Origin of the sequence: Bacteroides pyogenes (genome assembly GCF_014196225.1) — a bacterium.
Classification (GTDB): domain Bacteria; phylum Bacteroidota; class Bacteroidia; order Bacteroidales; family Bacteroidaceae; genus Bacteroides; species Bacteroides pyogenes_A.
This window is the reverse complement of the sequence record NZ_JACIDI010000023.1, coordinates 1-44,311: the sequence shown is the minus strand read 5'-3', so window position 1 is coordinate 44,311 and position 44,311 is coordinate 1. Positions and strand designations below refer to the sequence as shown.

The following is a 44,311-nucleotide window of genomic DNA, read 5'->3' as shown; positions in this document are numbered from 1 at the left end:
GAGAATGCCATGGAGCCTTCCATGTTTAGGTTTCCGGTTGACATTCCTACAAGATTGGTACGTACCGAGTAGAATTGTGCCATGGAACGTTTAGGAAAAAACAGGCACAGTAGCAGTGCAAGTAGTAAAAAAGTTTTTTTGTTCATAAGGTTCAACATTTGGAGCAGGAAAAATTCAGCCCGTTACCTATTACTTATGTTTATGTATGCTAGGAAAGATTCCATTACTTGGTAGGTAACGGAAACTGTTGGAAGAGCTTTTATGAGAAGTTTTTAAGTAGGTCTGCTTACAAAAAAGGATATAGTATTTCCGTTCTGCAACCTGAATGTTTTTTTTCTGTATTCCATATCAAGGGATATGGAGGGCTTTGTTATGCTCTTTCTTTTAGGGTTGTAGAAAGCTATACAATATATTTTTCATGTTTTTACAAAAAAAACAGAAAAAAGTTTAGGATTATCAAAGTAAATGTCTATCTTTGCCGCATCGAAATGGATTCCGTTACCTACCAAGTAACAGTAGCTTTTAATCGTTTTTTTTCAAAATATCAGATTCTTTCTTATACGATTCAGGCTCTTATTTTTCGATCTCCCTGCATTATATATGAAATAATCCCCCGGTTCATCCTATTTATCTCTTCATCCCTGAATTCTTGGAAATATGTTTCCGTCACTTTAAGGGATGAATGTCCCATGGCATTGCAGATCAACGTTTTGTCGTAGTGGCAGAAGTTCGCGATGGTAGCCCAACTGTGGCGGGCGCAGTATGTGCTTAGATTCACTCCCAGTTCCAGATGCCGGGAAAGTTGTTTGAGCCTTTTGTTGAACGTTCTGAGGGCACTTTGATAGCGGTGGTATTCCATACCTTTGGCTGTGCCTGACAGGGAGAACAGCCGCTCGCTTCCGGCAGCCCCGCCGGCATGCTTGCCGATGATCTCCATGGCTTCGGGACCGGCTTCTATACGTAGAGAACGACCTGTCTTGTGGCGTCGGTACCGCAAGACATTTCCTTGGAGGTTGTTTCTTTGTAGGAAAAACAAATCTACGAAACAAAGCCCCCTGAGCATGAAAAGCAATACAAACAGGGAACGTGCGTCTTCCAGTTCCGGAGGCAATTCACGGTCCGGTTTCATGATTCGGCGCATCATTTCCACTGACAGGGCACGGCTCTTTCCACGTTCTACTCCGGTATGCACCTTATTGAACAGGAATGGAATATAGGGAGCCATCCCTTCTTGTACGGCTCGGTTGTAGGTAGCCCGTAGCATGCGTATGTATGTGGATATGGTGTTGGAACCGGCTCCCCGACTCAAAAGATAATTTTGGAAGGCATTCAGCCAGCAGGTGGTAACGTTTGTAAGAGGGATTTCTTGGCGTCCTCCTTCAAACTCGATGATGCGTCTCAACGTGCTCCGATACACATGTGCGGTGCCGTAGCGTCCTTCGGTATGCAAATGGGATATAAGTTCATGCATAAAACCAATCAAATCGTTTCTTCTCTGTTTCTTTTTCATTGTTTTTTAATGTTGATAATTATTGTTTTCTCTCTCTCTTTATTTTACTTGTCATATCTGTTTTGATAGGTTTTGGATGATGTATGAATAATTATATACAAATATAATATATTTTTGATTACATAATGGATAACATTATATTGAAGACTAATAATTATAGTATATAAGTTTTAGAATATAGAATTTAATTTTATTGCGTATGTGTATGCTAATAATCATTCCAAAATCCTAAAAAATGAGGATTGCGTACAAGGCGGTCAACCTTTAATTTTGCGGGAAATTTGATGAGTATATGATGAAACAGTTTATTTGTTCCGCTCTTTTTTTACTGCCTTTCGGGCTTTCTGCCACCGACCTCGATACCGTAGCAGTCAAGAGGATTGCTTTGGAAGAAGTGACGGTGGTAAGTTTTAAACAAGATAAGTTGAACCGTTCACCGTTATCAGTCTTCCATCAACGGCCGTTTTCTGAGAGAGAATGAGGTGCGGGGAATAAGCTGCAGCACCGCACCTGACACCGCGGTTGTAAACCGCACGAAGAAGCCGAAGGTAAGTGGAAACCGTATTGAAACTCAATCCCTGACTCAACAGATAACCTTCGAATAAAGAAACCCAACGGCATTTATACAAGAAAAAGGCAGGCGTTGCCCGCCTTCAAAACGGCGGATACACCGCAAAGTGCTTGAATATACGTGTGCAGTGCCATAACAGCCCTCCTCGTGCAAGCGACTGACAAGGGAAGACATAAAAACCAAAAGGTCCTCTTTTGATTGTTTGTTACTCATGTGGATAATATATTTAATACAACATTTGTCACAAGATCTGTTTCTCCGGATAATTCACCAGATACAATGTCTTTGTGGCACGTGTAAAAGCGGTATAAAGCCAGCGAAAATACTCCGGCGTCAGAAATTCATCAGTCATATATCCTTGATCCAGAAAGACGTTCTTCCACTGCCCGCCTTGCGCTTTATGGCAAGTAACGGCATACGCGTACTTCACCTGCAAGGCATTGTAGTACGGGTCTGCTTTCATCTTTTTCATCCGGTCGCGCTTCAACGGGATGTCCGCATAGTCTTCGAGTATGGTGTAGAACAAACGGTCGTTAGCCTCCTTCGGCAATGCCGGAGCATCGGAATGAAGCGTATCCAACAGTAAGGTGGCGTCCAGTTCGGCGCCATTTTGGTCGGGAAAGGCAAGGGTAGCTTCTGCAAAACGGAAGCCATACATCTCGCGGGTTTTGCGAACACGGCGAACCACCGCAAGCTCTCCATTGGCAAGGAAGTCGAGTTCCTTATACTGCTCCGTCCAGTAATAATTATTCTTGGCAATCATCAATATATCTCCCGAGTTCAATTCGTCTTCGCGCCATAAGATCTGGGCACGTATCCCATTGTTGTATAAATTAGCCCGTTTGTTGGAACGGCAAACGACAATCGTTTCTTCCATCCCGTCGCGGTCGTAGCAGGCAGACAGCTCTTCTATCAAATCTGTTCCGGAAACGATTTTTACATCCGGAAAACCGGAAGCTTTTATCCGGGGCAACGAATGACAATCTTCTTTTACAATGAGGTGACGCAATTGAGTAGCATTCCATAAAATTCCGGAATCTTGTTCCTGACGCACTACCTGAGTCAGATCGGCTTCATGCACTTTCAAGCCGTATCCTTTCAGCGCATCGGCAAACAGGGCCGGACTCATTTCTTCGCCAACGGGAGGAAGCTGAGCCGTATCGCCCATCAACAAGAGACGGCAACCTTCGCCCGAATAGACAAACTGTATCAAATCATCCAACAATCTGCCGGTACCGAACATCGTGCCCGAAAGTCCTTCGTTGGAGATCATCGAAGCCTCGTCGACAATAAAAAGCGTATGCGCAAATAAATTCTCATTGACGGAAAAATTATCCAACTCATTCGAGAAAGAACGCTGACGGTATATTTTCTTGTGAATGGTAAAAGCCGGATGCCCCGCATAGTTAGCAAAGACTTTGGCGGCACGTCCGGTAGGAGCCAGTAAGACTGTTTTCTGTTGCAACCGGTCTAATGTTTTAACCAACGCACCGATCAGCGAAGTTTTACCCGTCCCCGCATATCCTCGAAGTATAAAGACCTCTTCCCCTACTCTCGAAAGCAAGAAATCCGAAAGCGTTTTTACCGCTATTTCCTGTTCAAAAGTTGGTTGATAAGGGAAATTTTCCTTAATTTGCCTTTCTAAATAGTTATTTATCATTTTTGTTCGAGAAAAAAGTTCGGGGAACTGCCATATTTAAATTTATTTATTCTATTTTTGCGATGCGAATATAACAACTAAAAAACATAAATCATCATGAAAACAGTATTTAATATTGTACTTGTACTCTGTGTTGCCGCGTTAGCCTACATTTGCTACAACAGCATCACGGGACCTATCAATTTCGAAAAATCCAAGAAAGAGAGAGAAAAAGCTGTTATTGCCCGATTGATCGACATTCGCAAAGCTCAACAAGAGTACCGCATGCTTAATCACGGACAATATACGGATAAATTCGACACCCTCATCGATTTCGTTAAAAATCAGAAGCTTCCTTTCGTTATGAAAATCGGTCAATTGACAGACAAACAATTGGAAGACGGCTTGACTGAAAAGAAAGCGATGGCTATCATCAACCGCGCTAAAAAAACAGGCAAATATGATGAAGTAAAAAAATGGGGACTTGAGAACTTCAAACGCGATACAATGTGGGTAGCTGTGATGGACACGCTGTATCCCAAAGGATTCAATGCCGACTCCATGAGATTTATTCCTTTCTCAAACGGTGAGCAGTTCCAGATGGCAACCAAAAACGATACGGCAAAATCGGGCGCTCCGGTATTCATGTACGAAGTGAAAGCTCCATACGATGCTTATTTGCAAGGACTTGACAAACAAGAGATTATCAATCTGAAAGATGTTCAGGAGAAATTAGGAAGATACAGCGGATTAATGATCGGCTCTATCGAAACTCCGAACAACGGTGCAGGGAACTGGGAATAATGATCGATCTCACGAAATCCAAACAATATACTTTATCCATCCGTCTCAGCACGGATGGATTTTCTTTTTCTATCTACAATCCGATTTCCGACAACTCGCTATCGTTTATAGAGAAAGAGGCAGACGACTCGCTATCTCTTACAGCCAACCTGCGGAGAGTTTTTCAGGAATCGGACTTTCTGAACTGTCCCTACAAGCGGGTAAACGTGATGATGACCGGCAAGCGATTCACAACAGTTCCGTTCGAACTGTTCGAAGACGAGCAGGCAGAACTCTTGTTTTATCACAACCACCGGAAAAAAGAACATGAAAAGATTATCTACAACATACTGAAAAGAGAAAATGCGGTAGTTATCTTCAGCATGGACAAGAGCGCTCATGCTTTTATAGAAAAGCAATATCCCGATGCCCGATTCTATTCTCATTCCACCCCTCTTATCGAATATTTTACGGTGAAAAGCCGATTGGGAAACAGCAGGAAGATGTATGCTTCGTTTCGTAAAGGGGCCATCGACCTCTTTTGCTTCGAACGCGGACATTTGCTTTTGGCAAACTCTTTCAAATGTACAAACTTTGAAGATTGTGTTTACTACCTGCTGTATGTATGGAAACAGATGGAATTCGACCAGCAGCGGGACGAACTGCACTTAACAGGAGCCATGCCCGAAAAGGAACGGTTGTTAAGAGAACTGAGAAAATTCATCCTGCAGGTGTTTGTGATGAACCCATCCACTAATATTGACATGAAAGCTTTATTGACATGCGAGTAATCAGCGGAATCTATAAACGAAGAAGATTTGAAGTGCCACGCACATTCAAAGCGCGTCCCACCACAGATTTTGCCAAAGAGAATCTGTTCAACGTGCTCAATAAGTACATCGATTTTGAAGAAGGGATAACGGCTCTCGACTTGTTTGCCGGAACCGGAAGTATCAGTATCGAACTCGTTTCACGAGGTTGCGACCGCGTAATCAGCATCGAAAAAGATCCCGCCCACCATTCGTTCATCTGCAAAATCATGAAAGAGGTGGACACAGACAAATGCCTGCCGATTCGCGGAGATGCATTCCGGTTCATCAACAGCAGCCGCGAACAATTCGACTTTATCTTTGCCGATCCTCCTTATGACCTGAAAGATTTGCATTCCATCCCCGACTTGATTTTCAAGAACAATTTACTCAAAGAAGAGGGATTGCTTGTGTTGGAGCATGGCAAACAAGACAGTTTCGAGTCCGACCCGCACTTTATAGAAAGAAGAGCCTACGGAAGCGTGAACTTCTCTTTTTTCAGATAAGCGCATAAGAGGGCGCATGCTGCTCCTCTCTATGCGAAAACTGAGTTAAAGTAGCGGAGCCAACAAGCGGACAACAGACTCCGCTGCTTTTTGCTTCCACGACCGACGTACCCAAATCTTCAAAAAGACTTGCGCGCACTCACGTTGATCTTCCAGGAAGATTTCTTTCATCTCAAGAGCAGTCTCCACACCGTATATGAAAGCATTCACCTCAAAATTGTGCTCGAAGCTGCGAAAGTCTACATTGGTCGAGCCGACGGTAGAGAGCATATCATCGGAAACCATAAGTTTAGAATGCAAAAATCCTTTTTTATAGAAATAAACCTTCACCCCCGCCTGCAACACATCTGCCAAATAAGATTGCGAACCTAAATGAGTAATCCGGTTGTCGGCGTATTCGGGCAGCATCAAACGCACATCTACTCCGGACAAAGCGGCGGTCTGCATGGCAGCGAGCACTTGTTCCGTAGGGAGAAAATACGGTGTCTGCATATAGAAATACTCTTTGGCTTCCGAAATGGCTTTCGTCAATCCTTGCATGATCTCTTTCCAAGGCCCTACAGGCTCACCGGTGACAATCTGCGCCAAAGAATCTCCGCACGCCCCTATTCTGGGGAAATAACGGGAGGAAGTAATCAAAGTGCGGTCGATAAAATACCAGTCGAGCAAGAAGGCTGTTTGAATGCCATGTACCGCCTTTCCTTCGATCAGAATATGCGTGTCGCGCCAAACGCCCCAAGAGAGACCGCGCAAGTAACGCTCCGCCAGATTCATACCGCCCACAAAACCTATCTTTCCGTCTACAACTACCATTTTTCGATGATTCCGGTAATTTATCCTGCTGGTAAACAAGGGGAAGCGAACTTTCAGGAAACTGCGGACTTCGATACCGGCATCGCGCATCTCTTCAAAAAACCGATTCGGCACATGCCAGCATCCCACATCATCGTAAATTACCCTAACCTCCACCCCCTGAGACGATTTTTCTATCAAAACGTCTTTCACCAACCGCCCGATAGCATCATCTTCGAATATATAGAACTCGAGATGAATATGATGCTGCGCCTTTTGAATTTCCCGGAGCAACGACTGCAACATGGAGTACCCGTTTGTATAAACAGCTACCCGGTTTCCGTCGAAAGGAAAAGCCTGAGTTGTATGGTAAAAAAGGCGGATAAGACGGTTGTAATTCGGAGGAAGATCGTAAGACTTCTGAGCTTGATATTCCGCCATCGGCTTTTTCAAAAGGCGGTCGTAGCTCTTCCGGCTGATGATGCGTTCTTTACGCCGGCTCCGGCCGAAGAAGAAATAAAGGACAAGCCCGACGAACGGAAGAAACAACAGTACAAGTATCCATGCCATCGTCTTTACCGGATTACGGTTATCGAGAACAATGACAAGGATTGTACCCACAATGGCTCCGATGTAAATCAGATGAAAAGCCACCGTCGCTATCTGGCCGATTATGTAATTCCAATCTACCATGGGCTTCGCTTTATGTCAATTTAGAATCCGAAACAACAAATATAAATTAAATTATCTAATAAAGCTAAAGCGGGGGTAGAAAAAGAGAAATATTCGCCGCCTCATCAGATGAGGCGGCGAATATTTCTCTAAAACGAAGGGCAATGAAGCGGGAGGGCGAACCGACGATTTGAAACGACGGCAGAATCGACGACCTTGCTTAGAAACGTCCTCGCCCTCTGCCTCCGAAGCCATCGCGGTGAGGGCCTTCGGGCCGATGGAATCCACCCCCTTGGCGCATGTGAGAACGCGCTTCTTTATTCCCGAAGATGTTAAGTCGGTAAGTAAACCGGAGCATGCAATAGCTGTTAATGCCGTTGAACTCGGAAACCGAACGTATGTCGGACGTCAGCGAACGGCTGACATTGGTCTGCTGCTTCAGAATATCGTAAACTTCGAAACTGACGGTAGCGGCATTTCCTTTCAGGAAGTTCTGCGCAATCTGAGCATTCCAGATAAGTTCATTCCGGTTCATACTTGTATCCCGGTAGCCACGGCGGGCATTGTTGGTAATATTGGTAGACAAAGACATTTGCCAAGGCAGGGAGATGTTGGTGCTCACTCCATAGCCATAGGTGTAAGGCTGCTGATTATTTTCCGGACGCAGCTTGTTACGCTCGAAGGTATAGCGGATCGACCCGTTCACCGAAACCTCGAACCAGTCATTACGGAAAGTACCGTTCAGATGTTCTCCCAGCAGGAGCGAAGTGCTACGTGTCTTGTCATTCAGCTTTGTCTCATCGTTATAGAGATAAGATATGAGATTGCTGTAACTGGTGCGCGAAAACGAATTGACGGTAAACCGCTTGTCTTTTAAAGCCGTATTGAAGCCGAACATAGCAAAAGCGCTCCAATTGCCGTTGATGTTTTCCGGACGGGTGATCAACCCTCCGTTATCGTAATTGTAACGTGTGACATTGCCTATGCCGTTCTGAGTAAGCGTAAAATTCGCATGCGCCATAATTCCCCGTTGAAGTTCGGCATTATAGGTATTGTAAAATGCCCGCATGTTGTGCGAGAAAGAAGGTTTCAACCCCGGATTACCCATGCGGATATTCAGCGGGTTGGAATTGTCGGTAATAGGCAACAGGCTCTCCATACCGGGCTGACTACTTCGTCCGCGATAGGTCACGCGCAATTGGCTGACTTTGGAAAAGCGGTAACGAAAATCGATATTCGGAGAAAAATTGAATACGGTGCGAACGGTATCGGTCTGATAGTCTCCTTTCTTATAAGAAAGAGTAGACCGCTGAGGCTGCAAAGATACACCCGCGCTCAACTGGTAGTTCGCACGGATAAACCGTATACCTGCCGTGACATCATGATTATAGTAATGATATTCGGCATTCTTCCCAAGACTGTCGACTTCATACGCAGGGTATCCCGACGGTAAAGGTTGTCCGAGCTTCCAATCCAATGGCAGCAAATCATAAGTGCTTTTGTCGCTCTTGCTGTATCTGTATCTGAAAGCATAACTCAATTGCAGAAATGTTGCGCGCGCAATAGGCTCGCTGTATGTGAGCTGAGCCGTATAATTATAATTGGTGGCAGGCATCCTGATGTATTGGGCGCGATACAGAAGAGAGTCTTCGTCCGAATGACCGGAAACCTGACTTTTCAGTCCGTAATAACGAGTGAGCGACTGCGTATACGAATCGTTGTCATTGTCACCGTAGCCCACCGTTCCCCTCAATGTCACGTTACGTCCTCTCGAATTCAATCTTCTGTTCAGTTGCAATGTAGCATTCCCCGACAAGCTCTTGTTCTCTGAAAGCGATCCGCTGTTCGAAGCATTGACACGGATATCTTTCAGCGGATCGTCTGCCGAATTGCCTTCGAGCCATTCGAGGCTCAGGTAATCATTCGGATTGGGCGTATACTCCAGCGGATCCTTCTTGAAAGTGCCTGATGCCGAAACTGACGAAGCATCCGATTTTCCATACGAAAGGTTGGGACGGAAAATGATGTTGGTCAGCGTATCGGGCTTCCATTCCAAACGAAAGTCTGCATTGAAGTCCGTATTCTTCGTTCTGTTCCTACCGTCGGAGTTGGCAAACGAGTTCCCTTTCTTCAGGAAGCGTTCGGACGAACTGACGGAAGACGCGTCACGGTCGGTATAATTATAGCGCACGCTGCCTCCCAACTCCAATTTGTCAGTTTGAGTAGCGAAATTCATACCGATCATCTTGGTTGCGGTCAGGCCGTTATTGTTTCGAAAAGACGGACGTCCGCCACCCGAAAAGCCTTGATCGTTCACATTATTCGCAGACCCGACCAAAGAGAACTGGCTGTTTTCCACAAACCGGTTCAACATCACATTGCTCGAATAGCGGTCTTTCGTTCCGGCAGCGACATCGGCATTGCCGAACCATCCTTGATTCATCCCTTTCTTCACTTTCAAATCGAGCACTGTCTCCTCCTCTCCGTCATCGATGCCCGTAATCCGCGCCAAGTCCGATTTCTTGTCATACGTCTTCAGCTTGTCCACCATATCGACCGGCAGATTCTTCAGCCCCGTCTTCACGTCTCCGCCGAAGAACTCCTTTCCGTCCACCATAATCTTCTTAATCTCCTTCCCGTTAATTTTCACATTCCCCGATTCGTCGATCTCGGCTCCGGGAAGTTTCTTTACCAGCTCTTCGAGCATGGCGCCTTCGGGAGTGCGATAAGCGGCGGAGTTGAACTCAAGCGTATCTTCTCTTACCGTGACCTGCGGAGCTTCCGCAACGACAACCGCCTCAGCCAGCATCACCTCGTCGGGCTCCAACGAAACAGTACCAATCTTTTTATCGGGCACATCGGCAGAGAGCTGCAACGAGAGTGTTTCTGTACGGAAACCGATGGAAGAAACTACTAAAAGATACTTTCCGGCTTTCACCTTCGGAAGCGTAAACCAACCTTTGTTTCCGGTGGCTATTCCGGCAACATACGAACTGTCGGGAAGCGCTAACAGGCGGACAGTCGCCTGCGTAACCGGTTCTTTCGATTCCGTTTCAACGACACGTCCCGAAACGGCGATTGTTTTATCTTGTGCAAGAGCAAAGGAGGTGCATAAGAATGTAAGCACCAGCCAAACTGAAATTTTTCTCATTAACCTTATTACGTTTTATAATCACTAAAAACCTGTTCGGGTTCCATTCGTCTATCCGCCTTTTTCTCAGACCAGCAGTCGTGTCTCTCATAGACCTTATCCGACGGATGAGGCACTTCGATCCCTTTTCTCAGACCACCAGTAGTTTCTCTTCTCCTTCATTCCATTTTCACACACAGTCCTGCAATATCTCAAAGTCAACAAGACGAAACTCAGGAAGCGGTCACTCCAAATTGCCGGAGAGAAAGCTATTCTGCTTTTTTATCACAAACCGGCTTATGCTCCGTGTCGGATAGATTGCTATCTTTCTCATCGCACAAGTGAAATTACGGCAAGATCGTTTCAAAGCAAAGAACGGAAAGATGGAAACAGTTTTTCAAACAGATTCCAACAACGATTATTTGACGGACAGATTCAGGAAAGGTTTAATGAGCAGGCGAAATTATTTTCTAAAAAGGCGGTCTACCACCGCTTTCTTCAAACCGAATTCCAAACAAAGCACGTTTATAATCAGGAAAGTAAGAAAAGAAGAAGTGTCGACGTTAATCACATCGCCTTTCAGCACGCGCCAAAGCATACCTCCGAAGACAAAGAGGAAAGTGAAAAAGATAGCATTGCGAACGGCAGTATTGCGGATTTGCTCCGTTTCACGGCTTTCATGCTTATTCAGCGCAAAAATAATGAACAGGCATCCTGCCATCATCAGCAACTTGGTACATTCTTTATAGAACAAGAGGTTTCGGTCGGTCACAAGCCCCTGCATATAAAGTACCGGGATGATGAATAAAGCAATCAGCAGAATGACATATCCCAAAGGACGGCAGAAGACAGGTAATAAAGCTTTCATAATCGGATGTTTTCGGATGTTTTTAATAAGGCAAAAGTAAGTAAAAAAAGAGACTTATATTCATTTGCTTCGGGAAATCTGAAAATTATCATGTACATTTGCAGGTAGAAAAAGCCAAGAAAACATGGATAAACAAGAAGTTATTCTCTGCGGGAATCTCGAAGAAGACCTCGCTCGCGCTATCGGAAAGTGCCCTCACGACAAACTATTCATCCTGACAGACGAGCACACCCGGCAACTCTGCCTCCCTGTTCTGCATAAACTTTCTTCTCTGAAAGGAGCCGTAGATATCTGCATCGGCGCCGAAGACATCCATAAAAACATCGACACATTGGCTTCCGTATGGATGGCGCTGAGCACGAACGGGGCGACACGGCACTCTCTGCTCATCAATCTGGGTGGGGGAATGGTGACCGACTTGGGAGGTTTTGCTGCGGCAACGTTCAAGCGCGGAATCTCTTATATCAACATTCCCACAACGCTGCTATCCATGGTAGATGCATCTGTGGGAGGCAAGACCGGCATCAACTTCAACGGACTGAAGAACGAGATAGGCGCTTTTGCTCCGGCAAGCAGCGTGCTGATAGAAACCGGATTTCTACGCAGTCTGGACACGGCAAACTTCCTGTCCGGATATGCAGAGATGCTGAAGCACGGTCTAATCAGTGACGAGGCACATTGGAGCGAACTGCTTTCTTTCGACATATCCGCCATTGACTACGGCGTGCTCGGGAAGTTAGTGGGCCAATCGGTGCACATCAAAGAAGAGATGGTAGAGCAAGACCCTCACGAACACGGCATCCGAAAGGCCTTGAATCTGGGACATACGGCAGGACACGCGTTCGAAAGCCTGGCGCTTGCCGAAAACCGCCCGGTATTGCACGGATACGCCGTAGCATGGGGACTGGTTTGCGAACTTTATCTCTCGCATATCGCCTGCGGATTCCCCAAAGACAAAATGCGGCAAATGATACAGTTCATAAAAGAGAACTACGGAATCTTCTTCTTCACTTGCAAACAATACGAAACCTTATACGCATTGATGACGCACGATAAGAAAAACAGTTCGACAGAGCATGTCAACTTCACCTTATTGGGAGAGATCGGCGACATACGCATCAACCAAACAGCTTCCAAAAACATGATTTTCGAAATGCTCGACTTCTATCGCGAGTGTATGGGAATTTAAATTTGCCTTCAAGAGCCGGCGGCAAAGTCGGTTATCGCTTTCTATCGCGAGTGTAGGGGGATTTAAGTCCCTCTTATATTGGCGAAGGAAACCCATCGCGTAGCAAAGAACATCGTTGTATATTTAACCCGTCCGGTATACATATATAGTCAGCTCGGTAGCCATATATGGCTACCGCGGTAGGCATATATGGTCAGCAGGGGTAAGTATATATGGCCACCACGGTAGGTATATATGGTCAGTTCAACAGGTATATAAACCGGTACGATGAGGCCGTATTGCCCAATGAAGCAATGAAGTAATGGAGCAATAATTGCACTCATTCTCTCCTTTCCGAAGCGCTATCATCACTGTTGCCCAATAGAGAAATAAAGTATTTACTCCGTAATCCGTCATCCGGAATAAACCACACCGTATTTTCCGATGCTATCTCAGCAAATATTGCGATGTTATTCTACCAATTCCCGAAACGGCCTGAATAACTTATTATATGTATGCAACACCATAATAATAAGCCCTTAGTGACAAAAACAACTTTTGAGGCAAAACAAAAACACACCGATTTATTTGTTATTTCAAAATAAAGCATTACTTTTGCATCCGCAATTCGGGGTGTAGCTCAGCCCGGTTAGAGTACGCGTCTGGGGGGCGTGTGGTCGCTGGTTCGAATCCAGTCACCCCGACTGGTGAAAAGAAGAGGCTGTCTCAAAGTAACAATGAGGCAGCCTTACTTATATAATTAATAAATTCAACTACAAATAAAGCGCTTTGTCACTGTCATCTTCCGCAGACAGGAATGCAAAAAGACAGAGGATGCCCCAAGAGCGAACGGCGCACAGGTCATCACTCCCCTTGCCCACAGGCGAGGATACAAAAGTTGAGGGTGACGGAAAAGTCCGTATTGAATGTTTATCTGCCGCGCGGACAGGTTGTGACAGAATATCGGAAACCTGAAGCCCGACCTCTTTTACATTTAGAACAATGAAAGAAAATCCGAAACATATTCATATCAGCGAATTCAATTATACCCTGCCCGACGAACGCATCGCCAAGTTTCCATTACCTATGCGCGACCGGTCGAAACTTCTGCTTTACCGGCAGGGAAAAGTCGGCGAAGATGTTTTCACTTCGCTCCCCGAGTATATCCCCGAAGGCAGCCTGATGGTTTTCAACAACACGAAAGTGATTCAGGCACGACTGCATTTCCGAAAAGAAACGGGCGCTTTGATCGAAGTATTCTGTCTGGAGCCGGTTCAACCGAATGATTATGTGCTGAACTTCCAGCAAACGCAGCATGCCGCTTGGCTTTGCATGGTGGGCAACTTAAAGAAATGGAAAGACGGAGCACTGAAACGGGAGATGACAGTAAAAGGACATCTCATTACACTGAATGCAACGAGAGGCGAATGCAGAGGAACCAGCCATTGGATCGACTTCACTTGGGATAACAAGGAGGTGACCTTTGCCGATATTCTGGAAGTATTCGGCGAATTGCCCATTCCTCCTTACCTGAACCGGGATACGCAAGAAAGCGATAAGGAGACTTACCAAACGGTGTATTCGAAAATCAAAGGTTCGGTAGCGGCACCCACTGCCGGATTGCACTTCACTCCCCACGTGCTCGACGAACTCCGGAAGAAGAATATAGACCTCGAAGAGCTGACGCTGCATGTAGGAGCAGGAACGTTCAAACCCGTGAAAAGCGAAGAGATAGAAGGGCACGAAATGCACACGGAATATATTTCGGTTCACCGAAACACCATCCGAAAACTAATCGAACATGAAGGTCGGGCTATCGCCGTGGGCACTACTTCGGTGCGGACGCTCGAAAGCCTTTACCATATCGGAGCGGCGCTGGCCGGCAATCCCGGACTCACAGAGAAAGAGCTGCACGTGCGCCAATGGCAACCCTACGAACGGGAAAGCACGCTCTCTCCGGTGGATGCGATGAAGAATATCCTCGACTATCTCGACCGCCACGGCATGGAGACACTGCACACCAGCACTCAGATTATCATCGCGCCGGGATACGATTACAAAATCGTAAAAGCGATGGTCACCAATTTCCACCAACCGCAAAGCACACTGCTGCTGCTTGTTTCGGCTTTCGTGAAAGGAGACTGGAAAACCATCTACGACTATGCGCTGAGCCACGATTTCCGGTTCCTGAGTTACGGCGACTCTTCGCTGCTAATCCCGTAATTACATCATTTGCCATGCCGAGCGATAATAACCGGGAGATATTCCCCCTTGTAGACGAGCAAGGAAACATCACGGGTACGGCCACCCGCGGGGAATGCCATAACGGGAGCAAACTGCTTCATCCCGTAGTTCACCTGCATGTATTCAACGACCGGGGAGAACTGTACCTGCAAAAACGCCCCGAATGGAAAGATATACAACCGGGCAAATGGGATACTTCCGTAGGCGGGCATATCGATTTGGGAGAAAGCGTGGAGACTGCTCTCCGCAGGGAGGCTTATGAGGAATTGGGAATTACGGAATTCACTGCCGAACGGCTGACAAGCTATGTGTACGAGTCGGACTGCGAGAAAGAACTCGTTTTTGTTCACAAAACCGTATACAACGGTAAAATCCGCCCCGGCAAAGAAGTAGCCGAAAGCGGATTCTGGACGATGCAAGAGATTAAAGAAAACTTCGGGAAAGGGGTGTTTACTCCCAATTTCGAACAGGAGTTTCATAAAGTCTTCCTGAAGTCTGTCTGAGTGTTGCACGAAAAAACAGCAACCATGCTCAGGTAAAAAATAAGGCATTAAAACCGATGAAGCCGAAGTATTCCGGGTAAAGCGAGAGCCACCTTGATATTCTGTTAAGAGGAATCACTCTTTTCCTGCCGCAAGTGGGATATGATCCCGAATGCCAACTTGAGATTCTGTTGAGAGGAATCACTCTTTCTCTATCCAATCGGTAATCTTATTGCATAACGGACTCTCCTTAGGAGTGGCGAATCCGACCCATTGTCCGTCCGTATCAATCATAAACTTTTGGAAATTCCATTGCACGGGAGCGTTTTCTTTACCATTTTCCGTTTTTTCGGTCAACCATCGGTAAAGCGGCGCCTGCTCCTCGCCTTTCACGGAAATCTTCGCCATCATCGGGAAAGTGACTCCATAGTTTAACGAACAGAAGGCGGCAATCTCTTCATTGCTGCCGGGTTCCTGCCCCATGAAATTATTGGCAGGAAAACCTATAATCACAAAATTTCGATCCTTATACGTCCGGTACAACTGCTCTAGCTCGGTGTACTGCGGTGTAAGGCCGCATTTTGATGCCACATTCACCACCAACACTTTTTTACCTTTCAGGGTCGATAAAGAGAAGTCCTTCCCGTCGATTGTTTTCACCGTAAAATCGTGGAGCGTCTTCTTCTGCGCACTTAGAGAAAACATAAAAAACAGACTCAATACGAGCAAAAAACCTCTTTTCATATACATTGCATATTTATTTACACTAATGAAGAAACGGTTTTATACGTATAATTGTTTATTCTTTGCAGGACGCACCTGTGAAAAAAACTTTTTCCGCATATTTCACCTTCACCAAGCGCAAATCATGAACGGAAGTCTATCCAAACGGTATACAGCATGCGCAAGAAAAAAAAGAAAGCGCCGTTTCTTCCTGCACAAACAGGATTGAAACGGCACTTTCCTCTATAAATTCGATACTGCGTACAGTGAAAGCAGTAATTCAGGCCGGGTTATTTGGCCAGTTCGTTGATTACATCCATAATCTGCCGTCCGATTTCCTCAGCCGCTTCCATCGTCGAGGCTTCGCTGTACACACGGATAATCGGTTCGGTATTGCTCTTGCGCAGATGCACCCACTTATCGGCAAAGTCTATCTTCACTCCATCTATATCATTGATTTCTTCATTCTTATAAAGTTCCTTCACTTTAGCCAGGATAGCGTCCACATCTATTCCGGGAGTCAGGTCTACCTTGTTTTTTGCGATAAAATAAGGAGGATACGTAGCGCGAAGTTCGCTCACTTTCTTGCCTTCATGAGCCAGATGACTGAGGAACAAAGCGATACCCACCAATGCGTCTCGTCCGTAGTGGCTTGCCGGATAAATAACTCCTCCGTTGCCCTCACCGCCGATTACGGCATTGGTTTCTTTCATCTTCGTCACCACATTCACTTCGCCCACGGCAGAAGCATTGTATTCCATTCCGTACTTTCGGGTCACGTCGCGCAAAGCACGGGTCGAGCTTAAGTTGGATACCGTATTGCCGGGCGTATGCTTCAACACATAATCGGCTACCGTCACCAACGTATATTCCTCGCCGTACATCGTTCCGTCTTCACAAATCATTGCCAGGCGGTCTACGTCCGGGTCTACCACAAAAGCCACGTCCGCCTTGCCGCTTTTCATCAGATTCATGATGTCGCCCAGGTTTTTCTCAAGCGGTTCGGGGTTATGCCGGAAATCTCCGGTAGGTTCACAGTAGAGTTTTTCCACATGTTTCACTCCGAGGCGTTCGAGCAATTCGGGAAGAATGATCCCTCCCACCGAGTTCACGGCATCGATCGCCACGCGGAAATTCGCCTTCTTGATGGCTTCCACATCCACCAAGTCGAGAGCCAGCACACAGTCGATATGCTTTTGGTTGTAAGACAGGTCTTTGCGATAAGAGCCCAAGCAGTCTACATCGGCATAGTCGAATTCTTCCGCTTCGGCAATGCGAAGAACCTCCTCGCCTTCGGCAGTGTTCAGGAACTCGCCGCGTTCGTTCAGAAGTTTAAGCGCGTTCCACTGTCTGGGATTATGCGAAGCCGTAAGAATGATACCGCCCGAAGCGCCTTCCATCGTCACGGCAAGTTCGGTAGTCGGAGTAGAGGCCAAATCGATATCGACTACGTCCCATCCCATTCCCATGAGGGTTCCCACTACCACGTTCTTTACCATTTCGCCGGAAATGCGGGCATCGCGGCCTACAACTATCTTATTGCTTTTTACCGTACAGGTTTTACGAATCAGCGTAGCATACGCAGAAGTGAATTTCACAATATCGAGCGGATTCAATCCTTCACCCGCTTTTCCGCCGATGGTACCGCGGATTCCGGAAATCGATTTGATTAAAGTCATGATCTTTTTAAAAAAAATATTTAATATGAATGTTCTTAGCTTTGCGCCTTCGAGAAGCTCTGAATGTAATAATAGTAAGGGGTGACATGCTGTTGTGCTGAAGAATGCCCCATTTTCGACGGAATGATAAGACGAATGCGTGCGCCATTCCAAAGATAAGGCAGAGACAGCAGCCATCCCGCAGGTACGGCTGTGCTTTGGTAATAGCTCGACCACAAATAATCCATCTCCGTAAAAATACCGTAAGCGGAAGATGTACCGTTATTTACATAACGGAAAACAGCCGGTTGCGTATAAACCCTGCCCGCATCTTGCCAATCGGGCTGAAAGATATTGAAGCAAGCCGTTTCACGTGTCGCCACATTCTTTTCCAGGTAGCGGGCGCAAATTTCATCTCCGTTTACGAAATGCGCCTTGGTTTCCTTGTCGCCGCGATTGATGATTTGCAGATATACCCCGTTGGAGAAGGCCACAAACTCGTCGAAATCATCTCCCGCCTCTTTCGAAGCCGTGATGGTATCTTTCTCAAATTCTTCCAAAGAAATGACGCGAATGGCACTGTCTTTAATAAACGCTTTTACGGCATCTCTCTCTTCTTCCAGCAATTCAGCATAAGTTTTCGTGTTATCGCACGATTGGAAGAGGGTTCCCGCCACCCATAAGGAAATCAATACAAATATAAGTTTCTTCATTATCTGTCATTTAGCTATATTCTGTACAAATGTATTTCAAATTCACGGAAAGTATGAAGAGCATGCTTCAAAGTTCGTATCTTTTAACCTTTTCCCATCCTCTTTTAACCTTCACTTTTTCAGCCATTGGCGGTCAACAAAGGCTTATACTTGGCAAGGGCTTGTTCGAACACCGCCTTGGCCTCATCCATCGTGCCGAAGAACTCACCGCCCGAAGCGTTCAAATGCCCTCCTCCGTTGAAGAATTCCGCCGCCAACTCGTTGCACGGAAATTTGCCGACAGAACGAAGCGATATCTTGATTATCGGTTTTTCGGTATCTTCGCGCAGGAAGCAGGAGAAACAAACGTTCTTGATAGAGAGAGGAATGTTGACAAAGCCTTCGCTGTCGCCTTTCACATAGGCAAACTTGCCCTGCTCTTCTTTGGTCAATGTAATCAAGGCCGCATTACAATCGGAATAAACCCGCATGTTGGACAGGACGTAGCCCATCAATCGCAACCGGCTTTCAGAGTAGGTGTTGTACACATTCCGGTAAATATCGTCCTTGTCTATTCCTTTAGAGAGCAATTCGCCGATGATGAAATAAATCTCCCGGTTGTTCGAGTTATAAGTAAATCCGCCCGTATCGGTCATCATGCCGGTGTAAATACATTCGGCTCCTTCTTTCGTGATGTCGCCGAAATAGCCCATGCGGCAGATAAGGCGAAACACCAACTCGGAAGTGGAAGAAATAACGGGATAGGACATGGTGATCCGGCAAAAATCGTCCGGATACAAGTGGTGATCGATCAATATCTTGCGGGCGGGAGATGCAGCTACGGCATCTTCCATCGCATCGATGCGCTTCAGGGTGTTGAAATCCAGGCAGCAAATCACATCCGCCTCGGCAATCAGTTTATCGGCAAAGTCTTTGTAACGATCGTACAGCAGAATATCTTTGCTACCCGGCATCCACCGCAGGAAGTCGGGGAAAGCGTTGGGAACTATCACATGGGCCGTTTTCCCCTGCGATTCAAGAAAATGGTACAACCCCAACGACGATCCGATGGCGTCGCCATCAGGAGATACATGGGATACGATTACAACTTTATCGGCACGTACAAACCATTTGCTGAAATGGTCTATTTTTGCCTGTTCTATAACTTTGGTCAGCATGGTTCAATGAGGCGGCAAACACCGACTGCGAGTTTCCCAATCGAGATTGCCACGTTTTTTGTTAGTTTAATCTTTTCATTCTGTCACGAAAGCATAGCCAAATCCTTTCCCGGCATTCGTTTTTCCGCCGGCAGACGTATGCTGCCCGGATGGACTCCGGCGGTTTCCGGCACACTTTCATTAATTTCCGCAAATGTACAATATTTCTCCGTACTTAAAGCAAAAACCGGACAGAACCTTTATCGGGCAAGGAGATAAAGCGGATTCCCAATTGTTCGCATTCTTTTTCGAAAAGACGCCTCCGCCGGTCGGAAAGCGACGCATCCATGACCACGCACGAAGGGGCGAACAGCGGGACAAGTTCTTGCAACCGCCCGCCATAACCGCGACAAAGATAGAGGTAACGAACCGGCAACGGGCCACGCGCTGTTTTTCCGCGCCAGCGATTATCGGCAACGATACATACGCGGCAATCGTAAAAAGTAAGCAGGCGTTGGCGAATGAAGAAGTTTCCTTCGCGATGGTCGGCAATCACATGTTTCGGCTCCTTCAGCCGGCTGCGTTGCCAGAAGCGTCCTGCCGTGCGCCGCAAGCTTTCGGTATCGGGCACGCTGTCCGCATAGCTCAGCCACGAGCGCCCGTCACCCTCCACGCAGTGAACAACCGGGCAATTGGGCAGGTTGTAAAAGACAATGCTCCGCTGCGGGCGATGGCGCCAATCCGTTATCGCGCGAAAAGCGGCTAGCGACAGCAGGCAAAAAAGACATGCCTGAAGGTATCGTGCCCGGCGTATGCGCGCAAAGCATAGCAGAAACACAAGAAAAAGGTAGACGATTACGGCTTCCGCCAGGCTAAACCGGATGTGGTCGACCGACGCGTAAGGAAGCTGTTCCGCCCACTGCACAAAACCGTTGAGTGTTTTCAGCAGCAAACGGACAGGAAGCGCCGCGACAGCCTGCGCCGCCGGAAAAGGAGTGAGCGCCAGCATCAGGACCGCCGCATAAAGAATGATTGTGACAAGCGGCAGAACCACGAGGTTGGTGAGCAGAAAATGCACGGGAAAACGGGAGAAGTAAACCCAAACGAGCGGCGCCGTGCCCACTTGCGCCGCAACGGACACACTCATCAGTCCGCCAATGTATGTACCCGTTCGTCCTTTCAACGAAATAAGCGGATAGACGACGGGATGCAACAACAGGATGGAAGCAACCGCCAGAAAGGACAATTGAAACCCGACATCGAACAGCCACGACGGACGATAGAGCAACATGGCGAAAGCTGTTGCAGCCAGCGTGTTGACCGACAAGGACTTTCTTGCCAACAGGCTGCCGGATATCCAGATGGAAAACATGCAGACGGAACGAACCACCGATGGCGCGAAGCCGGTGACAAAGGCGAAAAGCCACAAAACGGCCGTCAGCAGAACTGCTCCCGCCACTCTTCCTGTCGGGGAACGCCTTGTTAAAGGCTTCAGGATAAACAGAAGCAACCCGGTCAGCAGGCCGATATGCAAACCCGACAAAGCCAATACGTGGCTGACTCCGGCAACCGAATAACTTTCGCGGATGTCTTCGCTCAATTCACGTTTATCGCCTACCGTGAGCGCCGAAAGCACAGCCAATTCATCACCGTCGAAACCCAACGAACGATAAATATCGAGCAATTGCTCCCGATAGTTGCCTGCCAAACCATGCCACCCGGGAGGACGGCGCACCGGGAGTTTCGTCCATTTGCCCGAAGCCGCGTATCCCGTACCTGCTGTCCCTTTACGCAAGAGAAAGCGGGCATAGTCGAATTCATCGAAGTTGTTCCGGTTTGCCGGCGGAGAAATGCGCGCGAACACCAGCAATTCGTCTCCTTCGCGCAAGGCGGCCGCAGCGGAATCCGCCTGAAAATAAACAATTGCCCGGCGAGAGACCGGACGAACGGACAGCGAATCGCGATACGACCTTACATCGACACGGCACAGGAAACTCTTCGCCTTCCGTTCGGGCTTGTCGGACAGAGATAGGTGATACGCCATTTCTCCTTCGGGAAAAGCGTAAACCGACTGCCGGAGAGAAAGAGTAATGGCAATCCATCCCCCGGCAAAACAAAGCATCGTTACGGACAATCCGAAACACCACCGTAGGGTATGCCGCTTCAGGAAATGACACCCGACAGACAGTACGGCAAACAGTGCAAAGAGAAAAACGGGGAGAGACAAACCCGTCGGCCGGTCGAAAAACCGATCTCCGCAAAAAATGCCTGCTATCCATGGAACAAGCAGACGCACGTAAGGATATCGATGCAACGAGGCAGTAGGCAACATGATCGCTTCAAATCCGTTATTGATACATAAAGCTTTTAAAAATTCTTTTCCCGCATCGTTCCGCTCCAAGACCTGCCGAATCCCTTCGCTTCTTCGCACTCATGTACGGACTCCTCAGAAGATTCTCTTTCTTAGTTTCATGCAGTCTGCCATTTCCATCCTCCAAACGGATAGGAGAGAGGATCTTTTATCTCCATTCCTTCGGAAAGGTATAAGTCGTTGAAAAAGAGAAAGATAATTTATGGAGGCCGTCAATTGAAAAAAAGGCGCCAATGCTTAGAAAAAAAGGCCGCGGGCTTTGAAAAAAACACGGCGGGCTTTAAAAAAAACACGGCGGGCTTTAAAAAAAAGGCGGCGGGCTTTCAAACCAAACACGGCGGGCTTTGATTTAAACATTACAGGCTCTGTTTCCAAACATCAGAGGCTTTGTTTTCAAGCACCAGAAGCTCTGTTTTCAAGCATCAGAGGCTTTGTTTTCAAGCATCAGAGGCTCTGTTTTCAAACATCAGAAGCTCTGTTTTCAAGCATCAGAAGCTCTGTTTTCAAGCATCAGAGGCTTTGTTTTCAAGCACCAAAACCCAGTTTTCAAGCACCGCAGGCTTTAAAGAGCTGCGTCCGATTGCTTTTTCGTGAAGAGCTGAATGAGCAAAAAAACAATCGGAAGTCTGTCCGGCAACGACTTTGCTATAATCCGTGCAACATCCGAATCATTTTCTCGGGTTCAGGATCGGCGAAAATTGCATTGCCTGCAACCAGCGCATCGGCCCCGGCTTCTACCAAGCGGGCGCCCGTTTCCAGGTTCACTCCGCCGTCTACTTCAATCAAAGCCTGCGAACCGGTACGTTCTATCAATGCTTTCAGCTCACGCACTTTCTCCAGCGAATGTTCGATAAACTTCTGTCCGCCGAATCCGGGATTCACACTCATCAGCAACACCATGTAGACATCGCGGATAATATCTTTCAATACATCCACCGGCGTAGCGGGGTTGATCGTCACCGCCGGCTGCATTCCGGCTTCTCTGATCTGTTGAATCACCCGGTGCAGGTGCGGACAAGCCTCATAGTGTACGTTCATCGTATGAGCGCCCAGCGCCTTTACTTCGGGAATGAATTTCTCCGGACTGACAATCATCAGGTGAACATCCAAAGGCTTCCGGCTGAGTTTTGCCACGTACTTCAAGACCGGGAAGCCGAACGAGATATTCGGCACAAACACGCCGTCCATTATGTCGATATGTACCCACTCCGCCTCGCTGCGGTTGATCATTTCAATGTCTCTCGCCAGATTTCCGAAATCTGCGGAAAGAATGGAAGGAGCGATTATTGGTTTCATTTTTTATTTATTTATGGGATTCGAAATAGGTTAATTCAAATTCATACGATGTTTCAATTCCGGCATCACACTCCCCGCAGGCTATGCCCGGAAGCGTGTCAATGTACTTTATACGCGCCGGTCAGCCGGAATCCGCGAAGCAATTCATCCGTTTTCAAACGTTTCTTACCCGGCAGTTGCAACGAAAGGATGGAAAGGAATCCGTCGGGCACGGCTATTTTGATTGTCTTCTTTCCGTCGGTGACGATGGTTCCCGGAACCAGTCGGTGCTCTTCAACGTTTTTTTCGCTTTCGAAGATTTTCAGCACCACTGTTTCGCCTTCCGGGCTAATCAATTCGGTCCATGCGCCCGGATACGGAGACAGTCCGCGCACGAAGTCGTATATCTTTTTCACCGACCGGTTCCAGTCTATCCGGCACGTCTCCTTGAAAATCTTCGGAGCCGGACGAAGTTCGCCCGCCACCGCCATCTCTTCCTGAGGCATCGGCTTCACCCTGTCGTTCAGAATATCGTCTACCGTTTCGACAACCAGCTTGCCGCCCAGCATCATCAGTTTGTCGTGCACCACCTCCACATTGTCCGTGTCGGCAATGGACACCCGTTGCTGCCGAATCACCTCGCCCGTATCTATTTCGTGCTTCAAAAAGAATGTGGTGATGCCCGTCTCCGTATCCCCGTTTATCACCGCCCAGTTGATGGGCGCCGCTCCGCGATACTGAGGCAACAGCGAAGCGTGAAGATTGAAAGTGCCCAGACGAGGCATATTCCACACCACTTCCGGAAGCATGCGGAAAGCCACCACAATCTGCAGGTCGGCCTTCCAGTCGCGCAGCGACTGTATAAATGATTCATCCTTCAGGTTCTGCGGTTGCAACAACGGGAGATTCTGGCTCAAAACGTATTGCTTCACCGGAGAATACTGTATCTTATGTCCCCGTCCGGCGGGTTTATCGGGCATCGTTATCACGCCTGCCACATTATATCCGCCTTCCACCAATTGGCGCAGACTCTCCACCGCAAAGTCGGGAGTACCCATATATACTATTCTTAAATCTTTCTTTTCCATTGCAGTTTTTTGTTAGAAATCTACTTTTATTCATACGTAAAGCCTCAATCGTCTCGTTCTCATCGCCATTTGTTTAATCTTCCGAGAAGTGTACCAACACCTCTCTGTACGAATTGAAGATTTTCGACTTCGAGACGAATCCTTCATAGCGTCCCGCCTCATCCACCACAGGCAGGTTCCATGCTTTCGTATCGTCGAAAGTCTGCATCACCTGCTCCATGCCGTCGGTATCGTATATCTTGGCAGGCGCCGAAGTCATCAGCTTGTTCACCGTAAACCGGTGGTAGAGTTCCTGACGGAACATGATGTTGCGTATGTCGTCCAACAACACGATGCCAAGCAATACGCCCGTTTTCTTATCCGTCACCGGGAACACATTCCGGTGTGACGAGGCAATGGCTTTCACCAGTTCGCCCAGTTCCATCTCCGGATGCACCTCCACGAAATCTTTCTCCACCACGTTCTCCATAGTCATCAAAGTCAGCACGGCTTTGTCTTTATGGTGAGTAAGCAATTCTCCTTTCTTTGCCAGACGCATCGAGTAGATACTGTGGGGCTCGAAAGCGATAATCGTAAGATAGGCGCTCACCGATACAATCATCAACGGGAGGAAAAGGTCGTATCCGCCGGTCAGTTCGGCTATCAAAAACACCCCTGTCAGCGGCGCGTGCATTACTCCGCTCATCACCCCCGCCATTCCCATCAAAGCAAAGTTCTTCTCGGGCAAATAAGCGGAGAAAGCGAAATCATTGCTGAAATGAGAAAAAACGAATCCGGCGATACAACCCAGATAAAGCGAAGGAGCAAAAATACCGCCACATCCTCCGCCACCGTTCGTTGCGCTGGTGGCGAATACTTTCAGCAGAATGATAAACACAAGATAAATGAGCAGCAGGCTTCCATAGCCGTAGAAGAAAGAGTTGTCCATCACCTTGTCCCAATCGGCGGCATTGGTTCCGTTCAAAAGCAGTTCGATCGTATCGTAACCCTCGCCATACAGCGGAGGAAAAAGGAAGATAAGCACGCTCAGCATCACCCCTCCGAGAGCAAGCTTCTTGTAGGGGTTGGAAAGCTTGGCGAAGACTCCTTCCGCAAAGCTCATGGCGCGGGTAAAATAAAGAGAGACGAGCCCGCAGAGAATGCCCAGTAAAATTACGTATGGGATACGTTCCAGCTCGAAGGCCTGATCGAGGTGAAACTTAAACATGGCTTCCGTTCCGGACGTGACGTACGACACGGTGGCTGCCGTGACGGCGGAAATCAAAAGGGGAAGCAAGGAAGACATCGTCAGGTCGATCATCAGCACCTCCAGCGTAAACACCAGTCCGGCAATGGGCGCTTTAAAAATACCGGCTACGGCTCCCGCCGCTCCGCAACCCACCAGCAACATCAGCGTGCGGTGCTCCATTTTGAAAACACTGCCCAGATTGGAACCGATGGCCGAACCGGTGAGCACAATGGGCGCCTCGGCTCCTACCGATCCTCCGAATCCGATGGTAATGGCGCTGGCAATGGTGGATGACCAGATGTTGTGTCTTTTGATTCGTCCTTGCCTGCGGGAGATGGCATACAATATCTTGGTTACCCCGTGGCTGATGTCGTCTTTCACAATGTTCCGCACAAACCATCCGGCCAGAAAGATTCCGACAATGGGATATACCAGATATAAATAGTTAGCTCCTGTAGCGGTAAAGTTGTCGGTCAGAAAATCTTTAATCTCATGAATCAATGTTTTTAAAAACAAAGCGGCAATGGCCGAAAATATACCTACAAGGAAACTTAAGATCAGAATAAATCTCTTCTCCTTTATGTTTTCTTCGCGCCACTTGATGAGTCGCTGCATCAAACTGTCTTTTTCCTTCTCCATTTATTCCCGAATAATTTTAATAACTCCTCCCGGTTCCAGTTTAATAATACTCGAAGGCGACGGATGGCTCATGTCGTCCTGCCGAAAACTTACAATGTAGTCTACAGCCGACTTGATGTCCTCACTTATTTCGCTGAAATTGGCCGCTCCCGGTTCGCCGCTGATATTGGCGGAAGTAGACACTATCGCTTTGCGGAATTGCCGGCAGAGCTGTTTGGAAAAAGGTTCGTTGGTGATGCGGATGCCCACGCTTCCGTCTTCGGCCAGCAGGTTCGAAGCCAGGTTACGGGCTCCGGAATAGATAATCGTCATCGGTTTGTCGGCAACTTCCATCAAATCCCACGCCACATCCGGCACATCCGGCACATAGAAGTCCACCTTTACCGGCGAATCCACAAGCACCAGCATCGCTTTGCTGTCGGCCCGTTTCTTTATTTCATACACCCGGCGCACAGCTTCTTCATTGGTCGCATCGCATCCTATTCCCCATACCGTATCAGTGGGATAAAGAATTACGCCCCCTTCATTCATCACCTGACAGGACTTTTTAATATCTTCTATCATTTCTTGTAAAATTTCTATCGAGAATCACACACAAAAATAGTACTTTTGAGTCGAATACAAAAAAATTAAGTGAAAACAATGGAAGAAACCGCTTTTCATCATACATTGCCCACATAACTACGCTTTGACGCTACATAGCCGCTATATAGTTATCAAAAAAAGAAGGTATCCTTTTCGGATACCTTCTTCAAAAATCAAGATTTTTCACCCGTTCGTAACACATATTGATGTTCCGCCGGGAATAACAGACTCATTGTTTCTTAATACATCAATAGGGGTAAATATATTTAATGAGATACTAAAAAAGAATAAAGCAAGTTCCATTGCAACAAACACGATGCAAAAAGACGCGCCGGATCAGCAAAAACTTAAGCACTTTAATAATATCTTTCATAAATCACATTTATTTTACACTAAAACTCTGAAGAATCTGCGCAAGTATAACAAGCATAAAACTCAAGCATTTTTTCGCGCATACAAACTTCTCCATGCAGCAAACTTTCTCCTCCTGAAGTACATCCTGTCATTGCTGAATCTCTGAGCTTCTCTGTCGAAAGACGAAGCATTTATCAAAAAACGTTCCAGCCAATACAGAATGCGATAAGCAAGCGGAATAAGCAACAGAAGCCACCATGAAAAAAGATAAGCTAAGATAAAGACAGGTAATGCTGCAAGAAGCATACACTCCACATATTGCCTTTTATGAATAAGCATTTCCATTTCTTCCCAGTATTCGCAATGTTTATAACGGGTAAAAGTAATTCCCAAAAGCATAAAATAATGTTTATTCTCAGCTTTTAAAAAAAGCCTTGCAAGTCGGCTATTGTATATAATCATTCTTTTTTTAAAAAATAATACAGACCAAAAAAATGTGAGAGGAAACACCCCTATTCCCCCTCACATCACTCAGAAATAAATGAATACGAAATTATTCAACGATAACTACGCGATTCAATACAGCTTCCTTGAAACGGTTATTTGTATCACCTTCAGCTCTCTTCACAAGACGCTCTGCAGGTATACCATATTTTTCAACCAACAAATTATATACATAATCTGCACGTTTTTCACTCAACTTCTGATTCCAAGCCTTGCTACCGGTAGCCTTATCTGCAGATCCGATCAATGTAAATGTCTTGTCAGAAGCAGCTTTCATAATATGAGTAGCATAGTAATCCAAGTTAGTCAATTCTTTAGAATCCAATTTAGCCTTACCGATCTGGAAGAACAGAGCCAAAGGAGCAGTGATTACTTCAGTTACGGTTTCTGCTTTACGATTTCTGGCAGCGATCAACTCGTCTGACAGTTGTTGGTTATCAGCTTTCAGCTTATCATTCTGTGCACGCAAGTCATTGATGCGGTCATTGTAAGAGCTGAAGTCTACCGGTTCCGGCATAGTCACGCGGTTGAAACCTGTCTTACCGAGTTTGAAGTTCAAACCTAACGTTACAGAAGTCATTCCTTCAACTTTTTCGCCGCCGACAACTCCGTCAAGTCTTTGGTTCACCAACATCTGACGACCTTCCAAAGTCAAGTCTACGCGTTTGCCCAAACGGAATGTGTTCAAGATACCGACAAATCCGGCAAGTTCATTATCTTCATGGCCATTACCTTTAGCTTGTACCCAACCGAAACCTCCATAAGGAATAAAGTTCCATACACGCTTAGAGTTGTATCCCAGGAACGCATTGGAGAGGTTCCAGAGATAATCGGCATGAACAGTCATTACATCAAACTTCTTCTTTGTATAGTCTTTTTCTGTTCCGTCAGCGAAAATAGCGCCCGGTTGTGTTGCGCCTTTTACTTTAAGTCCGGCAAATTGCAAACGAACTCCGGACCATGGAGTAATCCACTTACCGATAGAAACATCGAGCGCAGGAGCCAAACGTTTACCGAAGTCGGCTTTGCTGTCATACTCACCTTCGTAGATGTTAACTCCACCACCTACACTAAAAAACCAATTGTCAAAAGCCCTATTGGTCTCATACGGACCACGTAGAATTTTGCCATTGGCATCGCGATTTTCTTTCTGTTGTGCCACAGCACAAACACTCATAAAAATCAGAGCTGCTGTAATAAATCTCTTTTTCATCGTCTTAACTATTTAAATTAATTAATCAGCTATCTCTTTATAGCATTTACACTTTAAAGAGAGGCCTTATTTATTTTTTTACCAAAGAAACAAAAAAAAAACATATATTGTTTGCAAAAAGTTTATTTTTCTGTAATTAAAAGAATTTTTCACAATAAAATAACCTCTTTTCCGCAAAGTTCGTATTTTATACCGAAGGAACCGAATACTCTCTTTAAAGTTTCTTCCAAATTTCTGGTATAAATAATTCCATCGTAAAACAATCCCTCACATTTTTCACGGCCTATCACTTTGATTTGGAATATTTCTTCAATATCCGCAACTACATTAACCAGCGGATCCTTCTCGTAACCTAAGATCCTCCGAAGTTTTAATTCTCTTTCTACGGTCCCCATCCCTTTCTCATCGCAATGCACGCTTTCACCGGCGGCCAACGCTGTTACACCGATAGGAGTTTCCAGTTTCACATACCCTTCCTTGCAACTGACAGTTATTTCACTTCCTTTTTGTTCTACCCAGAATTTAGTTCCGAGCACGGATACGTTCCCCGCCCTTGTGTGAACCGTAAAAGTTTTGCCGGGATTCACGCTAAAAAAAGCCTTGCCTGACAAATGTAGACTCCGGTTCCAAAGCCATCCGATGCGGTTAAAAGACAGCATTGAGTCTTCCATCACTTGCACATGACTTCCGTCGGGTAACTTGCATTCCATTGCCACCGCATCCGTAGAAACCTTTTCTTCGGACAGAAGATAGCTCCCCAAACCGAAAAGAAGAGCAAGCATTGCCGCTGCACTCCAATATACTGTTCTTTTACGAAACAGCCCATTGACAGTTTTAGCTCCGGCAACACGGTTCTTTTTCCGCAACCTCTCCAATGTCTCACGCACTTCCGCTTTCCGCGTAAACATAGGCTCTATTAAAGGAAGTTTGCCTTCTTCCAAATGCTTCTCTAATATTTCTTTCCAATCTTTCATTTCCTTCGACACAATATAACATTGCCTGTTCTAAATTTATAATAGCGGCACCAAACGCCCTCTCAATCTGGATATCGCCATATAAGCCGTATTGTAAACAGTGCGAGATGTCAATCCCATCACCTGAGCAATTTCATCGGAGCTAAGCCCTTTGTAATATTTCAAATACAATACTTCACGCTGCTGCCTGGTCAGGCTATTAAGCTCTTTTTGAAGAAAATCCAATTGTTCTTTTTTAAGCTCCGACCGGACAATAGCTGTTTCTACGTCTATTTCCAGATCAAAATTATATTCACTCAATTCTACTTCATCCAACGACTTGAAAGTTTCGTTATAACCTTTCTTCAATTCATTGATAAGAATACGTTTCAAGGAAATACAAAGATAGGCAGCGATGGATTTTGGCATAGAGCAGGTTTTTCTTTTTTCAAAGATGTACACAAATAACGTTTGTATCGCCTCTGTTACCAAATCATCATTACCGGTTATTTTCATTCCGTATCCATAAAGCCAATCTGCATTCTGTTCATAAAGCTGTCTGAAAGCATCCTCATCGCCTTGCCGAATCTTCTCCCAGAATGCCGCATTCGTATTAGTGATAGTATCTCCCGCCATTAATATCAGAAATAAAAAGTCCTTTTTTACCGGAATAATCAGTTAAAATACTTAAACAAAAAAAATCAAAACTCACTTGTGAAGTGGAACTTTATATGCTTAAAGTCTATTTGAGCCATTTGGAGCACATAAGAAGAGTCAGCCAAGAAAACATCGCGTCCTTCGCGGTCTTTTGCCATATATTGATATTTACGTTTTTTAAAAGCTTCCAACTCCTCGGCATCATCGCTTTCCACCCAGCAGGCCTTATAAAGACTTACCGGTTCCCAACGACAAGAAGCATTGTATTCATTCAATAGGCGGTATTGTATTACTTCAAATTGCAGTTGCCCTACCGTACCGATAATCTTGCGACCGTTAAACTGATTCACAAAAAGCTGGGCTACGCCTTCGTCCATCAATTGATCAATCCCTTTCGCCAGTTGTTTCTGTTTCATAGGATCGGCATTTTCGATATACTTGAACATTTCCGGAGAGAAGCTGGGCAGTCCGCGGAAATGAAGCAATTCACCCTCAGTGAGCGTATCGCCTATTTTAAAGGTTCCATTATCCGGCAACCCGATAATATCTCCCGCGTAAGCTTCGTCGATTGTGGTTTTGCGCTGTGCCATGAATTGAGTCGGTGACGAAAAACGCATGCTTTTTCCATGACGTACATGAAGATAGGGCGCATTGCGAACAAATTTGCCTGAACATACTTTGCAAAAAGCTACACACGAGCGGTGATTCGGATCGATATTTGCCGTAATTTTAAAAATGAATCCGGTAAACTTCTGTTCTTCCGGTCTCACCTCGCGTTCTTCTGCCCGAACGGGACGAGGGCTTGGAGCTATCTCGACAAAACAGTTCAACAATTCCTGCACACCGAAATTGTTCAATGCAGAGCCGAAGAAAACCGGTGCACAATGGCCTTCCAAATATGCCTGCACGTCAAATTCCGGATAAACGCCTTCAATCAGCTCCAGGTCTCCCCGCAGTTTATCTGCCAGCGGCTTTCCGATCTGCCTGTCCAGCTCTTCAGAATGTACATCGATTTCTACCTTCTCCGTCACCACCTGTTTAGACGGTTGGTATAGATCAAGCCTTTGTTCGTAGATATTATATACTCCTTTAAAACGAATTCCCTGTTCAATAGGCCATGAAAGAGGCCGAACACGGATCATCAGTTCTTCTTCCAATTCGTCCAACAAATCGAACGGATCTTTCCCTTCACGGTCCATCTTGTTGACAAAGATAATAACCGGAGTATTCCGCATACGGCAAACTTCCATCAATTTTCTGGTCTGCGTTTCCACGCCTTTTGCACCGTCTACCACAATGATTACGCTGTCCACAGCAGTAAGCGTACGGTACGTATCTTCTGCAAAGTCTTGGTGTCCCGGTGTATCGAGAATATTAATCTTATAATCCCGGTAATCGAACTCCATAACAGAGGTAGTAACCGAAATTCCACGCTGTTTCTCAATCTCCATCCAGTCCGAAGTCGCCGTCTTCTTGATTTTATTGCTCTTTACCGCACCGGCAACCTGAATCTGTCCGCCAAAAAGCAACAGTTTCTCGGTTAAAGAAGTTTTTCCCGCATCGGGATGGGCAATAATGGCGAATGTTCGCCGTCTTTGTATTTCTGTATTATCAACCATATCTATAAAATGGATATTAAATGTAAGCATACTCTGCTCGCAGCCTCTTTCATTCTTGCTTTCTCAAGTTTAAAAGTTCCACACAACTCCTGAGACTCTCTTCCCAATGAGGAATCTCAAGATCAAACGTCTTTTTTATTTTTGTTTTATCAAGTACCGAATAATGGGGGCGGTTTGCTTTCGAAGGATATTCTGCCGTATGCAAAGGTTTCACTTTACAGGAAGTTATGCCTGCCAACCGGTGAATTTTCAAAGCGAAATCATACCACGAGCAAACCCCCTCATTGCTAAAGTGGTAAGTTCCCCCGGTTATTCCTTTATTTATAATGGCATAAATCGCTCTTGCCAAATCATTTGCATAGGTAGGGGTTCCGATCTGATCGAACACGACTCCCAGCTCATCACGCTCTTTGCCCAGCCGGATCATTGTTTTCACAAAATTACTGCCATAGATGGAATAAAGCCAAGCCGTGCGGATGATAAGCGCATTCTCACAATGCCGCATAACTTCTTTTTCTCCTTCCAATTTACTGAATCCATATACAGAATCAGGAGAAGGTGTGCACTCCTCCGTATAGGGGACGTGCGAAAGCCCGTCGAACACATAGTCCGTAGAAAGATGAATCATTCCGGCACTATTGGCTTGAGCAGCCCGTGCCAATATTCCCGGAGCTACAGCATTCAATTGCCATGCCGGTTCTTTCTCATCCTCCGCCTTGTCGACAGCCGTGTAAGCGGCACAATTCACAATCAGTTCGATACTTTCTCCGGAAACATATTTGCTTACGGACTCTTCATTGCAGATGTCGAGCTCCCGCACATCCGTAAAATGATATGTATGTTGCCGATTTTCATTTGCCAGCGCCTGCATAGCGCTTCCGAGTTGCCCATTGGCGCCTGTTACTAAGATTCTCATTTACTCCGCAAATTTTAATTCCCCTTTCCTTTCCTTATCATAATAGTTTGCCAGCATAGAAAGGAAACTGCTGATCGCTCCTACTGCTTTCAAAGTTTCTTCACTAATGGTTTTCTTCTGCAAACGGAGCAATAATACTCCATATAACGCTTCGAAACATGTTTCCAATTCAGGCTCATCTTTCTTTCCGCTTTTGTTACGCAACTCTATAACAAACGGTAACGCTTTGAAATAAGCGGCGTTATAAAAAGGGTATTGAGGCGAAGCGGCCAATGCCTTATGAAGTTCCGTCAAGTTAATAATGACATTCTTGTTAATCTGAAGATGTCCTTTGTCTTGCACCCCCTCCTCCCTCATCATGGTGATAAGGTTTCGATACCATTCCGTCATTTCGGCGCGCTGCTCCTCCGGATAACGGACAATGATATTGGCATTGAGCCTTTCGAGTTCGCAGCCATAGGCGCGAATCAGATCTTCTTCCTGCCACATATATATAAGATATTCTGCAATATTTTTTTCTTTCAGTTGCTGTGCTACCCGATTCATACTTCTTTCCTTTTAGTAAAGCGATTCCCCAAGCAATGTATAAACCAACCCTGCCACCGAAGCCAATATCACAAAACCGCCAATCACCCTATTTAAAATCCAAATACCGCGCAAATTGAACTTAGTACGCACTTTATTTACAAAGAAAGTGATTCCAAACCACCACACCAATGCTCCCAAAACGATAGCAACATATCCTGTGATTTCTTCAAATACCAGCACACCCGGTTGCACAAAAGCGAAACGGGCAAAAAGTCCGATAAAAAGAAGAATGATCAAAGGATTGGAAAGAGTAACGAAAAATGCAGTAATGAAATTATGAAAGTAAGAGCCTTTGTTGGACGAAGCCGGGCGAATGGAATGCACGGGATTGCTCCGAAAAGTATAAATTCCGAAAACAAGCAGCATAATGCTGCCCAACAACTGCAAGTAAAATATGTTTTTATTGATATAGTCGAAAACAAAGCTCATGCCATAGCCCGTCAGCAGAGCGTATGCGATATCGCTTACAGAGGCTCCCAACCCGGTCACGAACCCATACCAACGCCCCTTGTTCAGAGTGCGCTGAATACAAAGAACCCCTACCGGGCCTAAAGGTGCGGATACTACAATACCTATGATAAAGCCTTTAATTAAAATATCAAATATAGTTTCCAACTGAATCATGTGGCAAATATCGCACTTTTTTATGAGAAGAAGCTAGTATATTAACGTTTTTTCGGAACATGTGCTTCGCAGACTACGGGAACCCATCCGAATATGTCTTCCGAATGCTTATACAGCTTATTGTTTTTATAGTAAAAGTAGTTGGTCTTTCGTCTGTGTTTTATTCGTCTGCCGTTCGGCAGACGAATAAAACACAGACGAAAGACGAATGGAACACGAACGGCAGACGAATAACTTTTTAAACAGAAAGTAAAGCGGTTAGCATCTTTCCCCCTTATTTTTCATCATCGCGCCCGAACGGAACAGCGAAGTCCTGATACCCTTTGCCATAATGACATTCTTTTTATGCGCATTTTCTTCTTGCCACCACCGAATTTATTTATCTTTGCACACAGAAAAAACGTAAAATCTAAAATACACATGATCCTTTTTTTCAGAACCCCTTCCAAGAGCATGATTGCCGTAGAGAGCAATCACCGGCTCACCCCCGACGAAAGTGATAAACTCTGCTGGCTTTTCGGCGAAGCTGTGATGGAGAACGAAGAAAAACAAGATGGATATTTTGTTGGTCCGCGACGCGAAATGATTACCCCCTGGAGTACAAATGCCGTAGAGATTACCCAAAACATGGGACTTGAAGGAATCGGCCGCATCGAAGAGTTTTTCCCCGTGAAAGATGAAAAAGCCGATTACGACCCGATGTTGCAACGTATGTATAAGGGACTGGATCAGCAGATATTTACAACCAACCGGCAGCCGGAACCCATCCTTTACATTGACGATCTGGAAGCCTACAACGAAAAAGAAGGTCTGGCTCTCTCGAAAGAAGAAATGGAATATTTGAAAAAGGTGGAAAAAGATCTCGGAAGAAAGCTGACTGATTCCGAAGTATTCGGATTCGCGCAAATCAACTCCGAACACTGCCGCCACAAGATATTCGGAGGAACGTTCATCATCGACGGAGTAGAACAGGAATCTTCGCTGTTTCAAATGATTAAAAAGACAACTCAGGAAAATCCGAACAAAATCATCTCGGCCTACAAGGACAATGTAGCCTTTGCAGAAGGCCCGGTAATCGAACAGTTCGCTCCTGCCGACCACTCCAAACCCGATTTTTTTCAAATCAAAGATATTAAAAGCGTAATTTCGCTGAAGGCCGAAACACACAACTTCCCCACAACGGTTGAACCTTTCAACGGTGCTTCCACAGGTACCGGAGGCGAAATACGCGACCGTATGGCCGGAGGCAAAGGCTCATGGCCGATTGCGGGAACTGCCGTCTATATGACTTCTTACCCCCGCACGGATGAAGAGCGCCCTTGGGAAGAGATACTGTCGGTACGCAAATGGCTGTATCAAACTCCCGAACAGATCCTGATCAAAGCCTCTAACGGTGCGTCGGACTTCGGAAACAAATTCGGGCAACCGCTCATCTGCGGTTCGGTACTTACATTCGAACATACCGAGAACAACGAGGTTTACGGCTATGACAAAGTCATTATGCTGGCCGGAGGCGTAGGTTACGGCACACAGCGCGACTGCCTGAAAGGCTCGCCCGAAGCGGGAAATAAAATCGTAGTGATCGGCGGCGACAACTATCGCATCGGACTGGGTGGAGGTTCCGTTTCTTCGGTCGATACAGGACGATACAGCAGCGGTATCGAGCTGAATGCCGTGCAGCGCGCCAACGCCGAAATGCAAAAACGTGCCAACAACGTGGTGCGCGCTCTTTGCGAAGAAGAAACAAACCCGATTGTTTCTATTCACGACCACGGTTCGGCAGGGCACGTAAACTGTTTGTCGGAGTTGGTGGAAGAGTGCGGCGGACTAATCGACATGAGCAAACTGCCTATCGGCGACAAGACTTTGTCGGCCAAAGAGATTATAGCCAATGAAAGTCAGGAACGGATGGGACTGCTCATCAAAGAGGAAGCACTCGAACACGTGCGTAAAATAGCCGAACGCGAACGTGCTCCGATGTATGTGGTGGGCGAAACCACCGGAGATCACCGCTTCGCTTTCCAACAAGCCGACGGTGTGCGCCCCTTCGACTTGGCGGTAGACCAGATGTTCGGTTCGTCGCCCAAGACATATATGGTAGACAAAACAGTGGAACGTACCTATAAAGCGCCGGAATACAACGCAGCCAAACTGCACGAGTACCTCACCAATGTGCTTCAATTAGAAGCGGTAGCCTGCAAAGACTGGCTGACTAATAAAGTAGACCGTTCGGTGACGGGGAAAGTCGCCCGCCAGCAATGCCAGGGAGAGTTGCAGTTGCCCTTGAGCGACTGTGGCGTGGTGGCCCTCGACTACCGCGGCGAAAAAGGTATCGCCACCTCTATCGGGCATGCTCCGCAAGCAGCATTGGCAGATCCGGCGGCAGGTTCGGTTCTTTCCGTATCCGAAGCACTCACAAACCTCGTATGGGCGCCGATGGCGGAAGGCATGGACAGCATTTCCCTCTCGGCCAACTGGATGTGGCCCTGCCGTTCGCAGGAAGGCGAAGACGCTCGTCTGTACACAGCCGTGAAAGCGTTGAGCGATTTCTGCTGCGCTCTGCAAATCAACGTGCCCACCGGAAAAGACTCGCTTTCGATGACTCAAAAGTACCCCGACGGAGAAAAAGTCATTTCTCCGGGAACCGTAATTGTTTCCGCCGGAGGCGAAGTGTCGGATGTAAAAAAAGTAGTATCTCCCGTATTGGTAAACGATGCGAAGACCACTTTGTATCATATCGACTTCAGCTTCGACGAGCTGAAACTCGGCGGTTCGGCATTCGCCCAATCATTGGGAAAAATCGGTGATAACGTACCTTCCGTACAAGACGCCGAATATTTCCGCGACGCATTCCTTGCCATACAGAAACTGATCGACAGAAAACTGATTTTGGCGGGACACGACATATCTGCCGGCGGTCTCATTACCACATTGCTCGAAATGTGTTTCGCCAACACCGAAGGCGGTATGGAAATCGACCTCGACAGACTGAAAGAGACAGACATCGTGAAAATTTTGTTTGCCGAGAATCCGGGTGTTGTCATCCAAGTGAGCGACAAACACAAGGAGGAAGTGAAAAAAACATTAGAAGAAGCGGGCGTAGGTTTCGTGAAGTTGGGCAAACCGACAGATGAACGGCATATACTCATATCAAAAGACGGTGCGACTTACCAGTTTGGCATCGATTATATGAGAGACGTATGGTATACTTCTTCCTATCTGCTCGACCGGAAACAGTCGATGAACGGTTGTGCGAAAAAACGCTTCGAAAATTACAAGATGCAGCCCGTAGAATTTGCGTTTATGCCGGAGTTCAAAGGTAAACTTTCTCAATACGACATCAGCCCCGACCGACGTACTCCGACCGGCGTGCGCGCAGCTATCATCCGCGAAAAAGGAACCAACGGAGAACGCGAAATGGCCTATTCGCTCTATCTCGCCGGATTCGACGTGAAAGACGTTACGATGACCGATCTCATCAGCGGGCGTGAAACTTTGGAAGATGTGAACATGGTCGTTTATTGCGGAGGCTTTTCCAATTCCGATGTTTTAGGTTCCGCCAAAGGATGGGCGGGAGGTTTCCTGTTCAACGAAAAGGCAAAAACCGCTTTGGATAAGTTTTACGCACGCAAAGACACCTTGTCTTTGGGCATTTGCAACGGTTGCCAGCTGATGATGGAGCTGAACCTTATCAACCCGGAACTGAAGAAGAAAGGCAAAATGCTGCACAACAACTCGCACAAGTTCGAATCTACCTTTGTGGGAGTCACCATTCCTACAAACAGAAGCGTAATGTTCGGCTCGTTGAGCGGCAGCAAACTGGGGATTTGGGTAGCCCACGGAGAAGGAAAGTTCTCATTGCCTTATGACGAAGACAAATACAATGTAGTGGCCAAATACAACTATGACGAATATCCGGGCAATCCGAACGGCTCCGACTACTCGGTAGCTGCTTTGGCAAGCGCGGACGGCCGGCATCTCGCCATGATGCCCCATTTGGAACGCGCCGTCTTCCCGTGGCAAAACGCTTATTACCCGGCAGAGCGTCTCGATAACGATCAAATCACTCCGTGGATGGAAGCATTCGTAAACGCCCGCAAGTGGATTGAAGAAAAGGTAAAATAAAAAAGACCCGTTTCAAACACGGAAAAAATAAACCATTGATAGACGGAAGAGTATCCGAGAACTCCTGTAAACAAACCAAATTCTCTTTAACCCCTTATCCGGCCTTCGTTCGACTATGAAAGCTGAATAAGGGGATTACCGTATCTTGAATAAATCAGGTATAAGCGAGACCGAATCCTTTTTCTATTTTAAAACATATTCTTCTGTTATTTTAAGCTATAAATTTGAGTTCTCGAAAAAAAAGCTTATTTTTGTCTATCTTTCCTAAATCAAAGAAGAACACAATTAAGCAAATTCAAAAGGTCTGTTTTATATGAGAAAAAGGTCTCTTTTTTTAATGTTATTTTCCTTCATCCAAATCGCATCGGCCTGGGGACCGCCAAGAGGCGAAGAACAGGCTTTCAAGAATAATCTGATAATTATCAATGGGTCCTTTTGGCTCCACCCATATTCGGGACTCATCTACACAACACTGCTCTTTATTCTTGCCGTAATTACTTTTCGAAACTTGAGCTTAAACAAACAACAAAAAAACATGAATCGAAAGTACGAGTTTTTATTGATGCCGTACATGACATGCAACTCCCCCTTACACATCTCAAAAACACCTTTAGAAAAATTGTGCATGGAAAAAGCGTTGCCACAGGAAAATACTGCAGACATCAATATCGCACTGTAAAATATAAATATTTTATCAAACATGACAAACAATCTTACAGATACCCAAAAAACAGATGCATACGCTTCAAAAATGGAATTTTCCGAAAACGTGATGAACACCTGCGTGAACAGAATAACAAAAGAAGAAATCCTGAAAAACGGGACAAGCATGAATTGGCAGTTCATCATCAATGTAAGAAAGCATGTAGAAAAAAACATAGGCAATCAGCAGTTCAATGTAGACATGCTTTGCAGCCTGATGGGAATGAGTCGGACCAGCTTCTACAATAAATTAAAATCCCTGACGGATCAGGCTCCTGCCGATTACATCCGCCTTATCCGGCTGGAATATGCAATCAGGCTACTAAGAGAAGGAGAGCACAATATAACCGAAATATCTGAAATGACAGGATTTAACGATGCCAGGTATTTCCGGCAAGTATTCAAAAAATACTTTAAAATAAGTCCCAGCCAATACAGTAAAAAGATTAGAGAGCACAGATGAAAGGAGGAAAACGAAAAGAATGAATATCTACTTCGAACTGTTCGGAATCTTTTTTAAGATAGGAGCTTTCACCATCGGAGGCGGATACGCCATGGTCCCTCTTATCCAGAATGAGATTGTGACAAGACGAAAATGGATCGCACAGGAAGATTTCATCGATCTGCTTGCCATAGCACAATCGTCGCCGGGAGTGCTGGCTGTAAACATAGCGATCTTTATCGGATACAAACTGCGTGGCATACGCGGAAGTGTCGTCACTACGCTGGGAACTGTCCTGCCGTCGTTTATTATCATACTGGCTATTGCCCTGTTCTTCCACAATTTTAAAGACAACCCCGTAGTCGAACGGATTTTTAAAGGCATCCGCCCCGCCGTGGTAGCCTTAATCGCCGCGCCTACATTCACCATGGCCAAAGCAGCCCGCATCAACCGATACACGGTGTGGATACCCGTTTCATCCGCATTGCTCATCTGGTTGCTCGGTTTCTCTCCGATCTGGATTATCATAGCAGCCGGATTAGGTGGATTCGCATGGGGAAAAATAAGAAAAGAAGAGAGCCGGACGGCGGAAAACGACGCGGCGGGCGGGACGGAATAAAAATCATGAATAAAGGGTCATACAGACTAAGAAACAGAAGAAAATCAAGGAAGCTATGATTTACTTGCAGCTATTTTATACGTTTTTCAAAATAGGTCTCTTCGGATTCGGCGGAGGCTATGCCATGCTTTCGATGATTCAGGGTGAAGTGGTGGCGCGTTACGAGTGGATCAGTGCGCAGGAATTCACAGACATCGTAGCCGTCAGCCAAATGACGCCGGGCCCTATCGGAATCAACGCAGCCACGTATGTTGGGTTTACAGCAACCGACAGCGTGTGGGGTTCGGTTGTCGCCACGTTCGCCGTCATTCTTCCTTCGTTTATCCTGATGCTTACAATCAGCAGGTTCTTTCTGAAGTATCAAAAACATCCGGTCGTAACATCCGTCTTCAAGGGGTTGCGACCGGCCATTGTGGGGTTGCTGGCTTCGGCGGCATTGATGCTGATGAACACCGCGAATTTCGGTTCGCCCGTTACGGACACCTACTCGTTCGTCATCAGCATATTGATTTTTGCCATAGCCTTTGTCGGCACCAGAAAGTACAAAATAAACCCTATCCTGCTGATTGTGGGCTGCGGAATCGCCGGCCTGTTGCTTTATTAATCATTACAACCTCACTTTCTTGCTTACCGACTTCGATTCGTTGTGCAAGCGGTCGAGCGCTGTAACCACATAGCGGTATTTCTTTTTCCCCGAATCATAGGGAAGCCTGAAGTGGTTTTTGTTCGTGATACCTGCAATACGGGAAGGATCGCCGATATTGACCTTTTCACCGGCTTCAAAACGATAAACGACATACCGCACGGCTTTGTCCATCTCGGTCTTTGCTTTCGGAGCCGTCCAGAAGAGCATGTATCCGTCTTCAGTCCATACTTTCTTTACTTTCCGTACCTTACCCGGAGCTTTGTTGTCTATGAAGTCGAACACCGGAACAAGCGACGGATATTTGTGATACTCTTTAACCAAAGCATCTCTGTAAAGCCCGGCGTTTTCCACTACCGCACCAGCGTACCACTGACAGCTTCCGCCGATTGTCTGATAAGCACGCTGCAACGCCATTTTGCGGGGAAGCTGATTGATCGCAGGATTCTCCGGATCGGGCTTCTGAATGCTATTCATCACCGACTGCCCTATAAACAGCGGACGGTTCTCGGCATGCCTCGCCCACCATTTGACCAAAGTTTCATAATCGGCAGCCTTATGCCCCACCTCCCAATATATCTGCGGAATATTGTAGTCTATCCATCCCTCGCGTGCCCACAGCAAGACATCGGCATACAAGTCATCGTAATTTTGCAATCCGTTTGTCCGGCTGCCCAACGGGTCTGTTTTTTCATTCCGGTAAATCCCGAACGGGCTTACACCGAATTTGACCCACGGTTTCAGCGCACGAACTGTTTCATGTATCTTTTTAATCAGAATATTCACGTTGCTCCTCCGCCAGTCCGCCTTGTCGGAAAATCCTCCGCCATAGCGTTCGAAGCTCGCATCATCCGGAAAATCCATCCCTTTGACGGGATAAGGGTAGAAATAATCGTCCATGTGAATGGCATCCACGTCGTAGCGCGACACAATGTCCGTCACAATCTTGCAGATATACTCGCGGCTATGAGGAAGCGCCGGGTCGAAAAACATCTGGTCGCCGTATGTAACGAACCATTCGGGATGCTGATGGTAAATATGCGTAGGCGCCAATTCGTTCTTCAACGAAGTCTTTACCCGATACGGGTTGATCCAGGCATGAAACTCCATATTCCTTTCGTGGCAGGCTTCAATCATAAACTGCATCGGATCCCACACGGGCGAAGGAATCCGGCCTTGTTCCCCCGTAAGGAAACGGCTCCAAGGCTCATGCTGCGAAGCGTACAGCGCGTCCGCCTCGGGGCGCACCTGAAAGATAATCGCGTTGATTCCCGCTCCTTGAAGAGAGTTCAACTTACTGATAAGCGTTTGCTTTAATTGTTCGGCAGGAATGCCGCGAAACCGGCTGTTTACCGTTTGTATCCATGCGCCGCGAAATTCCCGTTTCGGATATCTGCCATTCGGGTTGCTCTGCGCCCGGCCCCCTACAGTCAGCAGCAGAGCCGACAAGAAAAGAATCTGTTTCAATTTCATAATATTTGTTCCTCGTAAATAATGGTGGCAAAGATAATACAAGCCTGCGCCATCTGCAACAAATAGAAGCATCATTCGACGCAGAAATAGCCGCCACGGGATAATAAAAATTCATAAACAAAACGTACCTTTGCAGGAAAGTTTAAACGAACGGAAGATGAAAGAGACTTTAAAGAAATATTTCGGTTACGATTGTTTCCGCCCTTTGCAGGAAGAAATCATCCGGCATCTGGCAGACGGGCAAGACGCACTCGTACTTATGCCTACCGGCGGTGGAAAATCGATATGTTACCAACTGCCCGCCCTGCTTTCCGAAGGAACCGCCATTGTGGTTTCGCCGCTCATATCATTGATGAAAGACCAAGTGGAGGCCTTGCAGGCAAACGGTGTCGCCGCCGGCGCTCTGAACAGCAGCAACAGCGAGACCGAAAACGCCAATCTTCGCCGGGCATGTATCGAAGGGAAACTGAAGTTGCTATACATCTCGCCGGAAAAGCTGATAGCCGAGAAAGATTATCTTCTGGAAGATATGAACATCTCTCTGTTCGCCATCGACGAAGCTCACTGTATCTCGCAATGGGGGCACGATTTCCGCCCAGAATATACGCAAATGGGCGTGCTCCGCGAGAAATTTCCGAACGTCCCCATGGTGGCTTTAACCGCCACCGCCGACAAAATAACCCGCGAAGATATTGTCCGCCAGTTGCATTTGCGGCAGCCCCGCGTCTTTATCTCTTCGTTCGACCGACCCAACCTCAGTCTGACGGTGAAACGAGGCTTTCAGACAAAAGAGAAAAACAAATCCATTCTGGAATTCATCCACCGCCACGGGAACGAAAGCGGAATTATCTACTGCATGAGCCGCAACAAGACGGAGGCTGTGGCTCAAATGCTCAAAAAACACGGAATCGGCTGCGGAGTATACCATGCCGGACTCTCCGCCAAGCAGAGGGACGAAACGCAGGACGACTTCATCAATGACCGCATTCAGGTGGTATGCGCCACGATTGCTTTCGGCATGGGCATCGACAAATCGAATGTACGGTGGGTGATTCACTACAACTTACCCAAAAGCATCGAAAGTTTTTATCAGGAAATCGGACGGGCCGGACGCGACAGCCTCAACAGCGATACCGTATTGTTCTACTCTTTGGCCGATTTGATACTGCTCACCAAATTTGCCACGGAAAGCAATCAACAAAGTATCAACCTCGAAAAACTCCGCCGGATGCAGCAATATGCCGAGGCCGATATTTGCCGGAGAAGAATCCTGCTCAATTATTTCGGCGAGACTGCCGGCGAAGATTGCGGCAACTGCGACGTGTGCAAGAACCCTCCGCAGCGGTTTGACGGAAGCGTGATTGTGCAAAAAGCCCTGAGTGCCATCGTACGCACGGAACAACAGGTCGGCATAAGCGTATTGATCGATATTTTGCGCGGAAACTTTTCCGCCGAAGTGACCGGAAAAGGATATCAGGAACTGAAAACATTCGGCGCGGGACGAGACATCCCGACGCGCGACTGGCACGACTACCTGCTTCAGATGCTCCAACTCGGCTATTTCGAAATAGCTTATAATGAAAACAACCACCTCAAAGTAACATCGAGCGGAAGCGACATACTCTTCGGCAGAGAGAAAGCGATGCTGGTAGTGATTCGTCGTGAAGAACCTGCAAAAGCAAAAGAAAAGAAGAAGCAAAAGCAGGCGGCGGTTATGAAAGAGATTGCCCTCGGACTACCGAATACAGAGAATGAAGATTTGTTCGAAGCCCTGCGCGGATTGAGAAAACAGCTCGCCGACGCGGAAGGTCTGCCCGCCTATATCGTTTTCTCGGATAAAGTGTTGCATCTGCTCAGCATAGCCCGGCCTACATCCATTGAAGAGTTCGGAACCGTCAGCGGAATCGGAGAATACAAAAAAAAGAAATACGGAAAAGAGTTTGTCGAACTGATTCGTCAATACGCCTGATCCGACGGAAGCATCCGCCGCAAGCGGACCATTCTTTGCCTTGTTTTATCTTTACCGGCAGGGAGGTGTGTCAAAACAAAAATGATCATTCCGAAAAGTTACAGATTGTAACTACCAAACTTAAAAGAGCCGTATCGAACTCTGTTTCGAGTAATGATACGGCTCTTTCTCTTGCTTTTTAGGATGCTCAAGTTTCAGATTAAAAGTTCTTCTTTGGTTTAATTTAGTTTTGACACATTTACATTTGCAGTATTAAATATCCCAATAAAAATATAAGTGTATATTTGAAAAGAAGAGTTGCAGTGAACTAACTTTGACAC

Annotated in this window: 36 protein-coding genes and 1 tRNA gene; 13 read left to right on the top strand and 24 right to left on the bottom strand. The window is 46.5% G+C overall.

Annotation, left to right across the window (positions count from 1 at the left end; genetic code table 11):
- Positions 1-565: 565 nt before the first annotated feature.
- The 3 genes from GGR07_RS12610 to GGR07_RS12595 all read right to left on the bottom strand — a co-directional run bounded on the left by GGR07_RS12610 (position 566) and on the right by GGR07_RS12595 (position 3,741).
- On the bottom strand, positions 566-1,510 hold the full coding sequence (locus GGR07_RS12610) for a tyrosine-type recombinase/integrase (protein ID WP_122056363.1): 945 nt from the start codon (positions 1,508-1,510) through the stop codon (positions 566-568).
- Positions 1,511-1,920: 410 nt separating this feature from the next.
- Positions 1,921-2,139, bottom strand: a complete 219-nt coding sequence (locus tag GGR07_RS14195) for a phage integrase SAM-like domain-containing protein (RefSeq protein WP_027326450.1) — start codon at positions 2,137-2,139, stop codon at positions 1,921-1,923.
- A 183-nt stretch (positions 2,140-2,322) separates the two neighbouring features.
- Entirely contained in the window at positions 2,323-3,741 is a 1,419-nt protein-coding gene (locus GGR07_RS12595) for an ATP-dependent DNA helicase (RefSeq protein WP_034543700.1), read from the bottom strand.
- A gap of 96 nt (positions 3,742-3,837) precedes the next feature.
- Between GGR07_RS12595 and GGR07_RS12590 the strand changes: the two genes are divergently transcribed.
- The 3 genes from GGR07_RS12590 to GGR07_RS12580 are packed head-to-tail and all read left to right on the top strand — an operon-like array spanning position 3,838 to position 5,818.
- Positions 3,838-4,524: a hypothetical protein gene (locus GGR07_RS12590; protein ID WP_021644155.1), complete on the top strand. Its 687-nt coding sequence runs from the start codon at positions 3,838-3,840 to the stop codon at positions 4,522-4,524.
- Positions 4,524-5,294, top strand: coding sequence for a DUF3822 family protein (locus GGR07_RS12585; RefSeq protein ID WP_034543699.1), 771 nt, complete (start codon positions 4,524-4,526; stop codon positions 5,292-5,294). Before GGR07_RS12590 ends, GGR07_RS12585 begins: the two co-directional genes overlap by 1 nt.
- Positions 5,285-5,818 (top strand): RsmD family RNA methyltransferase, encoded by a 534-nt coding sequence (locus GGR07_RS12580; protein WP_034543698.1) that lies wholly within the window; start codon positions 5,285-5,287, stop codon positions 5,816-5,818. The genes GGR07_RS12585 and GGR07_RS12580 overlap by 10 nt, the downstream gene beginning before the upstream one ends.
- Before the next feature lie 45 nt (positions 5,819-5,863).
- Here GGR07_RS12580 and cls read toward each other — a convergent pair whose 3' ends face one another.
- The 3 genes from cls to GGR07_RS12565 all read right to left on the bottom strand — a co-directional run bounded on the left by cls (position 5,864) and on the right by GGR07_RS12565 (position 11,280).
- The gene (cls, locus tag GGR07_RS12575) at positions 5,864-7,303 is read right to left on the bottom strand and encodes a cardiolipin synthase (protein WP_122056365.1); all 1,440 of its coding nucleotides are present in this window, start codon (positions 7,301-7,303) and stop codon (positions 5,864-5,866) included.
- A 199-nt stretch (positions 7,304-7,502) separates the two neighbouring features.
- Complete coding sequence (locus tag GGR07_RS12570) at positions 7,503-10,433, bottom strand: TonB-dependent receptor (RefSeq protein ID WP_122056366.1); 2,931 nt, start codon at positions 10,431-10,433, stop codon at positions 7,503-7,505.
- Between the two features lie 442 nt (positions 10,434-10,875).
- Positions 10,876-11,280: a hypothetical protein gene (locus tag GGR07_RS12565; protein WP_021644160.1), complete on the bottom strand. Its 405-nt coding sequence runs from the start codon at positions 11,278-11,280 to the stop codon at positions 10,876-10,878.
- A 124-nt stretch (positions 11,281-11,404) separates the two neighbouring features.
- Between GGR07_RS12565 and aroB the strand changes: the two genes are divergently transcribed.
- From aroB to GGR07_RS12545, 4 genes are all read left to right on the top strand, one after another.
- Positions 11,405-12,469, top strand: coding sequence for a 3-dehydroquinate synthase (gene aroB, locus GGR07_RS12560; protein ID WP_021644161.1), 1,065 nt, complete (start codon positions 11,405-11,407; stop codon positions 12,467-12,469).
- A gap of 608 nt (positions 12,470-13,077) precedes the next feature.
- Positions 13,078-13,152 (top strand) — tRNA-Pro (locus tag GGR07_RS12555).
- Between the two features lie 298 nt (positions 13,153-13,450).
- Positions 13,451-14,671, top strand: coding sequence for an S-adenosylmethionine:tRNA ribosyltransferase-isomerase (locus GGR07_RS12550; RefSeq protein WP_034543697.1), 1,221 nt, complete (start codon positions 13,451-13,453; stop codon positions 14,669-14,671).
- A 14-nt stretch (positions 14,672-14,685) separates the two neighbouring features.
- Positions 14,686-15,195, top strand: coding sequence for an NUDIX hydrolase (locus tag GGR07_RS12545; protein WP_034543696.1), 510 nt, complete (start codon positions 14,686-14,688; stop codon positions 15,193-15,195).
- Positions 15,196-15,375: 180 nt separating this feature from the next.
- On the opposite strand, the gene GGR07_RS12540 is transcribed toward GGR07_RS12545, so the two are convergent.
- The 5 genes from GGR07_RS12540 to GGR07_RS12520 form a co-directional block, all read right to left on the bottom strand.
- On the bottom strand, positions 15,376-15,918 hold the full coding sequence (locus GGR07_RS12540; protein WP_034543703.1) for a glutathione peroxidase: 543 nt from the start codon (positions 15,916-15,918) through the stop codon (positions 15,376-15,378).
- A 269-nt stretch (positions 15,919-16,187) separates the two neighbouring features.
- Positions 16,188-17,576 carry a phosphoglucosamine mutase gene (gene glmM, locus GGR07_RS12535; RefSeq protein ID WP_122056367.1) on the bottom strand — a complete coding sequence of 463 codons (1,389 nt, stop codon included), beginning with the start codon at positions 17,574-17,576 and terminating at the stop codon, positions 16,188-16,190.
- 35 nt (positions 17,577-17,611) lie between these two features.
- Positions 17,612-18,268 carry a DUF4827 domain-containing protein gene (locus GGR07_RS12530; RefSeq protein ID WP_021644168.1) on the bottom strand — a complete coding sequence of 219 codons (657 nt, stop codon included), beginning with the start codon at positions 18,266-18,268 and terminating at the stop codon, positions 17,612-17,614.
- A gap of 119 nt (positions 18,269-18,387) precedes the next feature.
- Positions 18,388-19,425: a DHH family phosphoesterase gene (locus GGR07_RS12525; protein ID WP_034543695.1), complete on the bottom strand. Its 1,038-nt coding sequence runs from the start codon at positions 19,423-19,425 to the stop codon at positions 18,388-18,390.
- A gap of 214 nt (positions 19,426-19,639) precedes the next feature.
- On the bottom strand, positions 19,640-21,733 hold the full coding sequence (locus tag GGR07_RS12520) for a ComEC/Rec2 family competence protein (RefSeq protein WP_122056662.1): 2,094 nt from the start codon (positions 21,731-21,733) through the stop codon (positions 19,640-19,642).
- A gap of 222 nt (positions 21,734-21,955) precedes the next feature.
- Here GGR07_RS12520 and GGR07_RS12515 point away from each other — a divergent pair, with 222 nt between their 5' ends.
- Positions 21,956-22,123 carry a hypothetical protein gene (locus GGR07_RS12515; protein ID WP_172545154.1) on the top strand — a complete coding sequence of 56 codons (168 nt, stop codon included), beginning with the start codon at positions 21,956-21,958 and terminating at the stop codon, positions 22,121-22,123.
- 297 nt (positions 22,124-22,420) lie between these two features.
- Here the strand turns inward: GGR07_RS12515 and rpe are convergent, their stop codons facing one another.
- From rpe to GGR07_RS12455, 12 genes are all read right to left on the bottom strand, one after another.
- Entirely contained in the window at positions 22,421-23,071 is a 651-nt protein-coding gene (rpe, locus tag GGR07_RS12510) for a ribulose-phosphate 3-epimerase (RefSeq protein ID WP_027325441.1), read from the bottom strand.
- A 98-nt stretch (positions 23,072-23,169) separates the two neighbouring features.
- Entirely contained in the window at positions 23,170-24,138 is a 969-nt protein-coding gene (gene fmt, locus GGR07_RS12505) for a methionyl-tRNA formyltransferase (protein ID WP_034543694.1), read from the bottom strand.
- 73 nt (positions 24,139-24,211) lie between these two features.
- On the bottom strand, positions 24,212-26,005 hold the full coding sequence (locus GGR07_RS12500) for a chloride channel protein (protein WP_122056368.1): 1,794 nt from the start codon (positions 26,003-26,005) through the stop codon (positions 24,212-24,214).
- Positions 26,006-26,569, bottom strand: a complete 564-nt coding sequence (locus GGR07_RS12495; protein WP_034543693.1) for an L-threonylcarbamoyladenylate synthase — start codon at positions 26,567-26,569, stop codon at positions 26,006-26,008.
- Positions 26,570-27,025: 456 nt separating this feature from the next.
- Positions 27,026-27,406 carry a hypothetical protein gene (locus GGR07_RS12490; protein WP_034543692.1) on the bottom strand — a complete coding sequence of 127 codons (381 nt, stop codon included), beginning with the start codon at positions 27,404-27,406 and terminating at the stop codon, positions 27,026-27,028.
- A gap of 91 nt (positions 27,407-27,497) precedes the next feature.
- Positions 27,498-28,661 carry an OmpA family protein gene (locus GGR07_RS12485; RefSeq protein WP_034543691.1) on the bottom strand — a complete coding sequence of 388 codons (1,164 nt, stop codon included), beginning with the start codon at positions 28,659-28,661 and terminating at the stop codon, positions 27,498-27,500.
- Between the two features lie 149 nt (positions 28,662-28,810).
- Positions 28,811-29,635 (bottom strand): FecR family protein, encoded by an 825-nt coding sequence (locus tag GGR07_RS12480; RefSeq protein ID WP_034543690.1) that lies wholly within the window; start codon positions 29,633-29,635, stop codon positions 28,811-28,813.
- 36 nt (positions 29,636-29,671) lie between these two features.
- Positions 29,672-30,250, bottom strand: a complete 579-nt coding sequence (locus tag GGR07_RS12475; protein ID WP_051990662.1) for an RNA polymerase sigma factor — start codon at positions 30,248-30,250, stop codon at positions 29,672-29,674.
- Between the two features lie 65 nt (positions 30,251-30,315).
- A complete protein-coding gene (locus GGR07_RS12470) occupies positions 30,316-31,890 on the bottom strand; it encodes a peptide chain release factor 3 (RefSeq protein WP_034543689.1) in 1,575 nt (524 codons plus the stop codon).
- A gap of 49 nt (positions 31,891-31,939) precedes the next feature.
- The gene (rfbD, locus tag GGR07_RS12465) at positions 31,940-32,806 is read right to left on the bottom strand and encodes a dTDP-4-dehydrorhamnose reductase (RefSeq protein WP_122056369.1); all 867 of its coding nucleotides are present in this window, start codon (positions 32,804-32,806) and stop codon (positions 31,940-31,942) included.
- Entirely contained in the window at positions 32,807-33,352 is a 546-nt protein-coding gene (locus GGR07_RS12460; protein ID WP_034543688.1) for a DUF4924 family protein, read from the bottom strand.
- Between the two features lie 12 nt (positions 33,353-33,364).
- The gene (locus GGR07_RS12455; RefSeq protein WP_021645385.1) at positions 33,365-34,018 is read right to left on the bottom strand and encodes a LysE family translocator; all 654 of its coding nucleotides are present in this window, start codon (positions 34,016-34,018) and stop codon (positions 33,365-33,367) included.
- A 420-nt stretch (positions 34,019-34,438) separates the two neighbouring features.
- On the opposite strand from GGR07_RS12455, the gene purL reads away from it, so the two are divergent.
- From purL to GGR07_RS12435, 4 genes are all read left to right on the top strand, one after another.
- Positions 34,439-38,143, top strand: coding sequence for a phosphoribosylformylglycinamidine synthase (gene purL, locus GGR07_RS12450; protein ID WP_122056370.1), 3,705 nt, complete (start codon positions 34,439-34,441; stop codon positions 38,141-38,143).
- 700 nt (positions 38,144-38,843) lie between these two features.
- A complete protein-coding gene (locus GGR07_RS12445) occupies positions 38,844-39,308 on the top strand; it encodes a helix-turn-helix domain-containing protein (RefSeq protein ID WP_021645390.1) in 465 nt (154 codons plus the stop codon).
- Between the two features lie 19 nt (positions 39,309-39,327).
- Positions 39,328-39,906 carry a chromate transporter gene (locus GGR07_RS12440; RefSeq protein ID WP_122056371.1) on the top strand — a complete coding sequence of 193 codons (579 nt, stop codon included), beginning with the start codon at positions 39,328-39,330 and terminating at the stop codon, positions 39,904-39,906.
- 55 nt (positions 39,907-39,961) lie between these two features.
- Entirely contained in the window at positions 39,962-40,510 is a 549-nt protein-coding gene (locus GGR07_RS12435) for a chromate transporter (RefSeq protein WP_034543686.1), read from the top strand.
- A gap of 3 nt (positions 40,511-40,513) precedes the next feature.
- On the opposite strand, the gene GGR07_RS12430 is transcribed toward GGR07_RS12435, so the two are convergent.
- A complete protein-coding gene (locus GGR07_RS12430) occupies positions 40,514-42,022 on the bottom strand; it encodes a glycoside hydrolase family 10 protein (RefSeq protein WP_122056372.1) in 1,509 nt (502 codons plus the stop codon).
- Positions 42,023-42,179: 157 nt separating this feature from the next.
- Here GGR07_RS12430 and recQ point away from each other — a divergent pair, with 157 nt between their 5' ends.
- On the top strand, positions 42,180-43,991 hold the full coding sequence (gene recQ, locus GGR07_RS12425; RefSeq protein WP_034543685.1) for a DNA helicase RecQ: 1,812 nt from the start codon (positions 42,180-42,182) through the stop codon (positions 43,989-43,991).
- Positions 43,992-44,311 lie beyond the last annotated feature (320 nt).

Excerpts from the sequence above, each read along its gene's own strand:
- GGR07_RS12610 (WP_122056363.1), bottom strand. The coding sequence starts at position 1,510 with ATGAAAAAGAAACAGAGAAGAAACGATTTGATTGGTTTTATGCATGAA.
- GGR07_RS12430 (WP_122056372.1), bottom strand. The coding sequence starts at position 42,022 with ATGAAATTGAAACAGATTCTTTTCTTGTCGGCTCTGCTGCTGACTGTA.
- GGR07_RS12435 (WP_034543686.1), top strand. The coding sequence starts at position 39,962 with ATGATTTACTTGCAGCTATTTTATACGTTTTTCAAAATAGGTCTCTTC.
- GGR07_RS12580 (WP_034543698.1), top strand. The coding sequence starts at position 5,285 with ATGCGAGTAATCAGCGGAATCTATAAACGAAGAAGATTTGAAGTGCCA.
- GGR07_RS12540 (WP_034543703.1), bottom strand. The coding sequence starts at position 15,918 with ATGAAAAGAGGTTTTTTGCTCGTATTGAGTCTGTTTTTTATGTTTTCT.
- recQ (WP_034543685.1), top strand. The coding sequence starts at position 42,180 with ATGAAAGAGACTTTAAAGAAATATTTCGGTTACGATTGTTTCCGCCCT.
- GGR07_RS12495 (WP_034543693.1), bottom strand. The coding sequence starts at position 26,569 with ATGATAGAAGATATTAAAAAGTCCTGTCAGGTGATGAATGAAGGGGGC.
- GGR07_RS12460 (WP_034543688.1), bottom strand. The coding sequence starts at position 33,352 with ATGAATCGGGTAGCACAGCAACTGAAAGAAAAAAATATTGCAGAATAT.
- GGR07_RS12590 (WP_021644155.1), top strand. The coding sequence starts at position 3,838 with ATGAAAACAGTATTTAATATTGTACTTGTACTCTGTGTTGCCGCGTTA.
- GGR07_RS12475 (WP_051990662.1), bottom strand. The coding sequence starts at position 30,250 with ATGGCGGGAGATACTATCACTAATACGAATGCGGCATTCTGGGAGAAG.
- GGR07_RS12440 (WP_122056371.1), top strand. The coding sequence starts at position 39,328 with ATGAATATCTACTTCGAACTGTTCGGAATCTTTTTTAAGATAGGAGCT.
- GGR07_RS12490 (WP_034543692.1), bottom strand. The coding sequence starts at position 27,406 with ATGATTATATACAATAGCCGACTTGCAAGGCTTTTTTTAAAAGCTGAG.
- GGR07_RS12480 (WP_034543690.1), bottom strand. The coding sequence starts at position 29,635 with ATGAAAGATTGGAAAGAAATATTAGAGAAGCATTTGGAAGAAGGCAAA.
- GGR07_RS12445 (WP_021645390.1), top strand. The coding sequence starts at position 38,844 with ATGACAAACAATCTTACAGATACCCAAAAAACAGATGCATACGCTTCA.
- GGR07_RS12595 (WP_034543700.1), bottom strand. The coding sequence starts at position 3,741 with ATGATAAATAACTATTTAGAAAGGCAAATTAAGGAAAATTTCCCTTAT.
- GGR07_RS12455 (WP_021645385.1), bottom strand. The coding sequence starts at position 34,018 with ATGATTCAGTTGGAAACTATATTTGATATTTTAATTAAAGGCTTTATC.
- rpe (WP_027325441.1), bottom strand. The coding sequence starts at position 23,071 with ATGAAACCAATAATCGCTCCTTCCATTCTTTCCGCAGATTTCGGAAAT.
- GGR07_RS12545 (WP_034543696.1), top strand. The coding sequence starts at position 14,686 with ATGCCGAGCGATAATAACCGGGAGATATTCCCCCTTGTAGACGAGCAA.
- GGR07_RS12500 (WP_122056368.1), bottom strand. The coding sequence starts at position 26,005 with ATGGAGAAGGAAAAAGACAGTTTGATGCAGCGACTCATCAAGTGGCGC.
- GGR07_RS12530 (WP_021644168.1), bottom strand. The coding sequence starts at position 18,268 with ATGAAGAAACTTATATTTGTATTGATTTCCTTATGGGTGGCGGGAACC.
- GGR07_RS12525 (WP_034543695.1), bottom strand. The coding sequence starts at position 19,425 with ATGCTGACCAAAGTTATAGAACAGGCAAAAATAGACCATTTCAGCAAA.
- rfbD (WP_122056369.1), bottom strand. The coding sequence starts at position 32,806 with ATGAGAATCTTAGTAACAGGCGCCAATGGGCAACTCGGAAGCGCTATG.
- GGR07_RS12550 (WP_034543697.1), top strand. The coding sequence starts at position 13,451 with ATGAAAGAAAATCCGAAACATATTCATATCAGCGAATTCAATTATACC.
- GGR07_RS12470 (WP_034543689.1), bottom strand. The coding sequence starts at position 31,890 with ATGGTTGATAATACAGAAATACAAAGACGGCGAACATTCGCCATTATT.
- GGR07_RS12485 (WP_034543691.1), bottom strand. The coding sequence starts at position 28,661 with ATGAAAAAGAGATTTATTACAGCAGCTCTGATTTTTATGAGTGTTTGT.
- purL (WP_122056370.1), top strand. The coding sequence starts at position 34,439 with ATGATCCTTTTTTTCAGAACCCCTTCCAAGAGCATGATTGCCGTAGAG.
- aroB (WP_021644161.1), top strand. The coding sequence starts at position 11,405 with ATGGATAAACAAGAAGTTATTCTCTGCGGGAATCTCGAAGAAGACCTC.
- cls (WP_122056365.1), bottom strand. The coding sequence starts at position 7,303 with ATGGTAGATTGGAATTACATAATCGGCCAGATAGCGACGGTGGCTTTT.
- fmt (WP_034543694.1), bottom strand. The coding sequence starts at position 24,138 with ATGGAAAAGAAAGATTTAAGAATAGTATATATGGGTACTCCCGACTTT.
- glmM (WP_122056367.1), bottom strand. The coding sequence starts at position 17,576 with ATGACTTTAATCAAATCGATTTCCGGAATCCGCGGTACCATCGGCGGA.
- GGR07_RS12585 (WP_034543699.1), top strand. The coding sequence starts at position 4,524 with ATGATCGATCTCACGAAATCCAAACAATATACTTTATCCATCCGTCTC.
- GGR07_RS12570 (WP_122056366.1), bottom strand. The coding sequence starts at position 10,433 with ATGAGAAAAATTTCAGTTTGGCTGGTGCTTACATTCTTATGCACCTCC.
- GGR07_RS12565 (WP_021644160.1), bottom strand. The coding sequence starts at position 11,280 with ATGAAAGCTTTATTACCTGTCTTCTGCCGTCCTTTGGGATATGTCATT.